This is a genomic window from Paraburkholderia sp. GAS334 (assembly GCF_050436625.1).
Lineage (GTDB): Bacteria > Pseudomonadota > Gammaproteobacteria > Burkholderiales > Burkholderiaceae > Paraburkholderia.
On record NZ_JBNDMO010000004.1, the window covers coordinates 57,672 to 115,342 of the forward strand.

General features: G+C 61.3%; 52 protein-coding genes (1 of these 52 only partly in view). 23 read left to right on the forward strand and 29 right to left on the reverse strand.

What is annotated here, in order from left to right; all coding sequences use genetic code 11:
* From P3T21_RS09210 to P3T21_RS09230, 5 genes are all read left to right on the forward strand, one after another.
* Positions 1-59 carry the 3' end of an aldo/keto reductase gene (locus P3T21_RS09210; RefSeq protein WP_429255623.1) on the forward strand. Its footprint begins 925 nt before the window's first position, so the window shows 59 of its 984 coding nt (coding positions 926-984); the start codon falls outside the window, past its left edge; its stop codon occupies positions 57-59.
* Positions 60-97: 38 nt separating this feature from the next.
* The gene (locus P3T21_RS09215) at positions 98-844 is read left to right on the forward strand and encodes an SDR family oxidoreductase (protein ID WP_429255624.1); all 747 of its coding nucleotides are present in this window, start codon (positions 98-100) and stop codon (positions 842-844) included.
* A gap of 457 nt (positions 845-1,301) precedes the next feature.
* Entirely contained in the window at positions 1,302-1,904 is a 603-nt protein-coding gene (locus P3T21_RS09220; RefSeq protein ID WP_429255625.1) for a phosphatase PAP2 family protein, read from the forward strand.
* Between the two features lie 189 nt (positions 1,905-2,093).
* On the forward strand, positions 2,094-2,786 hold the full coding sequence (locus P3T21_RS09225) for a phosphatase PAP2 family protein (RefSeq protein WP_429255626.1): 693 nt from the start codon (positions 2,094-2,096) through the stop codon (positions 2,784-2,786).
* Positions 2,787-2,994: 208 nt separating this feature from the next.
* Entirely contained in the window at positions 2,995-3,432 is a 438-nt protein-coding gene (locus tag P3T21_RS09230; protein ID WP_429255627.1) for a YciI family protein, read from the forward strand.
* Positions 3,433-3,537: 105 nt separating this feature from the next.
* On the opposite strand, the gene P3T21_RS09235 is transcribed toward P3T21_RS09230, so the two are convergent.
* Positions 3,538-4,035, reverse strand: a complete 498-nt coding sequence (locus tag P3T21_RS09235) for a winged helix-turn-helix transcriptional regulator (protein WP_429255628.1) — start codon at positions 4,033-4,035, stop codon at positions 3,538-3,540.
* 290 nt (positions 4,036-4,325) lie between these two features.
* Here P3T21_RS09235 and P3T21_RS09240 point away from each other — a divergent pair, with 290 nt between their 5' ends.
* The 3 genes from P3T21_RS09240 (at position 4,326) to P3T21_RS09250 (ending at position 7,262) form a co-directional block, all read left to right on the forward strand.
* A complete protein-coding gene (locus P3T21_RS09240; protein WP_429255629.1) occupies positions 4,326-4,967 on the forward strand; it encodes an isochorismatase family cysteine hydrolase in 642 nt (213 codons plus the stop codon).
* The gene (locus P3T21_RS09245) at positions 4,964-6,541 is read left to right on the forward strand and encodes an aldehyde dehydrogenase (NADP(+)) (protein ID WP_429255630.1); all 1,578 of its coding nucleotides are present in this window, start codon (positions 4,964-4,966) and stop codon (positions 6,539-6,541) included. The genes P3T21_RS09240 and P3T21_RS09245 overlap by 4 nt, the downstream gene beginning before the upstream one ends.
* Before the next feature lie 400 nt (positions 6,542-6,941).
* Positions 6,942-7,262, forward strand: a complete 321-nt coding sequence (locus tag P3T21_RS09250) for a DUF4148 domain-containing protein (RefSeq protein ID WP_429255631.1) — start codon at positions 6,942-6,944, stop codon at positions 7,260-7,262.
* A gap of 244 nt (positions 7,263-7,506) precedes the next feature.
* Here the strand turns inward: P3T21_RS09250 and P3T21_RS09255 are convergent, their stop codons facing one another.
* Both P3T21_RS09255 and P3T21_RS09260 read right to left on the reverse strand, forming a co-directional pair.
* Positions 7,507-9,666, reverse strand: a complete 2,160-nt coding sequence (locus P3T21_RS09255) for a hypothetical protein (RefSeq protein ID WP_429255632.1) — start codon at positions 9,664-9,666, stop codon at positions 7,507-7,509.
* A 656-nt stretch (positions 9,667-10,322) separates the two neighbouring features.
* Positions 10,323-10,937, reverse strand: coding sequence for an HAD family hydrolase (locus P3T21_RS09260; protein ID WP_429255633.1), 615 nt, complete (start codon positions 10,935-10,937; stop codon positions 10,323-10,325).
* Positions 10,938-11,496: 559 nt separating this feature from the next.
* On the opposite strand from P3T21_RS09260, the gene P3T21_RS09265 reads away from it, so the two are divergent.
* Positions 11,497-13,434, forward strand: coding sequence for a bifunctional sugar phosphate isomerase/epimerase/4-hydroxyphenylpyruvate dioxygenase family protein (locus P3T21_RS09265; RefSeq protein WP_429255634.1), 1,938 nt, complete (start codon positions 11,497-11,499; stop codon positions 13,432-13,434).
* Positions 13,435-13,625: 191 nt separating this feature from the next.
* On the opposite strand, the gene P3T21_RS09270 is transcribed toward P3T21_RS09265, so the two are convergent.
* The 7 genes from P3T21_RS09270 to P3T21_RS09300 form a co-directional block, all read right to left on the reverse strand.
* The gene (locus P3T21_RS09270; protein WP_429255635.1) at positions 13,626-14,018 is read right to left on the reverse strand and encodes a cupin domain-containing protein; all 393 of its coding nucleotides are present in this window, start codon (positions 14,016-14,018) and stop codon (positions 13,626-13,628) included.
* Between the two features lie 48 nt (positions 14,019-14,066).
* The gene (locus P3T21_RS09275) at positions 14,067-14,954 is read right to left on the reverse strand and encodes a hypothetical protein (protein WP_429255636.1); all 888 of its coding nucleotides are present in this window, start codon (positions 14,952-14,954) and stop codon (positions 14,067-14,069) included.
* A gap of 429 nt (positions 14,955-15,383) precedes the next feature.
* Positions 15,384-16,892, reverse strand: a complete 1,509-nt coding sequence (locus P3T21_RS09280; RefSeq protein WP_429255637.1) for an efflux transporter outer membrane subunit — start codon at positions 16,890-16,892, stop codon at positions 15,384-15,386.
* Between the two features lie 21 nt (positions 16,893-16,913).
* Positions 16,914-20,030 carry an efflux RND transporter permease subunit gene (locus P3T21_RS09285; protein WP_429255927.1) on the reverse strand — a complete coding sequence of 1,039 codons (3,117 nt, stop codon included), beginning with the start codon at positions 20,028-20,030 and terminating at the stop codon, positions 16,914-16,916.
* A complete protein-coding gene (locus P3T21_RS09290) occupies positions 20,030-23,404 on the reverse strand; it encodes an efflux RND transporter permease subunit (RefSeq protein WP_429255638.1) in 3,375 nt (1,124 codons plus the stop codon). The genes P3T21_RS09285 and P3T21_RS09290 overlap by 1 nt, the downstream gene beginning before the upstream one ends.
* A complete protein-coding gene (locus tag P3T21_RS09295) occupies positions 23,401-24,720 on the reverse strand; it encodes an efflux RND transporter periplasmic adaptor subunit (RefSeq protein WP_429255639.1) in 1,320 nt (439 codons plus the stop codon). Before P3T21_RS09295 ends, P3T21_RS09290 begins: the two co-directional genes overlap by 4 nt.
* Positions 24,713-25,369 carry a TetR/AcrR family transcriptional regulator gene (locus P3T21_RS09300; RefSeq protein ID WP_429255640.1) on the reverse strand — a complete coding sequence of 219 codons (657 nt, stop codon included), beginning with the start codon at positions 25,367-25,369 and terminating at the stop codon, positions 24,713-24,715. The genes P3T21_RS09295 and P3T21_RS09300 overlap by 8 nt, the downstream gene beginning before the upstream one ends.
* Before the next feature lie 633 nt (positions 25,370-26,002).
* Here P3T21_RS09300 and P3T21_RS09305 point away from each other — a divergent pair.
* Positions 26,003-27,490: a hypothetical protein gene (locus tag P3T21_RS09305; protein WP_429255641.1), complete on the forward strand. Its 1,488-nt coding sequence runs from the start codon at positions 26,003-26,005 to the stop codon at positions 27,488-27,490.
* 38 nt (positions 27,491-27,528) lie between these two features.
* Here the strand turns inward: P3T21_RS09305 and P3T21_RS09310 are convergent, their stop codons facing one another.
* A complete protein-coding gene (locus P3T21_RS09310; protein ID WP_429255642.1) occupies positions 27,529-27,765 on the reverse strand; it encodes a hypothetical protein in 237 nt (78 codons plus the stop codon).
* A 150-nt stretch (positions 27,766-27,915) separates the two neighbouring features.
* Between P3T21_RS09310 and P3T21_RS09315 the strand changes: the two genes are divergently transcribed.
* A complete protein-coding gene (locus P3T21_RS09315; RefSeq protein ID WP_429255643.1) occupies positions 27,916-28,365 on the forward strand; it encodes an ester cyclase in 450 nt (149 codons plus the stop codon).
* A gap of 72 nt (positions 28,366-28,437) precedes the next feature.
* On the opposite strand, the gene P3T21_RS09320 is transcribed toward P3T21_RS09315, so the two are convergent.
* Both P3T21_RS09320 and P3T21_RS09325 read right to left on the reverse strand, forming a co-directional pair.
* Positions 28,438-29,751 carry an MFS transporter gene (locus tag P3T21_RS09320; RefSeq protein ID WP_429255928.1) on the reverse strand — a complete coding sequence of 438 codons (1,314 nt, stop codon included), beginning with the start codon at positions 29,749-29,751 and terminating at the stop codon, positions 28,438-28,440.
* A 144-nt stretch (positions 29,752-29,895) separates the two neighbouring features.
* Positions 29,896-30,855, reverse strand: a complete 960-nt coding sequence (locus P3T21_RS09325) for an MBL fold metallo-hydrolase (protein WP_429255644.1) — start codon at positions 30,853-30,855, stop codon at positions 29,896-29,898.
* A 181-nt stretch (positions 30,856-31,036) separates the two neighbouring features.
* Here P3T21_RS09325 and P3T21_RS09330 point away from each other — a divergent pair, with 181 nt between their 5' ends.
* Positions 31,037-31,876: an IclR family transcriptional regulator gene (locus tag P3T21_RS09330; protein WP_429255645.1), complete on the forward strand. Its 840-nt coding sequence runs from the start codon at positions 31,037-31,039 to the stop codon at positions 31,874-31,876.
* 21 nt (positions 31,877-31,897) lie between these two features.
* Complete coding sequence (locus P3T21_RS09335; protein WP_429255646.1) at positions 31,898-32,737, forward strand: IclR family transcriptional regulator; 840 nt, start codon at positions 31,898-31,900, stop codon at positions 32,735-32,737.
* On the opposite strand, the gene P3T21_RS09340 is transcribed toward P3T21_RS09335, so the two are convergent.
* From P3T21_RS09340 to nthA, 7 genes are all read right to left on the reverse strand, one after another.
* Positions 32,734-32,949, reverse strand: a complete 216-nt coding sequence (locus P3T21_RS09340; RefSeq protein ID WP_429255647.1) for a DUF2783 domain-containing protein — start codon at positions 32,947-32,949, stop codon at positions 32,734-32,736. The two genes, P3T21_RS09335 and P3T21_RS09340, sit on opposite strands and share 4 nt — an antisense overlap.
* Positions 32,950-32,961: 12 nt before the next feature.
* A complete protein-coding gene (locus P3T21_RS09345) occupies positions 32,962-34,659 on the reverse strand; it encodes an FAD-dependent oxidoreductase (protein ID WP_429255648.1) in 1,698 nt (565 codons plus the stop codon).
* 275 nt (positions 34,660-34,934) lie between these two features.
* A complete protein-coding gene (locus P3T21_RS09350) occupies positions 34,935-35,717 on the reverse strand; it encodes an inositol monophosphatase family protein (RefSeq protein ID WP_429255649.1) in 783 nt (260 codons plus the stop codon).
* Positions 35,718-35,808: 91 nt separating this feature from the next.
* A complete protein-coding gene (locus tag P3T21_RS09355) occupies positions 35,809-36,870 on the reverse strand; it encodes a catalase (RefSeq protein WP_429255650.1) in 1,062 nt (353 codons plus the stop codon).
* A gap of 73 nt (positions 36,871-36,943) precedes the next feature.
* On the reverse strand, positions 36,944-37,312 hold the full coding sequence (locus P3T21_RS09360) for a nitrile hydratase accessory protein (RefSeq protein ID WP_429255651.1): 369 nt from the start codon (positions 37,310-37,312) through the stop codon (positions 36,944-36,946).
* Position 37,313: 1 nt separating this feature from the next.
* The gene (gene nthB / locus P3T21_RS09365; protein WP_429255652.1) at positions 37,314-37,988 is read right to left on the reverse strand and encodes a nitrile hydratase subunit beta; all 675 of its coding nucleotides are present in this window, start codon (positions 37,986-37,988) and stop codon (positions 37,314-37,316) included.
* Positions 37,985-38,626, reverse strand: coding sequence for a nitrile hydratase subunit alpha (nthA, locus tag P3T21_RS09370; RefSeq protein ID WP_429255653.1), 642 nt, complete (start codon positions 38,624-38,626; stop codon positions 37,985-37,987). The genes nthB and nthA overlap by 4 nt, the downstream gene beginning before the upstream one ends.
* Positions 38,627-38,905: 279 nt before the next feature.
* On the opposite strand from nthA, the gene P3T21_RS09375 reads away from it, so the two are divergent.
* The 3 genes from P3T21_RS09375 (at position 38,906) to P3T21_RS09385 (ending at position 40,557) form a co-directional block, all read left to right on the forward strand.
* A complete protein-coding gene (locus tag P3T21_RS09375) occupies positions 38,906-39,166 on the forward strand; it encodes a CsbD family protein (RefSeq protein ID WP_429255654.1) in 261 nt (86 codons plus the stop codon).
* Between the two features lie 15 nt (positions 39,167-39,181).
* Positions 39,182-40,027: a HisA/HisF-related TIM barrel protein gene (locus tag P3T21_RS09380; protein WP_429255655.1), complete on the forward strand. Its 846-nt coding sequence runs from the start codon at positions 39,182-39,184 to the stop codon at positions 40,025-40,027.
* A gap of 176 nt (positions 40,028-40,203) precedes the next feature.
* Positions 40,204-40,557 carry a thioredoxin family protein gene (locus P3T21_RS09385; protein ID WP_429255656.1) on the forward strand — a complete coding sequence of 118 codons (354 nt, stop codon included), beginning with the start codon at positions 40,204-40,206 and terminating at the stop codon, positions 40,555-40,557.
* 163 nt (positions 40,558-40,720) lie between these two features.
* On the opposite strand, the gene P3T21_RS09390 is transcribed toward P3T21_RS09385, so the two are convergent.
* Together P3T21_RS09390 and P3T21_RS09395 are read right to left on the reverse strand one after the other, a co-directional pair.
* A complete protein-coding gene (locus tag P3T21_RS09390) occupies positions 40,721-40,858 on the reverse strand; it encodes a hypothetical protein (protein WP_429255657.1) in 138 nt (45 codons plus the stop codon).
* A 201-nt stretch (positions 40,859-41,059) separates the two neighbouring features.
* Positions 41,060-41,941, reverse strand: coding sequence for a MipA/OmpV family protein (locus P3T21_RS09395; RefSeq protein WP_429255658.1), 882 nt, complete (start codon positions 41,939-41,941; stop codon positions 41,060-41,062).
* Between the two features lie 514 nt (positions 41,942-42,455).
* On the opposite strand from P3T21_RS09395, the gene P3T21_RS09400 reads away from it, so the two are divergent.
* Both P3T21_RS09400 and P3T21_RS09405 read left to right on the forward strand, forming a co-directional pair.
* Complete coding sequence (locus tag P3T21_RS09400; protein ID WP_429255659.1) at positions 42,456-42,611, forward strand: DUF3309 family protein; 156 nt, start codon at positions 42,456-42,458, stop codon at positions 42,609-42,611.
* Positions 42,612-43,045: 434 nt separating this feature from the next.
* Positions 43,046-43,396: a hypothetical protein gene (locus tag P3T21_RS09405; RefSeq protein WP_429255660.1), complete on the forward strand. Its 351-nt coding sequence runs from the start codon at positions 43,046-43,048 to the stop codon at positions 43,394-43,396.
* 122 nt (positions 43,397-43,518) lie between these two features.
* Here the strand turns inward: P3T21_RS09405 and P3T21_RS09410 are convergent, their stop codons facing one another.
* The 5 genes from P3T21_RS09410 to P3T21_RS09430 form a co-directional block, all read right to left on the reverse strand.
* Entirely contained in the window at positions 43,519-45,081 is a 1,563-nt protein-coding gene (locus tag P3T21_RS09410; protein ID WP_429255661.1) for a DHA2 family efflux MFS transporter permease subunit, read from the reverse strand.
* An 89-nt stretch (positions 45,082-45,170) separates the two neighbouring features.
* Positions 45,171-46,418: an HlyD family efflux transporter periplasmic adaptor subunit gene (locus P3T21_RS09415; protein WP_429255662.1), complete on the reverse strand. Its 1,248-nt coding sequence runs from the start codon at positions 46,416-46,418 to the stop codon at positions 45,171-45,173.
* A 40-nt stretch (positions 46,419-46,458) separates the two neighbouring features.
* Positions 46,459-47,976 (reverse strand): efflux transporter outer membrane subunit, encoded by a 1,518-nt coding sequence (locus P3T21_RS09420; RefSeq protein WP_429255663.1) that lies wholly within the window; start codon positions 47,974-47,976, stop codon positions 46,459-46,461.
* Between the two features lie 39 nt (positions 47,977-48,015).
* Positions 48,016-48,453, reverse strand: a complete 438-nt coding sequence (locus P3T21_RS09425; RefSeq protein WP_429255664.1) for a MarR family winged helix-turn-helix transcriptional regulator — start codon at positions 48,451-48,453, stop codon at positions 48,016-48,018.
* A gap of 182 nt (positions 48,454-48,635) precedes the next feature.
* Entirely contained in the window at positions 48,636-49,691 is a 1,056-nt protein-coding gene (locus P3T21_RS09430; RefSeq protein ID WP_429255665.1) for an NAD(P)/FAD-dependent oxidoreductase, read from the reverse strand.
* Between the two features lie 456 nt (positions 49,692-50,147).
* Between P3T21_RS09430 and P3T21_RS09435 the strand changes: the two genes are divergently transcribed.
* Entirely contained in the window at positions 50,148-50,558 is a 411-nt protein-coding gene (locus P3T21_RS09435; protein WP_429255666.1) for a rubredoxin, read from the forward strand.
* Between the two features lie 68 nt (positions 50,559-50,626).
* Here P3T21_RS09435 and P3T21_RS09440 read toward each other — a convergent pair whose 3' ends face one another.
* Positions 50,627-51,622 (reverse strand): aldo/keto reductase, encoded by a 996-nt coding sequence (locus P3T21_RS09440; RefSeq protein WP_429255667.1) that lies wholly within the window; start codon positions 51,620-51,622, stop codon positions 50,627-50,629.
* 195 nt (positions 51,623-51,817) lie between these two features.
* Here P3T21_RS09440 and P3T21_RS09445 point away from each other — a divergent pair, with 195 nt between their 5' ends.
* The 3 genes from P3T21_RS09445 (at position 51,818) to P3T21_RS09455 (ending at position 55,979) form a co-directional block, all read left to right on the forward strand.
* A complete protein-coding gene (locus tag P3T21_RS09445) occupies positions 51,818-52,387 on the forward strand; it encodes a YbhB/YbcL family Raf kinase inhibitor-like protein (RefSeq protein ID WP_429255668.1) in 570 nt (189 codons plus the stop codon).
* Between the two features lie 262 nt (positions 52,388-52,649).
* The gene (locus P3T21_RS09450) at positions 52,650-52,856 is read left to right on the forward strand and encodes a hypothetical protein (RefSeq protein WP_429255669.1); all 207 of its coding nucleotides are present in this window, start codon (positions 52,650-52,652) and stop codon (positions 52,854-52,856) included.
* A gap of 300 nt (positions 52,857-53,156) precedes the next feature.
* Entirely contained in the window at positions 53,157-55,979 is a 2,823-nt protein-coding gene (locus tag P3T21_RS09455) for a bifunctional diguanylate cyclase/phosphodiesterase (RefSeq protein WP_429255670.1), read from the forward strand.
* A gap of 117 nt (positions 55,980-56,096) precedes the next feature.
* Here the strand turns inward: P3T21_RS09455 and P3T21_RS09460 are convergent, their stop codons facing one another.
* Positions 56,097-56,573, reverse strand: a complete 477-nt coding sequence (locus P3T21_RS09460) for a VOC family protein (protein ID WP_429255671.1) — start codon at positions 56,571-56,573, stop codon at positions 56,097-56,099.
* Positions 56,574-56,835: 262 nt separating this feature from the next.
* Here P3T21_RS09460 and P3T21_RS09465 point away from each other — a divergent pair, with 262 nt between their 5' ends.
* Positions 56,836-57,585, forward strand: a complete 750-nt coding sequence (locus tag P3T21_RS09465) for an SDR family oxidoreductase (protein WP_429255672.1) — start codon at positions 56,836-56,838, stop codon at positions 57,583-57,585.
* Positions 57,586-57,671: the final 86 nt, after the last annotated feature.

Below are 57,671 nucleotides of genomic sequence, written 5' to 3' on the forward strand. Positions count from 1 at the left end.
AGATCAAGGTCGTGGGCGACCGCTACCCGGCGCACCTTCAGCAGCGCGTCGATCGCTAACCTCCCTGCTGCAGCAGCAACAAGAAGGTATCGAAACCATGAGCGGCAACATTGAAGGCAAGGTCGTCGTGATCACGGGCGCGAGCAGTGGCTTAGGCGAGGCGACCGCCCGACATCTGTGCGCACAAGGGGCAAGCGTTGTGCTGGGCGCACGGCGCGTCGACCGCATTCAATCGCTGGCGGATGAGTTGATCCGCGGCGGCGGCAAGGCCGTCGCCGTGGGCACCGACGTCACCCGCTACGACGAGGTCAAGAGACTGGTCGACACAGCGGTGCAGACCTTTGGGCGCGTCGATGTGATGATCAACAATGCCGGGCTGATGCCGCACTCGCCGCTCGAACGGCTCAAGATCGAGGACTGGAACCGGACGATCGACGTGAACATCAAGGGCGTGCTGTACGGCATCGCTGCGGCACTACCCTACATGAAGCAGCAGAAGGGAGGCCACATCATCAATGTCTCGTCGGTAGCCGGGCATAAGGTGCGGCCCGGCAGCGCCGTCTATGCGGCCACCAAAAGTGCCGTGCTCATGCTGTCCGAAGGGCTGCGTCAGGAGGTCAAGCCCTATGACATCCGCACGACCGTGATCTCACCAGGCGCGGTGGACACGGAACTCCCGGACAGCATCACCGAGCCCGATGTCGCCGACAACATCCACAAGTTCTATCAGGCGTACGCGATCCCTGCCGAATCATTCGCGCGTACGGTTAGCTTCGCGATCAGTCAGCCGCCAGAAGTCGATGTGAACGAGATCCTGTTCCGGCCCACGCGCCAGGAACTCTAACTGCGGTGCGATTGCGGTACCCGGGCAACCCTCTTCTGAGGCAGGCGCACGTCCTCTGTGCCGGTGTTCAGGCTTTTCCTGCTATCACTGGGCGCGACCTTACGACAACGCAGTGGGATTCGTGCTCGACGACGCCGCGTACGGGATCGATCGCAAACCCGCCACCTACTTCGCTGGCGCGACCCTCGACGACTTCACCTTCACGAAGCACGCCTGAACCGTGCGGGCGTCGCGGTTGCTCCGCGCGCCTGTGGCCCCGGCGCCGCCGGCAAGCCCGACTGTTCACCGCGACGATCCCATCGGTCGCGCCCGCCTAAGCATTTCATAAGGTTCACCCGCTAAGATCGCCCGGCGGCAGTCTGGGTGTTGCATCGCCTGTGCGCATGGGGTGCGCGACGATTGTGGAACGCTCCAGGCTGCCTGTCATTGATAAAACGTCCCTCAACGCACTCACGACATGAATTCACTCGAAGTGTTCAATCAGGCGCTCTTTCTGATGATCAACGCCACGGCCTCGACGCCCGTGTGGCAAATCGACGTGGCACGGTTGATCGCCGATTACCTCATCTATCTCGTTCCGCTGTCACTCGTAGCGATATGGCTCTCCGGCGACGAGCGTCAGCGCGGCACCGCAGTCCGCGCGTGTTGCGTCACCCTGCTCGCTCTCGGCATTAATCAGATCATTGGCCTTGTCTGGCAACATCCCCGACCGTCGATGATCGGACTCGGCCATACCTTTTTGCCGCACGCGACAGACTCGTCGTTCCCGAGCGACCATGGGACCGTGTTCGCGAGTGTCGCCTTGACCTTGTTGTCAGATGGTCTGCGGCGGTACGGCTTGCTCACGCTGCTGTCCGGTATCGCAGTTGCGTGGGCGCGCGTGTTTGTCGGTGTCCATTTCCCGTTCGATATGGCGGGTGCTGTCGCTGTCGCTTGCGTCGCGTTCCTGTTCATCATGCCGGTCTGGCAGCTGGGCGGCACTGTCGTGATGCGCTGGGTGCTCATGCTGTACCGCAGACTGCTCGCGTGGCCGATTGATCGTGGCTGGCTGCCCTCGTGAAGAATTCCTGACCATGCGGTGAAACTACGCCGCTGTCTGATTCAACCGACCCTTAAATCCGTTCGCCGCCCTTGCCCACGAACGCTTTTTTTGTGCCTTTTTTATGACTTTTGGGGTGGCATACTTCGCGCGCCAGCTTCCGCTGACCAGGCATTCTTAAAGCTATAAATCCGGGAGGAGAAGCCGAAGATGAACAGTTTCGATACCGCAATCCAGATTTTCCTCACACAAATCGAACTCAGCTCCGTGCTTAACCACGCGATCAGGGTGATCGCGGGTCTTTATACATTCAAAGGTTTCGTCCTCGTACCCATTTTGTGGTGGATCTGGTTCCAGCCCAGTCAACGCACTGAATGGCAGCGTGAGATGGTCATCGCCACGATTGTGAGCGGCCTTCTGTCGCTCGCAACCGGAAGGCTCCTCGCTCATTACCTGCCGTTTCGGGTGCGGCCTATCTATAACCCCGACCTGCACCTGCACTTTCCAATGGCTTTTGTGCGCGAGTCCGTGCAGCGAACCTGGAGCTCCTTTCCGAGCGATCACGCGATGCTGTGGATGTCGGTCGCGACCGGCATTTTTCTCGTCTGGCGCCGTGTCGGCATACTCGCGCTGTTGTACGTCGCGATCTTCATATGCCTGCCGCGTGCGTATCTCGGCTTCCATTATCCAACGGACGTGCTTGCGGGGGCGGCGATCGGGATTGCTATCACCTGGGTCATGACACGCGACGCCGTCAGAACGCGTTATGCCGTGCCCATCCTCCGATCGATTCACAGGTTCCCCGGGCCCAGCTATATGTTGGCGTTTCTCCTTTGTTTTGAGCTGATCACCCAGTTCGACGACCTGCTCCAGCTCGCGCAGTCGGCCGCAAAAGCATTGTGATGACCCGGGACTGCGACAACACCACCGCTTCCTGCGCTGAGCGTGGCGCTCGCAACGCGCCGGGGAAAGGGATCCGCGTGCGCCACGTCTTTTGACGACGGTGTCGATTTCCGACATCCCGATTCGTTGTAGTGTCAGAGCCGCCCGTCGATTCTGAATCGTCTTCCGGGCCGTGCGGATCCCGCAACTCACTCAAGGAGAGACGAAAATGCGAGTCATGGTGATGGTGAAGGCGACGAGCCAGTCAGAGGCCGGCAAAATGCCGGGCACGGAGCTGCTTGCAGCAATGGGCAACTTCAATGAAGAACTCGTCAAGGCAGGTGTGCTGCTTGCCGGCGAGGGCCTGCACCCGAGCGCCCGCGGCAAACGGGTGCACTTCTCGGGCAGCCGGCGGACGGTGATCGATGGGCCGTTCACGGAGACCAAAGAACTCGTCGCCGGGTTCTGGCTGTGGCAGGTCAAGTCAATGGAGGAGGCAGTCGAGTGGGTCAGGCGCTGCCCTAACCCCATGGAAGGCGACTCCGAAATCGAAATCCGCCCGCTGTTCGAAGCCGCCGATTTCGGTGCAGAACTCACGCCCGAGTTGCGCGCCAGGGAAGAGCATCTGCGCGCCGAGGTCGAAGCCGCAGCGAACAGGCCTCGTTGACGCGAGATAGCTGGCTTGCTGACACTTCGTGGAAGCGGTTGTGGAAGCGATCACGGATACGAAGCTGGCTTCCAGCCCGGTGTGGGCGCCGGGCTGATCAGAGCCCTATTTCCTTTTGAACGCAGCGTGCCGTTCTGTGCGTTCGTTCGCAAACTGGCTGCTGAGCGACGCATCCAGATCTTTCCGTTCAACCTGGATACCGCACTTCGGGCATACGCTGCCCAGACCCACATCGTGACCACAGTGACGATGCGTGAAACGCACCGCGATCTCTTCGCTCTCGTCCTTGCACCAGGTTTCGCCCCACGCACGCAGCGCATGAATGACGGGATAAAACGACCGTCCCTTCTCCGTCAAACGATATTCATGGCGTAGTGGCTTCTCGCTATACGGATGACGCTCGATCATTCCATCTGCCTCGAGTGACTTCAGACGGGTTGCCACCATCTGCGGCGTCGCTTCCGTCTGAATCTGTATCTCTTCGAAGCGCGTTGCGCCCATGTACAACTCCCTGAGGACCAGGACGGTCCATCGATCACCCACGATATCCAGCGACCGCGCCACCGGGCATACCGTATCTGTCTTCTCCGCGACACGTACCACGACCGCTCTCCACGAGATAACTATTAATTTCATAGTAACACAACGCGCGCTGCACGTGCATACGCACATGCGGGCCATCGCCGCTTGACGGGACTCGCGCCATTCTGCCGACCATCACGACGAAATCGCCCTAAAACCGGCATCGTACTTGACACTATGTTTTTCATAGTTATATCCTCCACTCACGTTATGCGATGCGTGAGACGTCACGAATCGTCCGACAAAAGCAGCGCGCCTGCGGCCTGCGAAACGCAACCGGTTCGCCTGCACTTTCTGACTGGAGTACTGAAATGACTAACCCTGTGTATCGCGCGGAGCGCACCGGCCTGTTGCTGGTCGACCCGTATAACGACTTTCTCTCGAAGGGCGGCAAGGTGTTTCCGATGATCAAGGCCATCGCCGACGACGTCCGGCTGCTGGACAATCTCCGCGCCACGGTCGCCGCCGTGCGCGAGGCCGATATCCAGGTCTTCTACGTGCCGCATCGTCGCTGGCAACCCGGCGATTACGACAACTGGGATCATCCGAGTCCGACTCAACGTCTCGTTCAGCAACGTCACACCTTTGAAAAAGGAACGTGGGGCGGCGAATGGCATCCTGACTTCGTGCCGCAGGAAGGCGACATCGTCATCCAGGAACACTGGGGCGCAAGCGGCTTTGCCAACACCGATCTCGACTTCCAGCTGAAACAGCAAGGCATCACGCACGTGATCGTCGTCGGTCTGCTTGCCAATACATGCATTGAATCCACGAGCCGCTATGCCACGGAACTGGGTTATCACGTCACGCTCGTGCGCGATGCAACGGCCGCTTACACCAGGGAAATGATGCACGCCGCGCACGAACTGAACGGCCCGACCTTCGCTCACGAAATCCTGACGACGGCCGAGCTGATTGCCGCACTTCCTGAATCGCAGGGAGACAAATCGTGAAGCTCAACGGCAATCTGCTCATTGGCGCGCAGGAAGTGTCCGCCACCGCCGGCAGCATGAAGGCGCTGAATCCCGCGACGAATGTCGAGATCGAACCGTCCTTCGCGTTTGGCGGAATCGCAGAAGTTGACCGCGCAGCACAACTCGCCGACGACGCATTCGACAGCTATAACAACTCGAGCCTTGCCGGGCGCGCCGCGTTCCTTGAACGCATTGCCGCTGGACTCGACGCCATCACGCCGAACCTCGCGCAACGCGCGTCGCTCGAAACCGGCTTGCCCGTCGCACAACTCCAGGCGGAAGCCGCGAAGTCTGCGACCCAGTTTCGCCAGTTCGCGACCGTCGTCCGTCAAGGACGCTTCCGCCAGGCAACGATCGATCCCGCCCAGCCGGAGCGTCAACCGCGCCCGCGGATGGATCATCGCCTGCAGAAGATCGCGCTAGGTCCCGTCGCGATCTTTGGCGCAAGCAATTTCCCGATCTCGTATTCGGTTGCTGGTGGCGATACCGCGTCGGCGCTGGCCGCTGGCTGCCCCGTCATTCTGAAAGCGCACAACGCGCATCCCGGTGCGTCAGAACTGATGGGCCGTGTGATCCGGCAGGCCGTGGAAGATTCGGGCCTGCACGAAGGCGTGTTTTCTCTGGTCCGCGGTGGCGGCAATGAAATCGGCGAGGCGCTGGTCGATCATCCGCTGATCAAGGGTGTGACGTTCACAGGCTCGGAAGGCGGTGGGATGGCGTTATTCCGGCGTGCACAGCAACGTCCGGACCCGATCCCGGTCTTTACCGAAATGACGAGCGTCAATCCGACTTTCGTGCTTCCGGCTGCGCTGGCTGCGCGCGGCGCCGATATCGGCGATGGTTTCACCGAGCGCATGCTGGTTACCGTGGGTCAGGCCTGCCTGAAGCCCGCGATCCTGCTCGCTATCGATGGTCCTGGCTACACCGACCTGAAGCGGGCGATGATCGCCCGTGTCGAAGCGATGCAGGCTCGTACGATGCTGACACCCGGCATCTGCACGGCGTATCGCAAGAATGTAGAGCGGCAGCGCGACGCGGGTGCAGAACGCATCGCAGCGGGAGGCAGAGCGCAGGGTGCGTGGGACGGTCAATCGATTCTCTTCGAAGTCGAGGGAACACGCATGCTCGATGATCCGTCATTGTCGGACGAGGTATTCGGCCCGGCTGCACTACTGGTGCGTGTGAAGGACGTCGAGCAACTGATCGCCATCGCAAAGCAGTTCCGCGGACAACTCTCGGCAACGATGCAGATCGATCCGGCCGATCATGCGCTCGCTGCCCGCCTGTTGCCCGTTCTTGAGCGTCGCACGGGGCGCATCGTCGTCAATGCGTTCTCGCATCCGCAAGAGGTGTCATACGCAACGATTCACGGCGGCCCCTTTCCCGCGACGTCGGATAGCCGCTTCACTTCAGTTGGCATGAGTTCGATCGAGCGTTTCTTGCGGCCCGTGTGCTATCAGGGCTTCCCGGATGAACTGTTGCCTGAAGCGTTGAAGCATGACAATCCGCGCGGCATCTGGCGACTCACCGATGGCGAGCTCTCGAAAGCCTGATCCGGACTGACGATCAGGAGAAACAAGCCCGTGACCTGCGCGCCGCAAGGTCGCGGGCTTCTCCGCATCGAACACGCCCCACACACAGCCGCGTAGCAGGCCCACGCACGCGTGCGCAGAAGAAAAGCCGGTACCGCAACCGGGGACTTCCAGACCCGCATTTTGTTTCGTGGTGCGTCTGATCCGCCGGCAGATACATAACAATACACAGCGGCGTGCTCCTGACAAAACCCAGATACATCCGCGCGTTTCAATGTAGTCAACGCCAGACATCTTTCGCACTGTGCGTGGGAGCGGTGGAAAACGGATGCATCGCGCGTCCTCTTCGTACCGATCCGGCCCGTTTCTGTGACGTCACAGGCAGACCTTTGTTTGCGAAACCTTGAACCCTGGATGGAGTATGACCATGAAGCTCTTTCAATTGCTCGCTGTTACCGCCGTTCTCGCCACTCCCTTCGCTTCGTTCGCCCAGTCGAATGGACCTGTGACGCGCGAGAGCGTGCGCCAGGAACTCATCGAACTGCAGAAGGCCGGGTACAACCCAGCTAGCGATGAAACCCAATACCCGCGAAATATCGAAGCGGCCGAGGCACGCCTCCATGCTCAGGATTACGCCGCGGTGAATGCATATGGTTCAGCGACCGCCGGCACTACCGAGGCTGGCGCGCCGAAAGCCGTAGCGAGCATCGCCGGCCTCGATTCCGTGTACGCGCACCCCTGACTGCTGCCGCGTCCCGGCTCTCAGGCGCTCGAACATGAAGCGCTGCTTCATCTGCAGCGAGACAACCGTTTCGCCACGCTGTGCGAGACGCTCGCCGACCGCCTTGGTGACGCCGACGGCGTTGCAAAGGCAGGGACGTTGCTCTCGGGCTGGTCGACCGCGAGCTCATCGTCGGCATCGAGGAAGACTAAAGCGGGCGCGACATAACGCCGGCCCGTGTGAGAAGGCCGGCGCTTTTGCACGATTAACTCAAATCAGCGTATTTGAGGCTCCAGCTGAAGGTGCGGCTGGTGCCAACGCTCAGAGCAAAGGGATTTGTCTTGCAAGCGAAATTCGAATGCAACTGACCGATCGGGGTTGTTGACAACGGATTGGTTACGCCACCCGCCATGTCAAAGTTGGACAGCGCACAGTTGTCAAACCCGGTGGTGCCATAACTGGTCGCACTACTATTCGCATAAGTGACCGAGACGCCATCGCCGTTGGCTGTGGTGCTCTGGAAATCGGCAAACGAGGTGAAATCAGTCTCGATTGCGATATTTCCCGCGAGCGTTCCCGAACTCAACGTGTCAGTCCGCGTGATCGTGCCTTGAGCGAACGTCAACACCGTATGCGCTTGCAGGTCGATATCGGTCGTATACGTCGCATTCTTCACGGCTTGCCTGAACCTGGTCGTATCGAAGGAAACTACAACCTGCCCGTTACTTTCCTGCACACTCAGATTCTTGTAATACGTCACGGGAATGTACGTCTTCCCGTTGTACGAAACCTGAGGAATCAGTAATGCGTAGCCGAGATCCGTTGTTCCATAGGTCAACTTGTCGGAAACCGGTACGGGGTAATACGGCGTGTACGAGTTGTAGTCCGGTGCCTGACTCAGGTTCAGGTTGATGACGCGCTTTCCATCGCGCACGGTGATCAATGCTGCGCTATACGGGTGAGCGGTATCGCCAGGCACGTTGTACCAGGTGAGCGTGTAATGGGGCAACGCAGCCAGCCAGGTCTTGAAGTCAGTGTCGGCCATGGGAGCGTTTCCGCCGAAACCGAGCTTGTTCCACCAGGCATTCACGTACATGTACTGATGCAGGAGACTGAAGTTTTCACCCATCACACGAGGTTTGCCCCGATAGGAATCCGTTCCGCGACCCTTAACCCACATATTCACCGACGGGGTAGGCAATGTTGGGTCGTACCAGAATGTATCAAAGCGATAAGCCGACTTATAGATGAACGAATAGGCGATCTGCATTTCCTGTTGAGACAGCACGCCGGCGTTTGCCGCCGCGGTCAGGATTTCCACAAACGCCGAATCGCCGTATGGACCGATTGACCGGCCGTAGTTGAAGCCCTGCCCATCGGTATTCAGTTGAGGAAGTATGAGATCCACAGATTTCCTGAGGTATCCCTTCAACTCCGGCGTTAAGTTAGCCAGATTATCCATTTCGATGCTTCGCTCGACAACTTCGCCAATGAGCAAGGTGCTATAACGATCGAAACGCGCCTGATCATAGTAGGTAGTATGAGTGTTCGACGCTTCATCAGAAAATCCGCCAGAGGAGTCGTTCCTGATATGTTTCGTCAACGTGTAAAGCAGCGCATCTCGCGCACCCATCGTTGCCACAGCCGGATCGGTAGCGGAGGCGAAAGTCGGATTACTCCACCCAAGCTTTTGTCTCAGTCCGGCAATGCCGTAAGACACTGCATAGTAATTCTGGGCGGTGTTAAGCGACGCAATGTCGATCGGCACGCCGGCAGCAGGGCATGTATTCGTCTTTCCGCTTCCATCTGCGCCAAACATGTCACAGAACGTCAGGCGGTTTTGCAACGTCGCCAGCATGGCGTCGCTGAAAACTTCATTGAGCATACCGTGCGCCTTGAGATTATTGAGCGTAACCAGGTAGTAGTATTCGCCCCACGAAGTGTTTGCGTACAGATAATTGGTGCCGCTTGTCTGCGTTATCATCGCGGCCGTTATTTTTTGATATGTCGCAAGGTAATCCGCGTAATTCGGATCACCCCTCGTTTTCATATCGATCAGTATGTATGACAGGCCGAGGGCCAGCTTGCCGGGCAGGAATTTGTCCCCCGTGTTGGTATCGAGCACATGTACGGGACTGCCGTCGCCAAGATCCATGACCACCTGCGTGAAATCGGGCGATTTTTTAATAAGGTCGAATAGCGCTCTCATTTGCCCCATCATGGTAATGGGTACGCCTGCTCCCGCTGGGACGCTAGTGTCAGATGCTCCGTAGACTATCGCCTGCAGGGAATTGGCCGCCATCGCGGGTGGTGGCGGAGTCGTAGCCGTAGTCCCTGTTGAATTGCTACCTCCACACCCGCCGATAAAGAGTGCGGAAAGTGTACCGAACGCAATCGCAAGCGCGGATTTCTTTTGTCGATGCATTTTGTCTCCCTATTAAATTTAATTTGCGTCAAAGACGACAAGCTTCGTATCACCACCCTTCAAGCTCTTTCTTTGGGCGAAACATTCCTGCCATCGGGAAGGCTTAAATTTCCGCGCGTGCGCGACCGCCGTGCCCGCGAAGGCTCGAGGTTTTTATTACGGACTGCAAATTGTCTATGTCGCGGATGCCAGGATATGTGGGCTCATGTCAGAACAGTTTCGCGAAGGGTACGGTTCAACCACGTCGCGTCGCGCCATGGAGCCCCGCTCTCCCAATCCGGACTGTCTGTATCTCCCTGAACTTGTCCACGGCCCGGCATGCACCCGTCATCGAAAGAAAGTGTCCCCTTCTTAGGAAAACGTTTTCGTTAATTTAGACAACCGAGGCGGTAGGTGTCAATCGTTTTCCGGCGAGGGGGCATCAGTAGATACCCCGACACGCATGCAGACCGTCAGCTTAACCTTCCTTCCATAGCCATATGGAGGGACCGGCCAAATCGGGAAAACGTTATCCGCAATTACTGAGAATACAGCTCTTATGACTTGTAGCCGGCAGTCCTGGTGTTGTCCTGGCAAACAGGCAGTCTGGCGCCTTATGGCCCGCCTGCCGCCTTACCGGGTCACATACCGCGATCCGCTCAGTCCCCTGCACGCGGCTACATCAACCGGTAACGCTCCAGCTCCTCTAACAACGCATCGGCACTGACGAACCTGTATCCGCGAAGGCCGGCATCGATCGCACCCGCTACGTTGGCGTCCGTGTCGTCGATGAAAAGGGTTTCGTCCGCGCTGACACCGAGCTGTTCAAGACAGCCCAGATAGGCCCGAGCCGCCGGCTTCGCTGCGCCGAACGAAGCGGAGGCATAAACATGAGGGCCGAAGAGTTGCGCGACTGGCGGATTCAGAAAACCGATATGGTCGGTGACCAGACAGCAGTTGTTTGTCAGCACTGCAACCTTGTGGCGTTCGGCCACGCTTGCAGCGAGCGCAAGCACTTCCGCGTTGGGTGTGATCGACGCGCGGCGAGCGGCCAGCCAGTCGTCGCGGGTGATGTGGCAGCTGAGCAGATCGCCCAATGCGCCCAGATACTCGTCATCGCTGATCAGCCCTGCGTCAGCACGTGCTTCGAGACCCGATCCCCAGATGGCGTGACGCACAGTGTCAGGCGCCTGACCTGATACTGCCGACAGATGTTCGACGCGCGCGGAGCGGTCGTAGTGCGACAGTACGCCCTCCATGTCGAACAGGACTAGCGTGATGGATGCTGTCATGTTGTCGGCCCCGCGTTGAGAGCTTCCAGGAAATGACATCGCCTTCCGGCAATGCGCCTTCAGACGGCTGGAAGTGTCTATTGTGCCTTGACGAGCCGAAGTCCTTGCCCCAATCGTTGGGCTATCGAGCCGAAAGCGCCTCAGCAACGCTTTCAAACGCGTAACTGGCCACAGTCCCCATGCGTTTCCGGAACATCACAAGCGAGTGGGAGCACAGGAAAGTTGCCATTATTGGCTGGCAGCGCATTATGACTTTCCTTCTGGCCGCATTGTGTACGTGACCGACAGGAGTAATCTGGCTCTTTCACGCTCCCCAAACCCTGTGCGGCCGAAGCGTGAACGTCTAACGAAAACATCCGAAGGAGACCTGGATGGATGCTGCAAGGCATCAATGACAACGTGTCCGGCAAACGCGATCCTTGACTAGACTTGCAAGGGCGCGCCGCCCCTCGGTCTTGCGGCAGACACGATGCACCCACACACTGAAACACGGCCCCGTGACCCGACGCGTTGCGAACCAGTTACGAACGGCCTTTGATTGATCGAGCTGAAAAAGATAATGCGCCGAACTATTGCAACCGTATCGCTCAGTGGGACGCTGCCCGAAAAGCTCGAGGCCATTGCGGCCGCGCGCTTCGACGGGATCGAGCTCTTCGAAAACGACTTCGTCAACTACAAGGGCTCTGCTTCGGAAGTGCGGACGATGGTGGCCGATCTCGGGCTGACGATCGACCTGTATCAGCCGTTCCGGGATTTTGAAGGGATGCCGGAGGCACAGTTCCGGCGCAATCTCGAGCGAGCGGAGCGCAAGTTCGACCTGATGCAGGAACTGGATGTATCGATGATGCTGTGCTGCTCGAACACGTCGCCGCTCACCATCGACGACCCGGAACTCGCAGCGGCGCAGTTGCATGAACTGGCCGCGCGTGCTGCTGCGCGCAACCTGCGAGTCGGCTTCGAGGCGCTCGCGTGGGGACGCGCAACGAATCTTTACGGACACGCGTGGGACATCGTCCGGCGTGCCGATCATCCGCACCTTGGGCTTATCCTCGACAGCTTTCATACGCTGTCGCTGAAAGACGACCCAACCGGTATCGCCGGGATCCCGGGGCACAAGATTTTCTTCCTGCAGATGGCCGACGCACCGCTGCTGTCGATGGACGTGCTGCAATGGGCCCGGCACTACCGGTCGTTCCCTGGTCAGGGACAATTCGACATGGCGAACTTCCTTGAGCAGGTGCTGCTGGCGGGCTATACCGGGCCATTGTCGCTGGAGATCTTCAACGACGTTTTTCGCGAGACGCCCAACCGCCGCATTGCCGTCGACGCCATGCGCTCGCTGCTTTACCTCGAAAGCCAGGTGCGTCAGCGTCTCGAACAGCCTTCGCCGCCTGAGGGCAAGGTGGACAACGCGACGTTCGCCGAGCGAAGCCAGCGCGTGCTGCAACGTGTAGAACTGTACAGCCCGCCGCCGCTGCCGGATATCGCGGGACTCGCGTACATCGAGTTTGCCGCCGACGAAGCCTCGGCAGACGCGTTCGGCACACTGTTGCAGCAACTGGGCTTTCGTCGCGCGGGAAAACATCGCTCGAAAGCCGTCGTGCTGTACCGGCAGGGCGAGATCAATCTGATCCTCAACGCTCAGCCGAACTCGTTTGCGCGTCGCAGTTTTGAAGCGCATGGTCTGTCCGTATGCGCGATTGCCGTGCGCACCACGGACCCTGAACGCGCGGTGGGCCGTGCGACGGCGATGCATTCGAAACGTTACGACGGCCCTGTGGGACCGTCCGAGCAGCATGTGCCCGCAATCATTTCGCCGGGCGGCAGCCTGATCAGCTTCGTGTCTTCGGCGCTCGGGACGGACGGGCTGTATGAGGCCGATTTTGTACTCGACGACGAGCCCGATGGCACGGCGCGAGACACGGGTCTGGCACAGATCGATCATGTCGCACTCGGACTCGCGGTTGATCAGCTGGATACGTGGATTCTGTTCTCGCGCGCGGTGCTGGGTCTGGAGCCGGGCGAGAGCCTCGAACTGGCCGACCCGTTCGGTCTCGTTCGCAGCCGCGGCGTGGCGAATGCGGATCGCAGCATGCGCCTCGTGCTCAACGTTTCGCCCGGTCAGAGGACGCGCACTGCACGCACGGTGGCGGCCGGCGGCGGTGTAACGGTTCACCACATTGCATTGAACTGCCACGACATCTTCGACACCGTCACGCGTATGAGATCTAACGGCGTGCGCTTCGTGCCGATATCCGGAAACTACTACGACGATCTGCTCACGCGCATCGATCTTGATGAAGGCCTGCTGGCGCGGATGCGAAGTGCCGGGGTATTGTTCGATCGTTCGCCGGCTGGCGACTATCTCCACATCTACACCGAGAGCGTCAACGACGGCCTCTTCTTCGAAGTCGTGCAGCGTGTGAATGCCTATGATGGATACGGCGCCACCAACGCGCCAGCACGGATGGCTTCACAGGCTCAAAGCACCGATTGATGGCGTCGCCCGGCCCGGGACGCTTCGAAAAACGAAAATAACGTACGTTTAGTCTGCGGCGTGTGTGGCCTGGGCTTCGATCGAGGCCGTAGCGATCTAGACCCGGGTGCTACTGATGCCCACGATGCTGGTCCCTGTCGGCGTCCGCGAAATGCGACGCCGGGGTCCCCGAGCGTCGGCTTGATCGGGAGTCAGAACCCCGCAACAGCGTGGTCTTTCGCGTAGTAGTGGATTTCGAGCAGCATGCAGCCGTTTTCCGACTTGAACGGACCGTGAAATGCGCCAGGCGGTCGGCATGCATACGTGTTCGGGCCAAAAGACGCTCCACCGTTCCCATTCGCATCGTTGCCGACGGTCAGATTCCCCTGCACGAGATAGACCTCCTCCCAGTACTCGTGCACAAACGGTGCGGTGGTGTAGATCCCGGGCGCGAAACGAAGCAGTCGAGTTCTGCTGCCCGTAGCGGTCTCGGGGGAAAGTGATCCACAAAGAACTTTTTCCTCGATCCCTTCCGGATAGCCGGGAGGTACGCTCCAGCCTTCGTTCAAGTCCAGCGAGACAAACTCAAGATGAGGCTTCAGCATAACAATCTCCTATCAAAGAACTTTGGTTCGGTAATCCATTAAAGGTAATCAGGCAATCGGAACAAGCACGTCGGCAAGTGCATACTCTGCAATCAAGCGACGCCGAACCAGTTCCATTGTTCTTTCCAGCAATGCCATGGCGTGCTGGGGAAGACTGCACCCTACCCGGACACCGCGTTCCTGAATCGCTCTCAGGTTGCTTTCCTCCCGTGCCTGCTGGCACGAGAAGTACCGGAACTGGACTTCACGTCCGGCCCGTTTCAACGCTCGCTGCGCTCTCCAGGACATTGCGCTAAAGCTCGATTCCCGCACAATGAGAAAGCAAAGCGGTGTGCTATAGGCGAGCGGCAGATAGTGACCAAAGTATCGCGATAGTGCGGCGCCTGCCTCGCCATCCCCCGAGGACAGGACAGCATCGAGTTGTCCGCCTTCGAGCGCAGCAGGTAACCCGGCAAATGGCATCCGCACGGCGGTGCAGCCCATAGACGAAAACACTCGGCTGGACAACGAGTCGTACGTTCGAACCCGCATGGCGGCAAGGGTCGCCTCGCTATCGATTTCACATGAGCTCCACAGGCCTGTCGAGGGCATTGGCACGGCGGCTATCAGCCGAAAACCCTCCCGTTTCAGGCAATCTTCGAAGATGCGACGGTACCTCCGGGCATCCTGGTCCGAGTCGCTCCGCCCCGTTCCGCGGGGGATAGCGGCGAGCTCAAACTCGCTTGCGTGCCGAGACAGTGATGCGCCAAAGACAGCTCCGCCATCACAGTGAACATCCGAACCATCGCCAATCCCGCAGAGGCATTGCTTTACTTCGAAAAACAAATTAATCGTCAACTCATCTCCGACAGCCTCCCGAACCAGTGTGGCCAGAGCCGACATCGCCTCACCAGGCAAGGCTCCATTCGGGTACTCCGTTGCAAGTGTCAAGCGCATGTCTTTTCCTGTGTAGTGATGCAAGCAGCTTGCGTATCTGATATGCATTGCTAAGTTTAAGTGTTCCATACGCAAAAATCACTACCCCGATCCTCCATTGACAATATGGTATCCGAATGATAATCGAGACGAGAAAGAACCCAGGCGAGTGGCACAGGGCGGTTGGTGCCCATTGAATGAGGCACACCTATGCCACCCATAGGCAGGCCCCCGGAGCGGGACTGACGACCGCACGGGACAATCCGCCTCACGCCTCGATCGCCAAGACCTCGATCTCCCTGGAAAGCGACGAGATCAAGCATGCACGCCAGATGAATCACGCCTTAGCCGCGCGATAGATCGAAGCCCGCGCCGAGCTGGCCCTCCAGGCTAAGCGTGCGTTATTTTGCGTTTTCTGAAGCCCCGCTACAGCCCCTCCCGTCCCGCAGTTCAATCCTGCGACGACGTCACATCCTTTTCCGACGGCAGCAGGGAAGTATCCCAGCCGCCCCCAAGTGCCTCGATCAATTGAACGCTGCTGGTCATCTGTTGCACGCGAAGCGTGATCATTGACTGCTGGTCGGAAAACAGCGCGGTCTGTGCAACAAAAACGTTGAGATAGGTATCGACGCCCGTCCGGTAGCGAACCATCGCCAGATCGTAGTAGTGGCGTGCAGCGTCGACCACCTCCTTCTGCTGTTCGAGCTGGGTCGCGAGAATGCGCTGTGCGGCCAGGTAATCCTCCGTTTGCTGGAAAGCAGTCAGCACGGTCTGGCGGTAGGCAGCCACGGTCCCTTCGTATTGCGCCTTGTATTGCGCGACGGTCGCCGTGCGCAATCCGCCATCGAAGAGCGTCTCCGATACCGACGGACCCAGCGAGAAAAACCGCGCCGGCCAGGTGAACCAGTTCTGCAGCAAGGCACTCTGAAAGCCGCCTGAGAGCGAAAGGTTGACGGTCGGATAGAACGCCGCCGTCTCGACGCCGATCAACGCATTCGCCTGCGACATCGATCGCTCCGCCGCGGCAATGTCGGGACGTCGCTGGAGAAGTTCGGAGGGCACGCCCGCAGGAATCTCCGGCAGCGCCGTGGTGAGCGGCCGTGCCGGCATCGAGAACGATGACGCCGGTTCGCCGATCAGCAATGCAATAGCGTGTTCATACTGCGCGCGCGCCAGACGCAGATTGGTCGCCGACGCTTCTGCCGTTTTCAGATTCAAGCGGGCTTGCGCAACCGACTGCGCGCTGTCGATGCCGGTGCGGCCCAGCACCTCGGTCAAGGTCAGGCTTTGACGGTAAGCCTCGATGGTCTGCTCGTTCAGCGCGATTAGCTCGTCCTGACCGCGCAGTTGAAAGTAGTCTTGAGCAAGATTGGCCTGTTCGCTAAGCCTCTTGTTTGCCAGATCGGCGGCGCTGACCTGCGCCGCGCTGGCGAATTCCCTCACGGTGTTGCGGATGCGTCCCCATAGGTCCGGTTCCCACGACACGTCCAGCGGAAAGTTGAAGTCGTTGCTCGTGAACCGCGTACCGCGGCTCGGCACGCCGACGGCTGCAAAGGATGACCCGGACCGCGTGGCGGCAGGTTGAAGGGTGGCGGTTGGCGCGTAGCTGGCGCGCGCCTGACTCACCTGCGCACGCGCCGCCATGAAATTCTGGTACGCCTGCGCAATATTCTGGTTCGAGCTGTTGAGCCTGTCTTCCAGAGCATCCAGCTCGGGTTCCTGATAGATCTTCCACCACGCGCCCCGCTGCGCCGCGTCCTGCGGGCTGGCGGGCGCCCACGTGGTGCCGTCCGGTGCGACAGCAGGCGCCGCCTCCTTGAAGGACGCTGGCGTCGCAACGGATGGACGCACGTAGGCAGGGCCGACGGTACACCCCTGCTCCAGCGATAACGCGGCGAATAGCACCGCGCACGCCAGTGTGCGCAGTGGAGGACCGGCAAATAGAGCTGACTTCTGCATGGCTTTCTCGGCGAGATCTGATCAGGTTTGCACGGGTGAACCACCAGTCGGGTGGCGTCTGCGGCGGCGATTGAAACGCTGACGCATGCGGTCGAAATACAGATAGATCACGGGCGTCGTATAGAGCGTGAGTATCTGACTGAAGATCAGGCCGCCGACGATCGCGATCCCCAACGGTCGTCTCAACTCCGAGCCCGCACCGTGACCGAGCGCGAGCGGCAATGCACCAAGGGCCGCGGCAACTGTCGTCATCAGAATAGGCCTGAAGCGGAGCATGCAGGCTTCGAAGATCGATTCCTCGGTGCTCTTCCCCTCGACGCGTTCTGCCTGCAACGCAAAATCGATCATCAGAATTGCGTTCTTCTTGACGATCCCGATGAGCAGGAAGATGCCGATCAGGGATATCACGTCCAGTTCACTATGAAACAGGATCAGCGCAATCATGGCGCCCACGCTGGCGGATGGAAGCGTCGTCAGGATCGTGATCGGATGGATCAGGCTCTCATAAAGCACGCCCAGCACGATGTAGATCGTGAGGAGCGCCCCGAGGATCAGGAAAGGCTCGCTTGCCAGCGAGCTCTGAAACGCCTGCGCGGTGCCAGCAAACTGCGCGGTGATGTTCGCGGGCGTCCCAAGGCGCCGTTGCATCTGCGTAATGAGCGTGGTCGCCTGTCCGAGCGAGACGCCCGGTGCAAGATTGAACGCGATCGTGACCGAAGGAAAGAACGACGAGTGATTGACGGAAAGCGGTGAAGTCGACACCCGCATGGTCGAAAAAGCGCCGAGCGGCACCGCACCCGTGCCGGATGCGTGAACGTAAGTCGATTGCAATGTCGATGGCGAGCGCAGGAGCGCAGGGTTCGCCTGCATCACGACGTAATACTGGTTGAGCGACGTATAGATGGTCGACACCTGCGACTCGCCGAATTCGTAGTAGAGCGCGTTGTCGACCAGTTTCGGCGTAACGCCGAATCGTGCTGCCGTCGTCCGGTCGTAGTTGAGCAGGATCTGCAGACCGTTGTTCTGCTGGTCGGTTGTCACGTCCTTGATCTGCGGCATCTTCTGCATCGCGTGGTACAGCGCGGGAGCCCATTCGCTCAGCGCATCGACGGTATCGGCGGAAAGCTGATACTGGTATTGCGCATTGCTCTGTCTGCCGCCGACGCCGACGTCCTGCGCCGCCTGCAGAAACGTCGATGCCCCTGCGATCGCGCCCAGTTTCGAACGCAGCCGGTCGACCACCTCGGTCGAGGTCACGTCCCGTTCAGCGCGCGGCTTGAGCGTGATGAAAACAAATCCCGCGTTGCTCGCGCCGCCGCCCGGACCACCCTGCCCGCCGGTAAAACCGGCCGCGTTCTCAACGGCCGGGTCTTGTTTGATCACGCTCTGGATCGCCATGAGCGACCGGTTCATCGATTGAAACGACGCATCCTGTGCGCCCTGAAAGCCACCGAAAATCGTCCCTGTATCCTGCTGGGGAAAGAGCCCCTTCTGCACGATGCCGGCCAGAACGACGTTCAGCACCAGCGTGAGCACGAGGCTGAAAATCACCGAGCGGGGATGCCGGATCGCCCACCCGAGTGTGGTGCGGTACGCGGCCAGAATATTGTCGAAGCCGCGCTCGCTCCACTGATAGAGCTTGCCATGCTGTTCCTGCCTCGCGGGCTTGAGCAGGTATGCGCACATGGCGGGCGTCACCGTGAGCGAGATCACCATCGAAATGGCAACCGACGTCGCGAGCGTGAACGCGAATTCATGAAACAGGCGACCCGGGATGCCGCCCATGAACAGGATCGGCACGAATACGGCGATCAGCGACAGGCTCATCGCGATCACAGTAAACGCGACTTCCTGGGTGCCCTGGAAGGCCGCGCGCATCGTCGGCACACCGCGCTCGATCAGCCGCGTGATGTTCTCCATCACCACGATCGCATCGTCGACCACAAAACCCGTCGAAACCGTCAACGCCATCAGCGAAAGGTTATCGAGCGTGAAGCCCAGCAGATACATCACTGCGAAGGTGCCGATCAGCGAGATGGCGACGGCGACGCCAGGGATCAACGTCGCGCCCGGACTCCGCAGAAACACGAACACCACGCCGATGACCAGCAGAATCGACAGGCCGAGCGTGAGTTCGACATCGTTCACCGAAGACCGGATCGTCGTTGTCGTATCGAGCATGAGTTGCAGGTGATCGCTCGCGGGCATCGAGGCATGGATTGAAGGCATCGCCTGTTTGATGCGATCCACCGTCTCGATCACATTCGCGTTTGGCAGCCTGAACACGAGCAGGATGACCGAAGGTTTGCCGTTGACGTAGCCCGCCGATCGAAGCGTCTGCACCGAATCGTAGACATGCGCGACATCGCGCAGACGAACCACCTTGCCGTTGCTGGAGCCGACGACCAGCGGCGCGAAATCCTGCGCTCTGGAAATCTGGTCGTTTGCGGTGATCACCGTGGTCGTCAGGTCATCGCTGAACTGGCCCTTGGGACGGTTCGAGTTCTGCACTGACAGCGCCTTGGCGACATTCTGCGCGCCAATGCCATAGCTGTAGAGCTGGTTCGGATTCAGATCGACCCGCACGGCCGGCAATGAGCTTCCCACCACCTGAACCTGCCCGACGCCCTGTAACTGCGCGATCTTCTGCGAGATGATCGAAGACGCCAGATCGTAAAGCTTGCCGCGGTCGGTGGAATCCGAGGTCAGGCTCAACACCATCATCGGCGCGATGGCCGAATTGATCTTGCGGTACGTCGGATTGGACGGCAGGTTGGCCGGCAGGTCGGTGCGCGCGGCATTGATGGCAGCTTCGACGTCCCGCGCGGCACCGTCGACATCGCGGCTGAGATCGAACTGGAGCGTCACCGAAGTGACGCCCAGTGTGCTCGACGACGTCATCTGCGTCACGCCGGCAATGTGACCGAACTGGCGTTCGAGCGGCGTCGCGATCGACGACGCCATCACCTCGGGGCTCGCGCCCGGCAGCGTCGCGGCGACGGTGATCGTCGCAAAGTCGACCTGCGGAAGCGAAGCCACCGGCAATTGTTTGAACGCGATCAAGCCGGCGATCACGATCCCCATGGCCATCAGCGTCGTCGCTACCGGCCGCTTGATAAAAGGTGACGAGATGTTAATCACGTTTCATCGAGCGTTTGCGGCCCATCGGGCCGGGTGCTGCGCGGCCGGAAACGCTTCGCGAGCCCATCGAAGAAGACGTAGACGACGGGTGTCGTGTAAAGCGTCAGCACCTGGCTCAACAACAGCCCGCCGACCATCGCAATGCCGAGCGGGCGGCGCAGTTCCGCGCCGATGCCCGAGCCGAACGCGAGCGGCAAACCGGCAAAGAGCGCGCAGAATGTCGTCATCAGAATCGGCCGCAGGCGGAGTTGTGCGGCCTCGAAGGCAGCCTCGACCGGGTTCAGCCCGCGCGTGCGTTGGGCCTCCAGCGCGAAATCGACGAGCATGATGCCGTTCTTTTTCACAATGCCGATCAGCAGGATGATGCCGATCACCGCGATGACGCCGAGGTCCTCGTGGAACAGACGCAGCGCCAGTAATGCGCCCACGCCCGCGGAAGGCAGCGTGGAGAGAATGGTGACGGGATGGATAAAGCTTTCGTACAGAATGCCGAGAACGATGTAGACCGCGACGAGCGCGGCGAGGATCAGCAACGCCTCATTGGAGCCGATGTTTTCATACGCAGCTGCCGTGCCCTGAAAATCCGACTGGACGCTCGCAGGCATCTTCAAGTCACGCTGGGCCCGCTGGATAGCGGTGACAGCCTGTCCCAGCGATGCGCCCGGCGCCACGTTGAACGAGATCGTGACGACCGGAAACTGCCCCTGATGCGTGATCGTCAGCGGCGACGATCTGACGGTAAAGCGGCTGATTGCACTGAGCGGCACCGGCGTTGACTGCGACGTCGAACTCCCTGACGAGCCGCTCGACCCATTACCTGTGTTCTGGCTGTTCGAACCAGAATTCGCCCCTGACGATGACGAGCCTGAACCGGAACCTGAACCCGAACCCGAACCTGACGTGCGGGGTGCGAGCACCGTCATGGGTGTCGTCGCGGAAAGGTTCTGACTGGACGACGCAACGAGACTTGAAACCGTCCCGCTTGAACTCAGCGACGTGCGGCCGGACGTGCTCTGCGCTGCTGGCGCCGTGCTGGAGTTCGTGCTGCCCTGAATGTAGATGCGATTGAGCTGCGCCGGATTCTTTTGAAACTCCGGCAAGGCCTCCAGGATGACGTGATACTGGTTCGACTGCGTATACAGCGTGCTGACCTGGCGCTGGCCGAACGCGTCGTAGAGCGTCGAGTCGATCTGGTCCGGCGTGATATTAAAACGCGACGCGGTGGCCCGGTCGATAGTGAGATGGGTACTGATGCCGTTGTTCTGCTGGTCAGTCGTGACATCGATCAGTTCCGGGAGTGTCCTCAGCTTCTCCACGACGCGATCGGTCCACTGGTTCAGTTCCTGTGTGTCCGGATCTTCGAGCGTGTACTGATACTGCGTGCGGCTGACCCGGTCGTCCACGGTCAGATCCTGCACAGGTTGAAGGAAAAGCTGGACACCGGGCACGTCGCGCAGGCGTTTGCGAAGACGATCGATGACTTCGCTGGCGGTCAGGCCGCGCTCGTCGATCGGCTTCAGGTTGATCTGGATCCGGCCACTATTGAGCGTGGTGTTGATACCGTCCTGACCGATGAACGACGACAGGCTCGCGACGGCCGGATCCTTGAGTATTTCGCTTGCGAGTTGCTGCTGCCTGCGCGACATGGCGACGAACGAGGTCGACTCCGGCGCCTGCGAAATCGCCTGGACGATGCCGGTATCCTGCGGCGGGAAAAATCCTTTCGGAATCTCGATGTACTGGAATACGGTGAGAATCAGCGTGGCCAGCACCACGAGCAGCGTGACAGTCGAATGATTCAAGACCCAGCGCAGGCTGCGTCCGTAGGCCGCGATGATCCGGTCGAACCGTTGCTGCGTCCAGCGGTAGAAACGGTTCTGTTCGGCTTCAGGCGTGTAATGCAGGAGGCGCGAGCTCATCATCGGCGTCAGGGTCAGTGACACCACGCCGGAAATGAGCACGGTCACGCTCAAGGTGACCGCGAACTCCCGGAACAGCCGGCCGACGATGTCGCCCATGAACAGCAGCGGAATCAGGACGGCAATCAGCGAAATGGTCAACGACACGATCGTGAAGCCGATCTGACGCGCGCCTTCCAGCGCGGCTTCCATGGGCGCCATGCCCTTTTCCAGAAAGCGGGAAATGTTCTCGATCATCACGATCGCGTCGTCGACGACGAAGCCCGTGGCGATCGTGAACGCCATCATCGTGAGATTGTTGATGCTGTAGCCGAGCACATTCATCACCGCCAGCGTGCCGATCAGCGAAAGCGGTACCGCAACCGTGGGAATGATGGTCGCGGCCAGACTCCGCAGGAACAGGAACATCACCATCACCACGAGCGCGATGGTCAGCATGAGCTCGAACTGGACGTTCTTGATTGAAGCGCGGATCGTGGTCGTGCGATCCGTCAGGACCGTCACTTCGACCGCCGCTGGCAGCGTGGCCTTCAGCTTCGGCAGCAGTTGCTGGATTTCGTTGACGACCGCGATGGTATTGGCGCCCGGCTGTCGCTGGATATTGACGAGGATCGCCGGCGTTTCGTTTTTCCAGCCCGCCAGCTTCGCGTTTTCAATACCGTCCGTGATTTTCGCAACGTCGGTCAGCATCACGGGCGCGCCGTTCCTGTACGCCACGACGACTTCGCGAAAGCCTTTCGCCGCAAGGAGCTGGTCGTTGGCGTTGATCTGGAACGCCTGCGCGGGGCCGTCGAATGTGCCCTTCGCCATGTTGACCGTGGCGGTCGTCAGCGCCGATCGCAGGTCCTCGAGGTTCAGGCCGTATGAGGCAAGCGCAACCGGATTCGCCTGGATCCGTACGGCCGGTTTGTGGCCGCCGCTGATCGTCACGAGTCCGACGCCGCTGAGCTGCGAGATCTTCGGCGCAAGCCGCGTATCGACAAGGTCTTCAATCGCCGACAACGGTAATGCTTTAGACGTCAGCGCAAGCGTGATGACCGGCGCGTCGGCCGGATTCGATTTGCTGTAGACGGGAGGCGCGGGCAGATCCGTCGGTAAAAAGCTGGTGGCCGCGTTGATGGCGGCCTGCACTTCCTGCTCGGCGACATCGATATTCAGCGCGAGCGCGAACTGCAGAACGATGACCGAACTGCCGTCCGAACTCGTGGACGTCATCTGGGTGAGGCCCGCGACCTGACCGAACTGCCGCTCGAGCGGCGCCGTCACCGCCGAAGACATCACATCCGGACTGGCGCCCGGGTAGAACGTCTTGACCTGGATCGTCGGGTAATCGGCTTCGGGCAACGCCGATACCGGCAGACCCGGAAGCGCAGCGAGACCGATGACCAGAATGGCGATCATCAACAGCGCGGTCGCAACCGGCCGAATGATGAAGAGTCGCGACGGATTCATGACGGCTTGCCGGCCTGCGTGCCTGCGTCACTCGCGCCACTCGCGCCACTCGCACCACCCGCACCACCACTAGCCGGCGTTTTCCCGCCTGGCGCAGCCACGTTCTGGACCGTGACTCTGGAACCATCCTGAAGCTTGTCGAAACTGGAAATCGCCACGACCGTTCCCGCTTCGATTCCACTGACGGCCGCGACTTCGTTCTCCGTCGACAACTCGGAGACGTTTCGCATTTTTACGGTATTGCCAGCAAGCGCATAGACGAAAGCCTGTGTGCCGTTGTGCTGTAACGCCGCAGTGGGTACGAGCACCACATTGGTCAGGGTCTTGACCAGCAGGCGCGCGTTGACGAACTGGTTGGGATAGAGACTCAACCCGGCGTTGTCGAATTGCCCGCGAAAGCGGACCGTCCCGGTCGACGTGTCGATCTGGTTGTCGAGCGTCAGCAGCTTGCCGGTCGCGATCTTTGTCTGTTGCGAACGATCGAAGATATCGACCGGCAGCGAAGCACGCTGGGTGATTTCATCGTGAACCTGCGTGAGGTTATCTTCTGCGACGTTGAACACGACGGTAATCGGCTGCAACTGGGTGATCACGGCGATCGAAGACGCGTTACCCGAAAACACCACATTGCCCGGATCGACCAGACGCAGGCCGATGCGCCCTGAAATTGGCGACGTGATGTGGCAATAGCTCAACTGGACCTGGGCGTACCTGACCTGCCCTTCGTCGTTCTTCACGGTTCCCCGATTCTGTTCGACGATGAGTCGCTGGTCCTCGTAAGTCTGACGCGCGATCGCCTGCTGACCCGACGCTTCCTGATACCGCGCGAGATCCATTTCGGCCTGTCTGAGAACAGCGCGGTCATGCTGTAGCGTCCCTTCGGCCTGCTGCAGTTGCGCCTGGTAGCCGCGCGGATCGATGTCGATCAACGGGTCCCCGCGACGCACCATCTGCCCTTCCGTGTAATGCACGGCTTCTACGGTTCCGTTCACCTGGCTGTACACGTTGACCGTGGCGACAGGCGTCACCGTCCCGAGTGCCTCGACATACACGCCCATATCGCCGGGATGCGCGGTCGTTGTCCGGATTGAAACGGCCTGGGGTGCTTCCGCCTCTTCGTTGCCGCTCTTCGGTTTGCGGACCACGATCAACACCAGGATGATGGCGAATGCGATTGCCGCGCCGATCAAGACCCAATGACGTTTGCGCGCGGGCGGGCGCCCGTTGGGCGCGCCTCGCGCGGAAGCAGGCCCGAAATCCGTATGGCCGTTGCGCGCTTCTTCGGGTTCGTCCCCGGCCTGTTTCGGTTCATTCATGTTTTCTTGCGCCCTTCCTGGCTGACGGCACAGATGCCACACCGCGGGCAAAGAGGGCCGCGAAACCCTCCGCCATCCGCTCAATGTCCGCTGCTTTAGTCTGATGCAACTCGCGGTGCATGAAGGCCAACTGAAAGACGAAGCCCAGCAGCAACTCAGTCGCCACGTCGAGATCGAGCGCCGGGTCGATCATGCCGGCATCGACGTAGCGTGAGAAACGCTCCTTAAGGCTTCGCCGGACTTCCTGCCGGGTCGAGATGCGCTGGAAATCGGCCTGGAACGCGGGGTCCAGTAACACGCGCGAAAAAACGATACGGATCGTTTCAGAGCGTTCGGCAAGGGCAGCCATGCCGTGAGAGATCATCTCGCGCGCCTCGTCGATCATTGAGGAGCACAGTGGCCGTTCGAAAAACCGGTCCCGCTGCCCACTGCTCTCGCGCTTCAACACGGCTAGAAGCAGCCCTTCCTTGCCATTGAAGTAGCGCTGGATCAGCCCTTCGGAACAACCGGCCGCCTCCGCGATACCGCGTGTGGTGGCTTTCTCGAAGCCCCTTTCCGCGAAGGCAACGGCCGCAGCCGCGATCAGCTCTTCCTCAGTGGCCTGCCGGTCCCGCTGGCGTGCTCTTACCGGCGCTGGAGATGATTTCACATCATGTCCGTGTGTATGTGTGTGAACACATACATGATGCTGAGCTAACACGGTGTCGTCAAGCTGTGGATTGGCCGGTTTTCACGCAAATCGTCAGCTGACACGACAGACAGCAACGTTGTCTTCTGCTGCCTGCGGCGGCCGGGGTAATGACCCGGGCGCAACCCGTTCGCCCTCGCGTTGCATCAGCGTCGGATCACACGCCCTCATACACGGGGCACGGCGCGTTATCCAGGCGGCCAGACGTCCAGTGGTTCGTTTGCGCACATACCAACCCGCGTGAGCCGGTCACTATCAACGGTAACCGCCCGCCCCTGCCTTAGCGGGGCGACTCCGCATCAGCCACATTCAAACGTCTGTCGACGTGCACCCTTTTTGCAAAGCGTTTATGCCGGCTCGGCCGGATGCAATGCAGCGCGCCTGGGTGGCAGTTGGATCTGACCATGCGGATATCTGTCTGAGCGGATTCCGCATCGCGCGTTTTCGAACTGTTGATATCGCCGTCAACGGGTTCATCCTATGTCCAGCTCTCGCACCTTAAAGTATCAGCCCGCTGCTGCGCATCCGCAGGCGCGGACGATCGCCGGCATCGCGCCGTTGCGTCTCTGGTGCATCTGGTTCGTTGGAACCGTCGTGGCGTCGCTTCCCTTTCTGATCCTGCCGGTTCCTCCACTCGGCCAACATTTTTACAACATTGTCAGGATAGACATCCTTGCCCATCCGGGAGCCTACGCCGGCAACTTTGTTGTCCGATGGGATGTCATGCCGGACCTTGCGATGGACCTGGTGGCCCCATTGCTGACGAAATTCATGTCGGCAGAACAGGCCGCCGCGTTGTTCGTCCTGGCAGCACTCGCGCTACTGACGTCGGGGTGCCTGATGCTGAGCCGCGCGATCAATGGCCGCTGGTCGCTGGTGCCGCTGATCAGTTTCCTGCTGCTGTATAACTGGATACTGATTCGTGGGTATGCCAATAACCTGTTCGGCTTTGGCTTATGCCTCTGGGCGCTTGCCGCCCACGTCGCATTGCGACAGTCGACGATCGCCCGAATTCTCGTTTCCTGCAGTAGTGCGCTCCTCATCTACTTTTGCCATCTGTTTCCACTCGGCGTTTTCGCATTGGTCACAGGCACCTGGGAACTCGGCTGCCTGCTTCAGGAGAAGGACCTGCGAGGTCGCTCGTTGTCTCGTCACGTCGCCGCCACGGTGGTGCCGCTGGTGCTGCCGGTTCTGCTTTTATGGCACAGCAGCACCGGTGGGTTAAGCGAGGCGATCGACCTTGGCTTCCTTCAGATATCCTGGCGAATCCGGTTATGCATCGCGGCGCTGACGGTAGGCGATCGCCCGGCCGACATCGCGATACTGGTCAGCCTTTTCCTGACCGCGATCGTCGGCACCGTGCGACGCTGGTGGACCTGCAAGCCGGAGTGCCGGTTGATCATCATCGCGTTACCGGTGGCTGTGATCCTTACACCGTTCTCCGCCTTTGCGGCGTACGGCATCGTTGAGCGATGCGCGCTGAGCTTCGCGTTTCTGCTAACCACATTGCTCGATGTACGAATGGTGGACCCGCGGCTTCAACGGGCAGGCGCCGCGATGCTGGTTCTCGTCTTTCTGTTCCGTGTGGGGACCGTGGCTGAGGACTGGGTAGCCGCGAGGCCCGTCATGCAGGCCTACCGCGATGCGTTCGCTTCACTGAAGCCCGGCGCCGTCCTTGTTCAATACAAACAGGACACGAATTATCCAATCCCGCTGCGAGATCCACACCGCTGGAATCCTTATCTGGACAAGGTCGTCGCACTCGCGACGCTTAACGGGATTCTCGTGCCCGATCTCTATCTGAAAGCGGGGCAGCAACCGGTACTTTACCGGCCCGAGAACACAGCATTGAGAGCATTCCAGACTGGAGGCCAGAGAGGCGATGAAGACACCCGAGCAGAAGATCTCAAGCTGCGTGCGTGGGCAACCGATTTACAAACCCGCTTTCCGGACCTTCAAAGCCGGTTCTCGAGGGTCTATCTCGCCGTATTCGATCCTCACGCGCGGCTCTCCGCAACTTTACCTGGATGGCGACTGATCGCGACACTGCCCGAGCATCGGCTGTACGAACTCACGCGGTGACAGGCATGCGGAGTCTGGCTTACTTCAGATGTCGCCTGCTATCGATCCCGGATCATCACCCAGCCCACGGCCGCGCTGACAGCCGTCAACACCCCGCCCTGTGCAAGCATCACGCCCACAACGACGTACAACGTGCGTGACCACGCATACCCCTTCAGAATGCCTTCCGACGTATTTCCGGTGTTTAACGGCTCGCGGACGACAAACTTCAGGATTCGCGGGTTGTCCGTATGCCCGCGAAAAGCGGCGATCTCACATGCGCTGGCGTTCGGCATCCACCGGGATCTACACCACCCGACGCATCGCGAATTCCCGAAAATCACAGCAAGAAACGGAACGCGGTGGAAGGTTCGAATCGATAGTGTTCAGGCAGGGAAAGCCAATCGTGCTTCCCTCGTTCAACCCTGAGCTATCAAGGAACCGCCATGTCTAAGGAAGACGACAACAAGGCCATTGTCGGCCGCTGGTTTACCGCGTTCTGGGGCAAGACCTGCAACCTCGACATCGTCGACGAGCTTGCTGCTCCCGATATGCTGCTGCAGTACTCGCTGCACGAACCTCGTCGAGGTCGCGAGGACATCAAGGCATTCATGACCGGTTTTCGCGCAGCCTTCCCGGACCTCAACTTCTGGGGCGCCGCCGATCTCATCGCGGAAGGTGACTACGTGGTGGGTCGCTGGGCAGGTGGCGGCACGCACACAGGTGCGGCTTTCAGCGATTTCCTCGCCGGATCGCTCCCGGCTGCGACCGGCCGGAAGATGAGTTTCACCGGCACGACCGTGCTTCGACTCCAGGACGGCAGAATCGTCGAAGAGATCGGCCTGGATGATGGCGTCACTGCCCTGCAGCAACTCGGACTGATCAAGGTAGCGTAACCAGAGAGTACGGCGTTGCCGGTTGCTTCCGGCAACGCCGTACGCATGGAGCGCCGGAACAGGCCAGGGGATTTAACGCACCTTCGCGAAATCCGCCCTGACGCCAGCCATCAACGCCACGCCGCTCAGCACGAGTAGCCCGGCAAGAAGATACACGGCGATATCCATGCTGCCCGTACTCGTACGGATCTGACCAATCACCCATGGGCTCACAATGCCGCTCGTGATCCCGACGCTGCTGATAAACGCGATACCGGAAGCGGCCGCCTTGCCGGGCAGATAGCTCGGAGGCACCGACCAGAATATCGGCAGTGCCGCGAAGATCAACACGCAGGCAAGCGAAAGAATCGCGAGCATCGCAGGAAAGCTGTTCAGATGAAGCGTCAGCGCAGCCAGTGCCAGTCCACCGCCGATCGTGCAGAACGCGAAATGTTTGCGTCGTTCACCGGTGCGGTCCGAACGACGCGCAATCAGGATGAGTCCAATTGCGCCGATCGCATTCGGTACGACCGTATAGAGGCTGACCGAGACGACGTCCTTGATGCCGAAGTCGCGAATCATCAGCGGCATCCAGAAGTTGAGCGTCAGCGAAGCACACGTCAGCGAAAAATAGATGAACGCGAACAGATAGACACGTGGATCGCGAAGCGCGTCAAGAAAACGCCGGCCGTCGTGCGCCGCGTTTGCGGCCTGACCTCGCGCGCAGAGTGCTACGAGGCGATCTTTCTGTGGCGTTGTGAGCCACGTTGCGTCATGCGGCCTGTCGACCAGACAGAACAACGCGACGAACGCCAGAATCACTGCGGGCGCACCTTCGATCGCAAACATCCACTGCCAGCCGAAAAGGCCCATTACACCGCCCATATCGCGCATGATCCAGCCGGAGAAGAGACCGCCAAGCACGCCTGCAACCGCGACACCTGCAAAGAACACCGACATGACAGCGGCACGACGATTCACCGGAAACCAGTACGTGAGGTACAACACGATGCCCGGAAAGAAGCCCGCTTCGAATACGCCGAGCATGAAGCGCAGGATATAAAAATGCGCCGGCGTCGAGACGAACATCATGCATACCGACGCGAGTCCCCACAAAAGCATGATCCGCGTGAAGGTCCGACGCGCGCCGAATCTCGCAAGCAGGATGTTGCTGGGCACTTCGCACAGCACGTAGCCGACATAGAATACCGCCGCGCCGAGGCCATACATCGCGTCGCTGAAACCCAGATCGTGCTTCATCTGTAACTGCGCGAAGCCGATATTGATCCGGTCGAGAAACGAAACGACGTAGCAAAGAAACAGGAAAGGAATGATGCGCCACGCGACCTTCCGGAACATCGCGTGCTCTTCGGTTGCATCGGTCACGTAAGCCGGTGTATCGGCCATGAAGGATTCAGGCATGTCTCGCTCCGCACGCAAAACGCGTCGTTTTTTAAGGACGTGTTTTGCCCAGACGTCTATGCGTCTTTTTGTCTTCAAGGGACGCGAAAAGCGCGAGGCGCCTTTCGCAGGAGGAATCTGACCGCTACATCAATCCTGCAGCGCGGACCACATTTCCTTGTCGCGCTGCGCGGTCCAGACGCGCGGATGCGTCACGCCGCTCGCCTCATCGAAGGCCCGCGACACATCGAACGGCAGGCAGTGCTCGTAGATGAACACGTGACCGAACTTCGGATCCATCGATTTGCGCGTGTGCGCCATTGCGCCCTTCAGGTCGAGCTTCTGCTCGTACGCTTCGCGACCTGCTTTAAGCAGCGTCGTGACGAAATCCTTCGTGTAGTCGATGCCCTTGTGCACGTCAGCCGGTGACAGCAATGCCGGCCCGCGACCCGGAACGAGCTTTTCAGCACCGAGCGCGCGCAAGGCTTCGAGCGTCGTCGGCCACTGTTCGAGCTGTGCGTCGCCGCAATAGCAGGCGGCGTCGTATTCGACCAGGTCGCCCGAGAACAGCACCTTCTGCGACGGCAGCCACACCACCGTGTCGCCCTTCGTGTGACCCGAGCCGAGATGCGCGATCTTCACTTCGAGTTTGCCGAGCCACAGCGTGATTTCCTTCTCGAACACGAGCGTGGGCCACGTCAAACCAGGAACGCTTTCGACGCCCGCAAACAGACGCGGAAAGCGCTCGATCTCCGACTTCATGTCCTGCTCGCCGCGCTCGACGATCATCTCGTACGTGCCGCGGCTCGCGATGATCTGCTGCGCGCCCTCCGCGAAATACGCCGATGCGCCAAGCACGCGCACCGCGTGATAGTGCGACAGCACCACGTATTTGATCGGCTTGTCGGTGACGCTGCGGATCTTCGCGATCAGGTCCTGCGCCATCGCCGGGGTCGCCGTCGTGTCGACGATCAGCACGCCGTCGTCACCGATGATCACGCCGGAATTCGGATCGCCTTCCGCGGTGTACGCGTACGCGTTCTCCGAAAGCTGCGTGAACGTGATCTTCTTCTCTTCGAGATCCGCCTGCGATGCAAATGCCTTTGCCATGTCTGTCTCCATTGCCGCCCGGTGTGGGGATGAAGCCATGGTCGGCCGATCGTTATAATTTGTCAATGACAAATGTCTTTGCTGTGAACTAAACTCGGGTAAACTCCGATCGATATGTGACGCCGCCGGGATCGGATACCATCCTGTGGTTCCTGTACGAGACATTCCAATTGGCAAAGCCGTGAAGACCGAAGACATCGAGAGCAATCCCGCCGATACGTCCGCCGGGAAAAAGCAGCGCGGGATCCAGAGCGTCGAGGTCGGCGGCCGTCTGCTCGATGCGCTGGCACGTCATCGCGCGCCGCTCGGCCTGAGCGAACTCGCGAGCGCGGCGCAACTCTCCGCGGCGCAGGCCTACACGTATCTCGTGAGCCTCACGCGGCTTGGCCTCGTCAAGCGCGATGCGCTGACCGGCAGTTACGAGCCGGGCCCGCTCGCGCTGCGGCTCGGGTTGCTGCATATCGAGCAGCAACCCGCCTACCATGTCGCCGTGCCGCAAGCCGCCGCGCTGGCTGAAGCGGTCGGCTTCAGCGTCGCCGTCTGTGTTGCGGGCACGCAGGGGCCGACCATCGTGCGATACGAGCGCGGTGGTTTTCCGCTACACGTCAATCTTCATGTCGGCACAGTGATGTCGCTCGAGGCGACATCGACTGGACGCGTGTTCTGCGCGTTCTTCGCGCCCGCGCAGGTCGCGGCCATGCGACAGAGCCAGGCACGCACCGCCGGTCGCACGACGACCGTCAGCGGCGTCGATGCCCCTGCGGAGCCCTCTTTCGATGCGCCTATGCGCGCCCGCCTCGACGAGATCCGCGCGCGCGGCATGGAACGCGGCATTGATGCGCCGAGCCCCGGCATCAGCAGCCTGAGCGTGCCTGTCTTCGACGCGGAGCGCCGCATGCAACTCGCGCTGACGGTGATCGGCCCGTCCGGATCGATCGACGTCGCCTGGAATGGCGCCGTAGCGCACGCGTTGCGCGACACCGCGCAGCGCGTCGCCGATGCACTCGTCAACCGTGCCTGAACCGATACCACCGAGTCCCTCATGACCCCAGACGGCTCCCTTTCCATCACCGGCGACGCGAAAGCACAGCGCGGCATCAACTCGCTCGACAACACGGGGGAGCTCCTGCTTGCGCTGGTTGCGGCGGGCCGGCCGCTGTCGCTGCGCGATCTGGCCGCCGACGCCGGCATGGCGGCGGCGAAGGCGTTTCCGCACCTCGTCAGCCTGCTGAAGATCGGCTTGCTCAGTCGCGACGATGCCGGATATTTCAGCCCCGGGCCGCTCGGCCTGGAACTGGGCCTGATCGCCTTGCAGCGTCTTTCGCCGATGCGCGAAGCCGAACCCGAGATCGCAACACTCGCGGCTGAATCCGGAATGAGTGTCGCCGCTGCGACGCTCGGGCCGCTCGGGCCAACCGTGATCCGCCTGGAGGAATCGTCGCAGCCGCAGCACGTGAGCCTGCGCGTCGGCACGGTGATGTCGCTGGTCAACACGGCAATGGGCCGCGTATTTGCCGCTTATCTTTCGGAAGACGTGCTGATCGGTTTGCTGCCGCAGGAATCCATCCGCCTCGCAGGCGCCGACCTGGCCGACGCCATCGCGCCGTCGAAGAAAAGTGCGGCTACGCTGCGTGCGGCTTATCGATCGCGGCTCGCCCGGATACGTGAAGCAGGCATCGATGACGCGTTCGATGCGCCGGTTCCCGGCATCGGGACGCTCGCCGCGCCGGTGTTCGATCACACAGGAAGCATCCGGCTCGTGATGGCGCTGATCGGCTCGTCGGGAGACTTCGACCGCAGCCTGCGCGGCGAAAATGCCCAGCAACTGCTCGCCGCGACGCAGCGTCTGTCGTGGCGTTTCGGGTGGATGAGCGGGCGCTAGTCAGCAGCGTCCTCGCTGCTTACGCCAGCACGCGCCAGCGTCAGCGCTTCGCTCAATACTTCGGCGTCGCCGATATGATTCGCGAGCAGCAGCACGAGCTTCGCGTTCAGGAAATGGCTCTCTTCTTCGGAGAGCCCGTTATGCGTGTCGATGAGTTTTTCGTAGAACGCATCCGGGTCGGCGATGTTCAGTTCAGTGTTCAACCGTGTCATGGTCGTGATCCTTTATCCGTTGCACGTCGCGCGATCAAGCGCGGCCGTGACCGACGCGACGTCGAGCGCGCGCCAGCGTGCACAGACGTGTTGATCGGGCCGAAGCAGATAGAACGTGCCGGGCCGCGCGTCGAAGCGGTCGTTGACGATGCCCTCGATATCCTCGATGACGGTGACGTCAGGCGTTTTAACAGCGTCCGGGCCCGCCAGTCTCGTGCCGCGCGGAACCACGATCAACGAACGCACGGGCACGGGCAGTTTCGCCAGTGCGTCGAGCTGCGTCGCGCACGCGGCCACGTCGTCGCCAGGGCCGCAGAAATAGACACCGGTGAATGCGCCACCGCCCGTCTGGTGCAGAAACCACGCTTCACGGCCATTCACGTTCACCGGTGCGTCTGTGCACACTGCGCCCGGGACCATCGCACATGAAAAGGCATCAGCGGTTTCGTCGGGTGTATTGAGGGGCGAGCTGCGCAGCACCGTCGGCACCGACAACCTGCCGCTGTTCGCCATGCGTCGCGCGAATGGACAATCCTTCGCGAGCTTGAGCGTCGCATCGCGGAACATGCGCGAAATCGGGCTCTTTGGCGTGATGAAATCGGTGGCGCGCGTTGAGTTACGGATGTTCTCGTCGGCAGCGTATTCGCGTTCAGACGCATACGTGTCGATCAACGAAGGCGGCGCATCGCCATTCACGACGAGCCGCAGCTTCCACGCGAGGTTGTCCGCATCCTGCACGCCGCTATTCGCACCGCGCGCGCCGAACGGCGAAACGCCGTGCGCGGAATCACCCGCGAACAGCACGCGGCCATGCCGGAAGCTCTCCATGCGCACACACGAAAACGTATAGACGCTCACCCATTCCAGTTCGAATTCGACATCGTTGCCAAGCAATGCCTTGACGCGCGGAATCACCTTCTCCGGCTGCTTTTCCGCAACGGGATCGGCGTCCCATCCAAGCTGGAAATCAATGCGCCAGACGTTGTCAGGCTGACGATGCAACAGCACCGACTGGTTGCGGTGGAACGGCGGATCGAACCAGAACCAGCGTTCGCTAGGGAACGACGCCTTCATTTTCACGTCGGCGATCAGAAAGCGATCCTTGAACGTCCGGCCCCGGCTATCGAGGCCCATCGCGCGGCGCACTGCGCTGCGCGAACCATCGGCGGCGATGACGTACTGCGCGCGCAGCGCATAGACGCCGTCGGGCGAGTCCACCTGCAGTTCGACGTAATCGTCGTGCTGGGTCAATCCCGTGACCGTGCTCTTCCAGCGCATCTGCAGGTTGTCCAGCTGCATCGCGCGCTCGGCCAGATAGCCTTCGACGTAGTACTGCTGCAGGTTGATAAACGCCGGGCGTGAGTGGCCGGTTTCGGGCAACAGATTGAATGTGTAGACGAGTTCGTCGTGCAGGAAGACCTTGCCGACATTCCAGCTGACGCCCTTCTCGATCATTCTGTCGCCGCATCCAAGGCGGTCGAACACTTCGAGCGTGCGTTTGGCAAAACAGATTGCGCGCGAGCCGCTGGAGAGTGTGTCGTCGTTGTCGACGAGTACGGTGCGCACACCCTGCTGCGCGAGATCGATCGCTGCGGCGAGGCCGACCGGACCCGCGCCGACGACGACCACCGGATACAGCGCAGGCGTCCCCGCGTCGTGCTCTGCGGCCCGCTCATAGTTAAAGCGCAGGGTCTGATAGTCCGTCTGCATGGCGTCTCCGATTGCCTTGATCCTGACTAGCCCATAGCAAACAAGATTGCCTTCGGCTAATTATTAGTCATTGTATAAATGTTTTGTTATACGCAAATATGTGTTTACCCCAGGCATGGGCTGGTACGCACGGCAACGAATGGAATCCGCGTCGGAAAAGAAAGCGGGCGCCAGACGTAAAACGTCCGCGCCCGCGTGTTCTTCTGAGTGAGGCTGGTTGTGTCCCGCAACCCTCCAAAACGCTGGATCAGAAGCTGGCTCCGATCCCCCGCCTGTCACACATTCATTGCGTCCTCAAGCGCCTCGCGCAGCTTCGGCGTACATCCGATCACGCGATTGCCCTTCAGCAGGCACTCTTTCGTGAGGAAATCGTTCGTCCATCCACCGGCTTCCTCGATCAGCAGCACGGCGGCCGCCGCATCCCATGCGTTGATGTGCAGTTCACAATACGCATCCTGACGGCCCGCGGCCACGTACGCGAGACCGAGCGCGCCCGAGCCGCACCGCTTGATACCCGCGCCCAGGTCATTCAGGCGCGTCGCCACCTTCAGATAGTGTTCGAACGGCGCCCTCGGCGACCAGCCGAGTTCAACGATGGACTGGCGCGGATCGTCGATCGTGCTCACCTTCATCGGGCGACCGTTGAGCGTCGCGCCGCAACCGCGACGCGCGACGAACAGTTCGTTAGCCATCGGGTCATAGAGCACGCCGATCTGCGTACGCCCTTCATGGACGAACGCGATCGACACGCAAAAGTAAGCGACGCCACGCGCGAAATCAGCGGTGCCATCGATCGGATCGACGATCCAGACGCTCTCGCTCAATGCGCCGCCGCCTTCCTCGCCGAAGAAGCCGTCTTCGGGAAACGCCTGCGAAAGCCGCAGCGCGACGAGCTTTTCGACCTCGGCATCGGTCTCGGTCAGATAGTCTTGTGGACCCTTGAACTTGAGCTTGAGTGCGTCGTCTCGTTCGAGGAATCTTCTTCGCACGAGATACCCTGCCTCCTGCGCTATCGCGCAGGCCGCCAGCAGGCGAAGATGCATTGCGACCTCATTCATTCCTTAATCTCCAGTCGTCAAAAACACGCCTCGCTGGTGCAATTCGCGGCGCGCATTACACACACCGCTTCTGCAAACGCAGACAAGGCCTTCAAAGCAATCGTCGCGCCTCATCGCTGGAAAGGACGCCACGGTCCTTGCGATTTGCGGCGCTCGCAGCGTAGACATCGCGTCGTGCATGCGTGATCCCGAGCGGCTCAAAACCATTTGCAGGGTTGAACGCCATCTGGTTGACAGACACTTCATCGTCGGCGGAAGGCCGTGCTGGAATTTCCAGCTCGCCGACTGGAATCAACGTTCCCACCCACGCGACCGATGCATCCTGTACCGGCGTGCTCGCTTCATCGATGAATAGCTGCACGCAAAGCTGCCATCTGACCGGGCCGCCATAGAGACGGCTGAGAATGTCTTCGCGAAGGTAGTTGTCGCTTTCGCGGTCCGCCTGCGTGCCCTGCACCGTCGTATCGTGCGGCTGCAGCGAGTACTTGAACGCGACATCGCCAAGCCTGACGACAGAGCCCCAGAATCGCTCCGTCGCCACGCTGTCTACCGTGCGCAGCGTGGTCTCCCTGGCGAGAACCGCGACGATGCGGGCCGCTTCGACGAGCCCGAACTTGCCGTCGAGCAGTTCACGCGAAAACTGTTCCAGCGCGCCCGTTGCACCCTTCGCGATCTGCGCGACAAGCACATCGGCGAAGTCCATGAACTGCACCGCGTTTCTCGCGTGCGATCGACCGCCCTCGCTGGTCATCAGCAGATCGGTTTCGACGCCTTGATGCGTGAAAAACTTGAGCGCGACGCCGCGCACATCGGGTGCACGGTCGGAGAAAGGACACGGCTGGCCATTCGATATCCGGCAGGCAACGCGATAACTGACTGGCGCTGTTGCCACAACTTCCGGCGCAAAAGGACCTTGCCTGAGTATTTCGGGCACGGTGTCGAAGAGGCGCAGCGTGCCGAACGCACCGAGCAACTGTTTCTGGTGCTGACCGCGATCGATGCGTCCGTCCGAATGCGTTTTGTCACTGGCTGCAATCGTCGCCTGCTGCTCGCCGATCTTCGCGATGAGCGCGGCGATCACGGCCGCGTCTTCGCGCCGGTCGATCCAGCCGGTTCCTGTGCCGGGCGGCATTTCGGGGATGTCGTTTGCCATCTTCCAGCTCCTTTCAGGCGGCGCATTACGTCAAGACGAGAGCCGTCACGTGGATTCGCGCAGGCAAGCAGCATCATTCGAGTTCGATCGGTTGACCATGCGGTGTGCGTCGCGCTGCCGCGTCCCATTCGTTCCGGCGCTGCGCGAGACCGTCGATGGACACGAGCCCTTTGGCCGTCGTGATGCGTTCGAGCGCGGTCAACCAGTGCACGTAGTACGTGTCGCCGCGATCCGGATCGCCGGCGCGTTGTGCGTCGAGAATCGCCTCGTTCAGGGCGTGCGCCCATTCCGTCCATGTGAACATGCCGCGCTCGTGCAACGCCAGCGTCATGGCAAACGCCTGGGCTTCCCAGGGCGCGTCAAAAACCGGTCCGCTTTCGCCACACGGCAACCCGGGCAACACAATGCGCAGTTCGCGCAGATCCGGTTCAAGGGGATTCATGTCAGGGCGCCCGCGTGTCGGCATTGTCGAGATAGGGCTCCCAGCAATCGACGCATACCGACGACGCCGTCGTGTCCGGCCCCCAAAGTTCGACGGCATCGAAGCGCACCGTATAGAGCCATTGCGGTTGCTCGCCCTGCCCGATTGCATTCGTATCCGGAAACACGTGCGCGCCGTGGACAGCAACGATCTGCCCACGTTTGTCGCGGCAATAGCGCGGCAGCCGTGTATGTGTCGACGGATTCAGCTGACGGGTCCGCACGGCATCGCCCACCTGGAAGCGCGCTCCGGTGGTTGCCGGCCGCGTGACCGGGCTGCCACGCAGTAGCGCAGCCTTCACCTGATCGGCCATCAGCACGCGAGGAAGCGGCGCTGCAGCGATCTGCATCTTTCCCGATTCGATTTCCGCGGCGGTCGCAAGGCCCGTACTGTGCAGCAGCTTCCTGAGCCCCTCGAACCAGATTTCGTAATAGCTGCTCGCGAGGTATTGCGCCGGCGGCAGGCTTTCGCGCGTGGCACGCGAGGTGTCGATGTTCCACTTGCCAGTCGCGCCCATGGCGAGCGTGATCGCGAGCACCCGCGGTTCCCATCCCGCGTGAAAAAGCGGCGCGCCCTCGGCCTCCGGATGAACCGGGCCGAACGCCTGCATGCCGCCAAGATCGTGCACGCCGTTCATGCCTGCCTCCGTTGCGGTGCGTGCGCGAGTGGCAAACCGGTGCCGATCATCGAATCGCGCGTTACCCGTTCAGCGAGTTCGTCCTCGCTCAAACCATCGGTTCCGGAAGGACGCATTGGCAGCACCAGATAGCGGACCTCGGCGGTCGAATCCCATACGCGAAATTCGACTTCCGCGGGCAACTCGAAGCCGAACTCCTGCAGTACGCCGCGCGGATCGATCACTGCGCGCGACCGGTATGGCGCCGACTTGTACCAGACGGGCGGCAAACCGAGGACCGGCCACGGGTAGCACGAGCACAACGTGCAGACCACCATGTTGTGAACGGCCGGCGTGTTTTCCAGCGCGACCATGTGCTCGCCCTGACGACCTGTGTAACCGAGCGACGCGATCGCGGCAGTGGCATCGTCGAGCAGCCAGCGACGGAACGCCGGGTCGGACCACGCCTTCGCGACCACACGCGCGCCGTTACGCGGCCCGACGTCGTGCTCGTACGTCTCGATCAGAACGTCGAGCGCTTTCGGATCGACGTAACCCTTTTCGACCAGCAGCGATTCCAGCGCGCGCACGCGCAGGTCCATTTCCGGCAGCGCACTGCCCTCGTGGTCATGGTCATGGTTGTGGTCGTGATCGTTCATCGAATGCCGCCCGGAAGATCGTTAGACAAAACCAGTATGGTTGCCGCACCACGCAATTGCAAACGGGGCGAACCGGCCGGACGCTTCGCCGCGTCCCCATCCACGCGATGATTGAAGAGGATATTCTTTATCCCGCCGCGCGCAGTTCGCTACCGGAAGACACAGGGGCGACGTCGACGAGGCGTATGTGGAGCATTATCTCGTGAAGACGTCGGAGGCTGCGCGCGATCTTCCGACTTCGCTGCGCACAGAGGGTCAACGGACACAGGGAGCACTGGCATGGAAACGGGTAAAACTGAAGGCGTTGTTGATGACGTAGCAGGGAAAGTCGAAGATGCCGCTGGCGGCATAACCGGCGATTCATCGGCCCAGCTTGCCGGTAAGGCGCGCGAATTCCGCGGTAAGGCGGAGCAGTTGTGCGCCGACACCTGCGCGATGTTGCGGGACGCAACGGTCGAAAAACCGCTCACCACACTGACGCTTGCCGCATTGGCCGGTTTTGTCGTGGGCCTGGTATGGCGCGCAGGAGACCGCAGGTAGCTGGCGTTCACGCGCATGCTGCAGATCATTCCAGTTATCGATGTGCTCGACGGAGCGGCCGTGCGTGCGGTGCGGGGCGAGCGCAGCCTTTATCGGCCGGTTGAGTCGCAACTCTGCAGGGGTAGCGATCCTGTCGACGTAGCGCGCGCCCTGCTCGACTACACCGCTTCTTCGATTCTGTATGTGGCGGATCTTGACGGCATCATGCGTGGTAAGCCTCAGCGAGACGCGTTGATGCGGCTGGCGCTGGCCGTGCCTGGCATCGAACTGTGGATCGATGCGGGTTTTGCGGGTGCCGTCGCGGCGTACGCGCTGATCGCGCCGCTTGACGATGCGGGCGCGAACGTGACACCGGTTTTCGGCAGCGAGTCGCTGGTGGCTAGCGCTACGCAGGATGCGCTACGCGATGGGCGGTCGGGTTCGCAATCGCAATCACATTCGCAATCAGGGTCTCTATCGAAGTCGCAGTCGCCATCGGGGCAGTCGTCGCGAACCGCGGCGCTGCCCGAAATCGTCAACAACGGGATTCCGTATGAAGCAATTCTTTCGCTGGATCGCCGACACGACGCACCACTGGGCGACATCACGCATTGGACCGATGCATCGGGCTGGCCGTCACGGGTGATCGTGATGTCGCTGGAACGCGTGGGTTCGTTCGACGGACCCGACCTCGCTGCGATCGCCGACGTTCAGCGTCGCGCGGGCACCCGGCAGATTATCGGCGCCGGCGGCGTGCGCGACACCGACGATCTGCGCGCCGCCGAAGCCGCCGGCGCGCATGCGTGGCTGATCGCATCCGCACTGCACGATCGCAGGATTCCGGCCGCTTCAGACGGAACAGGTTCCGCGCCGCGGACGTGACGCGAGATATCGGTGGTATCGCTGGTATCAGCGGCATCGGCGATAGCGCCAATCAAGGCGACGTCTGAAGCGCACAGCGTTTTGCGATAAATTGTGCTTGATGTCGCATAACCCAACCGCGTTGACCGCGGCCGCCGCGCCACGCGCGGGCCGCCCAAACCGACACCGGAGAAAAAATGGCAACTTCCACCGCCTACTCGCCAACGGCCCCAACGCGTGCGCAGGTCGACGCGCTGACAGGCGCAGCCGTGCTCGAATTCGGCACCGACTGGTGCGGTTTCTGTCAGGGCGCGCAGTCGTCAATCGGAAAGGCGTTCAAACAGCATGCCGACGTGCGTCATCTGAAGATCGAAGACGGTCCGGGCCGGCCTCTCGGCCGCTCATTCAAGATCAAGCTATGGCCGACGCTGGTCTTTCTGCGTGACGGTGTCGAAGTCGCGCGCGTTGTGCGGCCAGGCAGCGTCACCGCTGTCGATGAAGGATTTACCGCGCTGTTTGATGAAACAGAGAGAGACCGCAGAACCGGCTGATATGCGATTTGTAACCAGCGATGCTGCTCCACGAAGCAGAGCCTGGACTACGTGCGAAACGTAGCGTGTGGATCAATCGGGAAAGCGGGAACAGACGACGAAGCGCAGAAACTGGATCAGGCCGAAAGCGCGGCAACCATGCCGCGCTTCCGCCAGACAGCCCTCATTGGGGACGGCGAAGCGCTTCAGCGACGATCGCGCACGTCTGCAAGTGCATGTTCAGCGCATCAACGGCCAGGGCGCGAAAGCGGGCGAACCAGCTGGTATTGGCGGTAGCCGAGGCGGTGGTAGCGTTGTTCATGATGGACTCCGAGAGTTATATGGGGGGGGGTAACTACCTAGGTAATTACCCTTATTATAACTCCATCATGTCGCAGCGCAACAAAACAAAATACCTGCCTGTTTGTCGTTCCATGCAGTCCGAATCACGCGGTCCGTGCCACCTCAGGCTCTTCCAGCGACTCGGCCCGGACGCGCTCCTTCTCGATGCGCGTGCCCTGCCTCAGAACTGGTAGTTGAATGAGAAATCGAATACGGCGTTACTTGCCTTTTGCGTGATGGGACTGCGCGCCGCATCGCCGACCAGTTGCTGTATGCCGGCGTCGCCTGTCACGAACCAGTGCTTCTGGAAAAACCAGATCGCGCTGACACCAAAGCCCACCGATTTCAGCCCCGCGCTAGCGTCGTATCGCGGATAACCGGAACGCGCCGACTGAAGGCTGCTGACACCGTACCAGGTCTGCATATACCGCGAGTCGGCAAAAACCAGATTCGGGCCCGCAAACCAGAAGAATTTCTCCGAGCTGCCCGGCAATGGCATATAGGCGCCAAGGTCGCCGATCCAGCCGTCAGAGCCACCGAGATTGCGGCGGATATCGGCGCGTATCACGAGCGGAAACGTCTTCGAGACCGCGTACTCAGCAAAGAGCTTCGCCTCGGGCGCTGGATTGATGTTGCCCATGCCGTCGAGATGGCCCGAGTTGTCCTCGGCACGGCGTCCGAGGTCATACGTGATCGCGAGGCCCGCGCGCCAGTGCGTGGTGCTCACGAGATTGACACCGAGCCCTTCCCCCGTGGAGAGGAAGAACAGGTCGCGATAACGCACATCGATGGCTGGTCCAACGAGCGCGTGATAGTTCGCGGCGCCGTCGTATCTGGGTCGCACCGTCACCGCGAGACCGAGCCGCGTCTGCCATTGCGGTATCGGCGCGTCGAAAAGTTTTTCTAGCGGAAGGCCCACCGAGTATTGCCATTCGGCAAGCGGCGATGGAGTCTGCGCCCGCGCGGTGACGGGCATTGTGATCGATACCACCACTGACAGCATCGCCGTCAGTTTCGGCGCGCGGCGCATCCTGTCACGGCGTAACGCGCTGCCATTCAACATGAAGCCTCCGGTCCCCGTTCCTGGGGGAAATCTGCATCGTTCGTTCCGGGTAGATGCGCGAGCAACCACATTGAGGCCACTGCTGCGCTGCCCGATGCCATTTTTCAATTGCCGTGACTTTCTCACCCACTGCGGCAGCGTCTTCATCGATCGATCGCGTGGACTGACGGGTTAAGGCAGATCAACTGCGGCAGCCATTCGAGCCATCAACGATGGATGACGCGCGCGTCGCGGTACGCGCCATTGCGCAAATACCGTTCCTGTCCGCGTGAACGTAGCAAACGGGCACGGGTGGAGATGCAGGTACCGGTGGAGATGCAGGCACCGGCACCGACGCGACGCCGGGTTCGCCGAAGGGCACCGATCGTAACCATTCCGGCGAACTGGCAACAATGTGTTTTCGCCGCCGGCGATGGGTATGTGGTTTGCTCGATGCAACGCACCGAGGTTATTCGTCCGGCACAGTGGTCGTGTGTGCCGTCGCGGGAGATACCTCTCATCGACTGGAGGTTGTATGTTAGGAACCATTCTTCTGATCGTGCTGATTCTTCTCCTCATCGGCGCGCTCCCGACGTGGCCCCACAGCCGTTCCTGGGGATATGCGCCTACCGGCACACTGGGCATCGTCGTCATCATCGTGGTGGTGCTGGTCGTGATGGGTCAGATATAACCAGGTCCTTCTCGCGGGCGCTATCGCGCGATCGATCAGCGCCGCGCATCGACTCAACCGCAATCTCGACGGCAGTCAAGTGCCATGGACGCGACCCACAGGTGTGTTCGCGCCCCAGAAACAACGGCGAAAAATGCGTAACACAACGTAAAACCTGCCCTCAGTGTATGCAGTTTTTTCATTACCGACAAAGCACGCGCACACCATCAAGCGCGACTCAATCCCGTCGAGCCATGCCCACAAGGGCACCGGGCGCCGCGCCAGCAGTGGCCCTCCAGATGGCACGATTCCTGCACCATCCAACGCACCGAAGCGAAATGGTCTGACCTGACCGTCTGCTGCAAAACGACAACATCCACGCGTGCAGGCGTCAGGTTTCGCGGCTGATTCGGCGAATTTCCTCGAACCCGTCTACAGGACTAAGGATCACAAAAATGGATGACTTTGCCAGTCGCATGTGCGGCATCCTCACGACTCTCGTTCCACAAAGCTCCATCACACGCCTCGCAGAACGCGAATTCTGTATCCGTCACGCCCGTCCGGCTAACCGGCCGCGACCGGGCGGTTATCCGCGCGACCTCGTCGTGATCGTCGATGAAGAACTCGTTGCGCGTATCCGGCGGACGCAGCAAGATGAATTCGATCGCGACGTTGCGCCCGAACTGCTGCAGACGCTGATGCAGGATCTGGCCGGCTATAACCCGTGGTCGCATAACTTCAGCACGTTCCTCGTCGCGCTTAACAGCCGGCCTTCGTTGAAGAGCCAGCCTGCTGCACTTCACTGAGTGCGTCGAATCAGGCGGGCGGTGTCAGAGATGCAGTGACAACGCCTCCGCCAAAAGTCCAACCGGCCTCTTCGCGAGGCCGGTGGCATTTCCAGCAGCGCTTTTCGCGCCTTATCGATGCATCAGTGACCGCCCGCCCCAGCCGCCGCTGCACCACCAGCCTTGCTGGGCTTCGTCAGCCAGATGAGCGGCACGATCGCGACAAAGATCACCGCCGACAGCCAGAAGATATCGTTCAACCCAAGCATCGCCGCCTGCGTGTTCAGCGAGCGTTCGAAGAACGCCATCGCTTGCGGCGTGCCACCGCCGAGCGCGCTTTGCAGTGAATCGATCGCGCCAGTAAAGGTCGGGTTGTTCACGCTCGTCTGTTCGGCCAGTTGGGCGTGATGCAGGATCGTCCGGTCGTTCCAGCCCGTCGCGACAAGCGAAGTACCCACCGCACCCGCAAACACCCGCACGAAGTTCGAAAGGCCCGCTGCGGCCGGAATCCTGTCCGGCGACAGACCCGACAGAATGATCGCGGTCAGCGGCACGAAGAAGAGCGCAGTGGGAATACCTTGCAGCAGCGTCGGCAACACAAGCGTGTAAGTGTCCACGCCGGTCGTATAGTGCGAGCGCATGAAGAACACGGCGGCAAAACCGAGGAACGCCAGCGTAGCCAGGACCCGTGCATCGGACTTCGGCATGATTTTCGCCATCACCGGCGCGAGGATCACCGCGAAGATGCCAAGCGGCGCCGTCGCGAGACCTGCATCGACTGAGCGATAGTTGAGGTAGGCCTGCATCCACTGCGGCAGGATCACGAGGTTCGAGAAGAACACCGCATACGCCACCGAAATCGCCACCGTGCCACCGAGGAAGTTACGTCCTGCGAACAGCTTGATATCGACGATTGGATTCTTTTCCGTCAACTCCCAGATCACGAAGAAGACGAAGCTGATGGCTGCGAACACCGTGAGCGCGACGATCACCGGCGAATGGAACCAGTCGAGGTCCTTGCCCTTGTCGAGCATGATCTGCAGCGAACCCACCCATGCAACCAGCGACAGCAGACCGACCTTGTCGATGGGCAACTTGCGCGTCGGTGTCTCGCGGGTGCGGTAGATAAGCCACGTCACGCCGGCAGCAAAAATTCCGACCGGAATATTGATGTAGAAAATCCATGACCACGAGTAGCTGTCGGTGATCCAGCCACCGAGCGCCGGGCCGGCAATCGGGCCGACCGTCGCGGTCATCGCCCACAACGCGAGCGCGTGCGAGCTCTTTTCCTTCGGATACGAGCCGAGCAGGATGGCCTGCGACAGCGGAATCAGCGGACCCGCGACTGCGCCCTGCAGGATCCGCGCGCCGAGCAGGATCGGCAGCGTCGGCGCGATGCCGCACAGCCACGACGACAGCACGAACAGCAGGATCGCCCACACGAACAGTTTGATCTGGCCGACGCGCTGCGTGAGCCATCCGGTCAGCGGAATCGCAATCGCGTTCGCGGCGGCGAAGAGCGTGATGACCCACGTGCCTTCGTCGACGGAAACGCCCAGGTTGCCGGAGATCGTCGGAATCGCAACGTTCGCGATCGACGAATCCAGCACGTTCATGAATGTGGCGAGTGCCACGGCAAGTGTCGCGAGAACGAGCTTGCCACCGGTCAGGGGCGGGAGCGGAGCGGAATGCGTCGAGGGATTCATTGCGTCACCAGTCTGGGAGCCTGTCGATCAGAAGCGCTTCATTGCTTCTGACTTGTCAGATATTCGGATAAAAAAATGCGTAACGAAAATTAGCCGGCCTTGCGCTTCGACGCAGACAAGGGCACCGCTGCGGCTGCAACAGGACGGCTTGCCGGCATGTTCTGCGCGATGATCTTTGCGATTTCCGCGTCGGCCTGTGCACCGTATTCAGCGAATACGTCCGTGCGATAGGAGGTGTTCACCGCTGCGCCGAGCTGCGTGCCGGTTTCGTTGTGCGTATCGACTTCGACGTCCATCGAGAGGCCAATGCGAAGCGGGTGTGCGTTGAGTTCGGCTTGATCGAGCTGGATACGCGCCGGCAGACGTTGCACGACCTTGATCCAGTTGCCGGTCGCGTTCTGCGCGGGCAATACGGCGAACGCTGCGCCCGTGCCAGCGGAAAAGCCCACTACCCGGCCGTGATACTTCACCTTCGAACCGTAGGCGTCGGCGGTGAGCGTCACCGGCTGGCCGATGCGCATGTGTTTCAGTTGCACTTCCTTGAAGTTGGCATCGACCCACACGCCGTTCAACGGAACGATCGCCATCATCGGCGTGCCCGGAGCGACGCGCTGGCCGACCTGCACCGAGCGGCGCGCGACGTAGCCCGTCACCGGCGCCGGCAACGTGTTGCGTGCGTAGCTGAGGTAGGCGTCGCGGACCTTCGACGCGGCGGCCTGCACGTTCGGATGCTGTTCGATCGACGTGCGGTCGGTCAGCGCGTGATTGGCTTCGGCCTGCTGACGGGCGGCGTCGAGTGCGGCCTGCGCGGAATTCACCGCATCGCGGGCGTGAGAGATGTCTTCACCGGAGACGGCGCCGGTGTCGGCCACAGCCTGACGACGCTTCAGGTCATCGCTGGCGCGTGTGAGATCGGCCTCGCGCTGCGCGATGGTTGCTGCGTAGAAGTCGTTGTTGACGTAGAGGCCGCTTACCTGACGGACCGTCTGGCCGAGCACGGCTTCGGCGTTACCTAGCGCGACCTTTGCGTCGGCGTTATCGAGCGTCACGACTGGATCGCCCTGCTTCACGATCTGCGTGTCGTCCGCGTTGACGGCGACGACCGTGCCGCTCACCTGCGGTGTCAGTTGCACGAGGTTGCCGCTGACATATGCGTCGTCCGTCGACTCATGGAAACGACCCGTCGTGTAGTAGTACGTGCCCCACCCTGCGGCTCCTGCCGCGATTGCTGCAGCAAGCAGCGTGAGCATCAGCTTGCGCTTGCCCGGGTTCTGCGCGTTGGCCTGTTTCGGTTGTTCTTCCGCCGTCGTCCGGCCGGTTTTGATCGTGTCGCTCATGTTGGTTCTCCTGACTGGGTTCGTGAACGTGTCGCGCTCTTTATTGCGCGGCAACGACGGGGTTGGCTTGCGCTACAGATGCGGTGCTGTTCGACTTGCCGCTGCCGGCATCGGACGTGTCGGTGTAACCACCGCCGAGTGCGACAGCCAGCGCGATCTGCTGGTCGCGACGGCTCATCTTCAGATTCGCGACGGTCTGGTCGGCGGACAGCGCGTTCATGTCGGCGTTGAGTACCGTCAGCTGGTTCGTGAGCCCCGCCTTGTACTGCGTGATCGCGAGCTGGTCGGCACTGCGGGCGTTGTCCTGCGCCACCTGTGCATCGACGAGTTGCGCATCCGTCGAGCGGACTTCGGCGAGTTGCGTCGCGACTTCCGACAGCGCCGTCACCAGCGTCTGGTTGTACGTAGCAACCGCGTAGTCGAAGTCGGCATAACGGCCCTTCAGCTGCGCGCGCAGTGCGCCGCCGTCGAAGATCGGCAGATGGATCGCCGAACCCACCGATGCCGTACGGCTCGCCGCCGTCAGCAAGCGGCCGAAGCCGAATGCATCGAGGCCGATTGCGGCGCTCAGGTTGATGTCGGGATAGAACTCAGCCTTCGCGACCTTCACTTCGTGCGTGATCGCGTCGACGCGCCAACGCGCGGCGGTCAGATCCGGCCGACGGCTCACCAGATCGGCGGGCAGGTTGTCCGGCAGATTCACCTGGTCGCCGATGCCGAGCGTCGGCCGGGCAATCGTGAGGCCACGGTCAGGACCGGCGCCGAGCAGCGCGGCGATCTGATAACGTGTCGTGACAATGTTGCCGTCGATCGCGGTGAGCGCAGCGCGGCTCGTCGCGAGGTTCGCCAGCGCGGTCTTGCGTTCGACTTCGGTATCGAGGCCAGTAGCGATGCGGCCTGCCGTGATGCGGTCAATCTGCGTGCGCTGGTCGATCTCTTGCTGGGCGATGTCACGCAGGACGTAGAGGCGCGCCAGCTGGTTATACGAGCGCGCGATCGATGCATTCAAGGTCAGCTTGACGACTTCGGCATCGGCTTCGCTCGCCTGCACATCCGACATCGACGCCTTCAGCGCTTCGCGGTTCTTGCCCCACAGGTCGAGGTCGTACGACGCGCTGAGCAGCCCCTTGTTTTCCGACTGCCACGATCCGCCCACTGGCGGCGGCACGAGCGCGGTGCCCGAATACTGCTGACGCGTGAACGCGTACGACGCGCCCACCTGCGGCAGCGTGTTCGCCTTCGCCGTTTCGCTGTAGGCCGAAGCCGCGGCGACCCGGGCACGCGCCTGTTCGAGAGTCGGGCTGCCCTTCAGGGCTTCGACGAGCAGCGCCTTCAGCTGCGCATCGCCGAACTGGTCGACCCAGTCGGCTGCAGGCCAGTGACCCGCTTCTGCCGGCAGGCTCTGCTGCGTCGCGAAAGTTTGCGGTTGAGCCATTTCCTTGTCGCTATGAATGCCCGCGTAATTCGCGCAGGCCGACAGCACTGCCGCGAAGATCACGCTCACGCCGACCTTCGCGATTCGCGTCATGGCTACGTTGCGATTTAACTGTGATTTCATCTTCTGACTCGTCAGATATTTGGACAAAAAAAATGCCGTTCAATCGGCGACAAACTTCAGCAGCAGACGCTGCATTTCCTTGAACTCGGCCTTCGAGAAATCTTTCAGGCGGTTGTTCAGCACCGCCGGTGCGATTTCGGGGATCTTCGCGGAGACTTCCTCGCCTTTCTCCGTGAGCGTCAGATTGACGACGCGGCGGTCTTCCAGACTGCGTGAGCGTTCGAGCAAGCCCCTGGTTTCCAGCTTGTCGAGCATGCGCGTCATCAGGCCCGTGTCGATGCCGAGCAGCTTCGACAGCTCGAACGGCGTGGTGGCGATGCCGCGCTTCAACGACAGCAGGATGCCCATTTGCTGGCTCGTGATATCGAGGTCCTTGAGGGCGGCGTCCATCTCCGACACCAGTATGTTGCGTGCCTTGTTGATCGCAAAGCCAATGCTATGCGTCAACATAAAGCCGTCTTTCGAGTAGTGCTCCATGACCGTGTCCTCCCTTGTTGGAAAACACAATATCTGCAAAATCAGATACTGTCAAAGGGAAATTGTAACAACGAAGATCACAGCGTTCGAGGATTGCCGTAAAAGGATCGATGCTCGCCCGGCGGAGCTGCGCTGGCCGGGACCGTTTGGCCGCGGATCAGGGCAGCGCAGGTGCGACCGCCCTAACCCGCTGTCGCGGCGACACGTTCGGCGAGTTTCGTGTCGTAGCTCGAATGCACATGGACGCGCTTTTTATCCGGATACGCGTACGTATAGGCCTTGCGCAGCGCCAGCGAAGCTTCGTGAAAGCCCGACAGAATCAGCTTCTGCTTGTTCGGGTAGTTCGCCACATCGCCGACAGCAAAGATTCCCGGGCGCGAGGTTTCGTAGTTCGACGTGTCGACGTTAAGCCGGCCCGCGACGCCTTCGATACCCCAGGTCGCGATGGGCCCGAGGTCGGCAACGAGGCCATACAGCGCGATCACGTGCTCAGCTTCGAGTTGTGCCGTACCGCCAATCTGCTTGATGTCGATCGATTCGAGCGTGCCGCCGGGCGCGTTCAGCGCACCGATCGCGCCGACCATGAAGTCCATTTCGCCTGCTTCAACCGCCCGCTTCATCTGCTCGACGCTCGCCGCGGCCGCGCTGAAGCCATTGCGCCGATGAACCAGCGTCACGCGGCGCGCAACGCCCCGTAACGCCAATGCCCAGTCGAGCGCCGAATCTCCGCCACCGGCCACCACCACGGTGCGGCCGGCGAACCGCGAGACATCGGGGACGCTGTAATGAACGTGGCGCCCTTCGAGGGGCGTGGCTTCGTCGAGCGTGATGCGCTGCGGCACGAACGCGCCATTGCCGGCCGCCAGCATGATGGCAGCGACATCGAAGACGAGCCCGCGACCGGTCGTGACGATCCAGCGTCCGTCGTCGCGCCGCTCGACGGTTTCGACGCGCTGCTCCAGATGGATCGGCACGTCGAACGGGCGGATCTGCGTCATCAGCCGGTCGACAAGGTCGCGCGCCGTGCACGACGGAATCGCGGGAATGTCGTAGATCGGCTTGTCGGGATACAGTTCGACGCACTGGCCACCCACCCGCGTCAGCACATCGACGATCTGGCACGACAGACCGATCACGCCGGCCTCGAACGCCGCAAACAACCCGACCGGCCCTGCGCCGACGATCAAAACGTCGGTACGTACCGGGCTGCTCGCCGATCCGTTCACTTCGAAACTCATTCTGGACTCCTGTCGCCGGGCGCGTGGATTACGCGTCGATGGACCCAACATACAGAAGCGACCCGCTCGGGGCAACCAAGACACCACGCCCGGTAAGGCCGTCAGGCCTTGATGGCCGGCCGTTCCGGCCATATCGTGAGCGGGGCTAAGCCAGGTTAAGCCAGGTTAGTCCGGGATCAGGCACACGCCGCGCAGTCGTCGAACGACGCTCAAACGACACTCAGGAATTGCTTCATCTACACCCAGTATTCAATCGAACCGGCGGGATGGTTGATAATGTCGGGTTTCCGCACTTCAACAGACATTGCTCGTGACTTCTTCTTCCCCTACTTCCACTCCCCGTAAGTCCCTCACCCTCATGCAGATCCTCGGCATCGTGGCAGCCGTCGGCATCATCGGCTCCATGCTGGCGAGCGCGCTGATCTAGTCCCCGGACAGCGTCGAATCTTCATCGCCATGTACAAAAAAGGCGTAGCGGTAGAAATCCAGTTTTCGCCGGAGCGGCTCAACGACGGCGCCGGCGATCCCTACTGGATCGATCTCACCGCGCAGGAAGCGCAATCCCTGCTGCACGCACTTCAGACGCGGCTCGCCGTTAGTGAAGCGGGAACAGCCGCGCCGCTCGTGGTGAGCCTCGATGCAACGCCGGTGGTGGATGGTGCATCGACGGACGCGGCCGCTGCGGCTTCACCGGCCGATGCGCTCAAGCAATGGGTATGCGTGATCTGCGGCTGGATCTACGACGAAGCCGCAGGCGTGCCCGACGATGGCATCGCGCCCGGCACGCGCTGGGTGGATATCCCCGATGACTGGCGCTGCCCGCTGTGTGACGTGGGCAAGGAAGACTTCGCGCTGGTCGAGTTCTGACGCAAGCGCGGCTTCGGCGCGTTCGGGAGACGTGAGCGCATTGGGCTCGCAGCGCAACGGAACGCAGCCTATCGCGCAGCGTCGCCCCAGCGATACTCGACGGTCGCATCGTCGAGCTTCGCCTTGAGTTCGGCATCGAGCGTGAGGTCGGCTGCAGCAAGCGTGTCGGCCAGCTGATCCGGCCGGCTCGCGCCGATAATCGCCGACGTGATGCGCGGATTCGCGAGCACCCATGCCACAGACGTCATGGTCAGCGATTCTCCGGTTTGTGCTGCGATGTCGCGAAGCGTGTCGATGGTTTCGAATTCGCGCTTGTGCCAGTACCGTTCCTGATACATCGCGCCGGCCTTGCCGACGGTGTTCGTGAAGCGCCCCGCAGCCGGCGGCGCGTCGTGCCGGTGCTTGCCGGTCAGCAGGCCGCCCGCGAGCGGATTGTACGGAATCACCGCGAGGTTTTCTTCGCCTGCGAGTGGCAGCAGTTCACGCTCGATCTGCCGGAACAGCAGGTTGTAGCGAGGCTGAAGCGACACGAAGCGCGCCACGCGCAACACATCCGCGCGACCCAGCGCCCGCGCGAGCCGGTACGCCAGAAAATTCGACACGCCGACATAGCGCGCCTTACCCGAGCGCACGATGACGTCGAGCGCTTCGAGCGTTTCGTCGAGCGGCGTTTCGGCATCGTCGGAGTGCAGTTGATACAGGTCGACGTAATCGGTGCCGAGCCGCCGCAGCGACGCATCGATTGCATCCAGCAGGTGCTTGCGCGATGCGCCCTGATCCCATGACGACGGCCCGACCTTGCCGACCGCCTTGGTCGCGAGGATGTAGCGGTCGCGCTTGCCCTTCAGCCAGCGCCCGACGATTTCCTCGGTGCGGCCGGCGTAATTCTCTCCGCCGCCAAGTGGATAGACATCGGCGGTATCGATGAAATTGACGCCGGCCTCGGTCGCCTTGTCGAGAATGCTGCGCGATACGTCTTCTTCAGTCTGCAGGCCGAACGTCATCGTGCCGAGACACAGACGCGAGACAGTCAGACCCGTACGGCCGAATTTGCAGTATTGCATGACGGTGAACTCCCCTGGACGAAGGTTGCGTGGCGCTGGACGCGCAAAGCAAAAAGGATAACCTTTAAGCCGCGACCGTGTGGCGGGCCACTGCGTTACGATTTGCTTGCGCCGCGGAATAAACCTTGCTGCCCTGCCGTTCGCATGACCTGCAGTTTCACAATACGTTCACCCATTCATGAAGGACGGCGGCCCATGATCCAGAGCAAGTCCTCAAGCATCGTCCGGCGCCTGCTGCCTGCCAGCATGCTGTGTGCCGCGCTCGCGCTGAACACAGCCGGCGCGCGGGCGGCCGACGCGTTCGAACTGTCGTCGCCGGGCATGATGGACGGCTCGACGCTCGATTCGAGCCACGCCACCGACGCGCAGAATTGCGGCGGCAAGAACGTCTCGCCGGCGCTGCAATGGCGCAATGCACCCGCCGGTACGAAGAGCTTCGCCGTCGGGCTGTTCGATGCGGATGGCGCGAAGGGTCAGGGTGTTGTGCACTGGCTGATGTACGGCATCCCTGCTTCGATCACGTCGCTCGGCGAAGGCACGCCGCCCGCGGTCAGCGTCGGCGGGACGAACCGGACAGGGCATACCGGCTATTACGGCCCGTGTCCGCCGGTTGGAGAGATTCCGCATCACTACCTCGCGCAGGTCTGGGCGCTCGACCTGCCACCCGATGCGTTGCCCGCCGCCCTGACCCGCGACGCGCTTCTGGCCGCGATGAAAGACCACGTACTGGCGGCGACCAGCATCGTGCTGCGCTACGGACGTTAGCCGCTCTTTTGCTATCTGTGCGCGCGCCTGCTGAGCCGCCGCGCGGATTCTGAATGCAAGCTTGCAGACCGCCTGCGAACGCCTTCCAGAGGTCGGTTTTCTGGCTTCACGCGCAGCAGAAGCCACTACCCACTCCATCCCCAAAGCGTACAATTTATCGACGACCAACCCGGATTGACGTGCCATGAGTGTTCCCGAAAAGCAGAATCCGCCGGATGCGGAAAAAGAACCGCGAACACGCGCGCATGACATGGAGCGAGCGATGAAGACCGATCCCACCAGCGAACCGCCACGCAGAAAGCAGCCTTCCAACGCGATGCTGAACTTCCTGACCGTGCTGGTCGGGCTTGCTGTGCTCGGGGTGGGTCTCGCCTATCTGATCCTGAACGAAGTGCCTGTCTTCGCCATCCCGCTGGTCGTGACCGTGCCGGTGATCGCCGCCGTCGCGTTCCGGAACATCTGGGACTGAAAGGACGGCTTGATGGCCCGCGTCGCGGGCCGCTACAGATCCCCCAGGGGTCATCCATCAAACCGGCATGACGCCCCAAGCCTGGCGGCCGCAGGTCGCCTCATCGCGTTAAGCGTGACCGGCGGTCCTGGCGGACCGCTGCGGGTCGCCGAAACGCCGCCAATGTCCCCCGAGCCCGCGCGAGCGGACTTCTTTTTCGTTTTTCTGACGAGTGGCACTCAAGTTTCTCTACACCTGCGTCGATATAGCAGGATGACGAGGGAAACCTTCAGGAAGACGAGAGGCTGAGTCATGGGGAACATGTCGCCGTCATCCAGCCAGCGGCAGCCGTCGGAGGATAGTCTGCTTCGCGTGGCGCAGGAAAACGGGATCACGCGTCCGTGGGCCTGGTACCGCGCGGGCGAGCAACTGCATCTTGCCTGTGCGAGTCGCGAGCCGCATGACTGGCCGCGCTTCATCGCCGGAGACGATCTCCAGCGTGCCTGCGGTGTGCAGCGCTGGCACGCATGGCCGACGGGCCGCGGCGAAGGTGTGCTCGGCTGGCTGCTGTCGGACGCGGATCATGCCGCCGACCCTGCCTTCGCCGACTTCGCCCGTCACATCGGCGACGAGGCGCAGGCCGACGCGCTCGCGCGGGCGCAGAACGTGCAGCGCGTGCTCTACGACATCGCGTACCTCGCCAGCTCGATCAGCGACCGCGCCGCCTTCCTGCACATCATCCACGAACGGCTCGGCACACTGATCGACGCCGAAAACTTCTATCTCGCGCTCTACGACAGCGCGACGAGCATGGTGACGTATCCGTACTACGTCGACGTGATCGACACCGACGCCGTCGATCCGGGCCACATGGACCGCGTCGACCCCGAACGGCTGTCGCTCACGGGCCATGTGCTGACGACTGGCCAGCCGCTTCTGATCGGCGCCGACGGCATCGCCGCCGCCGAAGTTGCGGGACACTTCCGCTGCGTCGGCCGGCGCCCTGAATTCTGGATGGGCGCGCCGCTCAAGAACGCGTCGGACCAGGTGATCGGCATGCTGGCGATGCAGGTCTACGACGTCTCGCGCATCTATACCGCCGAAGACCGTGCCCTCTTTCTGGTCGTCGCACGTCATGTGGCGATGGCGCTCGACCGGATCCTGCATCGCGTGGATCTGGAAGGCCAGGTCGCGCTGCGCACCGCCGAACTCTCGAAACTCAACGACACGCTGCGCCTCGAGATCGCCGAGCGCAAACGCGCGGAACATCTACAGGCGGCGCTCTTCGAGATCACGGAGCTCTCGAGCCAGTCGGTCGAAATCAGCGAATTTTTTCGCAGCCTGCATGAGATCGTGGGCGGCCTGCTTTACGCGCACAACTTCTATATCGCGCTCTACGACCCGTTCACCGAAGAAGTCTCGTTCCCCTACTACGTCGACGAAACGCTGCGCGAGCGGCCGCAGCCACGCCGCGGCAAGCGTGGCCTCACCGAATATCTGATCCGTCAGCGCGTGCCGTGCCTGATCGAACCCGACGACGCGGTGAGACTCGTCGAAAGCGGCGAAGTCGAGAACGAAAATATCCGCCTGCGCTCGTGGCTCGGCATTCCGCTCTTCGATCGCGATAACGTGTGCGGCGTGCTCGTCGTGCAGAGCTACTCACCACGCGTGCGTTACGACGCGCACGATCAGGAAGTGCTGACCTTCGTGTCGCGCCACATCGACACCGCCCTCGCCCGTCGGCGCGCCGCGGCCGCGCAGCAGGCGGCGAACCTCGAACTCGAAGCGCGCGTCCATGCGCGCACACGCGAACTCGACGACGCCAACGCGCGGCTTCTGCACGAAAACTTTCACGACGCGCTGACCGGCCTGCCGAACCGCGCGCATCTGCGACAGCGGCTCGAAATTGCGTGGCAGGCGCACTGCACGCAGGGCGCGGCGCTGTCCGTGCTGTTCATCGACCTCGACCGCTTCAAGGTCGTCAACGACAGCCTCGGCCACCATTTCGGCGACGTGCTGCTGGTTCAGGTAGCCGGGCGTCTGCGCGCCTGCATGCGGCGCGACGATCTGCTCGCGCGCCTCGGTGGCGACGAATTCGCCGTGATGGTGCCAGGCGCGCCGCTGCAGGTCGTGCTTTCGATGGCCGAGCGGATACTCGCCGCGTTCGACGAGCCGTTCAACATCGGCGAACACGTGGTGTTTTCGACGTGCAGCGTGGGCATCGTCGACGCCGACAGCAATTTCCATTCGGACCCGGCCGATCTGCTGCGCGATGCCGATACGGCGATGTACCGCGTCAAGAACCGCGGTCGCGACAGCTTCGCGGTGTTCAATCAGGAACTGCGCCGCGAACTGTCCGACCAGATCGAAACGGAAGGCGCGCTGCGCCAGGCGCTCAATCGCGACGACGAACTGCTGCCGTTTTTCCAGCCGATCGTCGATGTCAAATGCGGCCAGCTCGTCGCACTCGAAGCCTTGATCCGCTGGCGCCAGCCGAACGGCGAAATCTGGGCGCCTGGCCGTTTTCTGCCCGCCGTCGAAGGGCTGAAACTGCTCGGTCGTCTGGACATGTACATGCTGACGCGCGTGGCCGTGATCCTCGCAGACACCGATCATGCAGACTGGCCGCCCGTGCATGTGAACCTGTCGAGCTACAGCATCACGCGCCCGGAATTCGCCGACGAAGTGCTGGAATTGCTAAGCCGGCACGACGTGCACCCGTCGCGCATTTCACTCGAACTGACGGAAGGTGCGCTGATCGCCGAGCCGGACCTCGCGCGCACGACGATGCAGAAACTGGCGAAGAACGGCATGTCCGTGGTGCTGGACGACTTCGGCACGGGTTTTTCGTCACTCAGCTACGTCCACCAGTATCACTTCAGCGGCCTGAAAATCGACAAGTCGTTCGTGCTCGAACTGACGACGAGCGCGCGCAGCCGGGCGATCGTGCGCGCGATCGTACGGATGGCGGAATCGCTGGAACTGGCCGTGGTTGCAGAAGGCGTCGAAGACGAAGCGACGCTGGCGGTGCTGCGTGGCATCGGTGCATCGCAGGTGCAGGGCTATCACCTGGCGCGGCCGATGTCGCTGGAAAATCTGATGCTATCGGCGCTGGCGCCAGGCAGGCGTGCTGTCGTGCAGTGATCTGCAGGCCGGCGCGATTCAGGCCGCGCGCCGCACCCGCGCTCCGATTCAGAGAAACCACGCCGGGCCGCGCCAGGGCATTCGGGCTGCCCTGACTGACCTGCGCCCCGCGCGTGCTCAGCAGGCCTGGCCGCTTGGGATCTTGCTCATCGCTTCCTTCATTTCCTCGTGCGTGACGTCGCGTTTGTGCGTCGCGACAGACCAGTGGTGCCCGAACGGATCTTCCAGCTGACCATAGCGGTCGCCCCAGAACATGTCGGCCGCGGGCATCGTGATCGTCGCGCCGGCGGACGCGGCCCGCTGCATGACCGCGTCCACGTCCTCGACGTACAGATGAATGATCACCGGCGTGCCTTTCAGCGTTTTTGGCCCGACCATCTGGTGCTGCGGCGCTTCGTCGACGAGCATGATCGCGGCGTCGCCAATCCGCAGGCTGGCGTGCATCAGCTTGCCGTCCGGTGCGGGCAGGCGAACCAGTTCGACGGCGTTGAACGCCTTCTTGTAGAACTCGATGGCGTCGGCGGCGCCCGCGCAAATCAGGTGCGGTGTGATTGAACGCATTCCTTCCGGAATGGCTTTGACGGGGGTGGTCATAGTGACGGCTCCTTCCTTTAGGTTGTGTGCAGGGAGGCGAGAATAACCTGTGCCTCCTTCTCCATGACGGGCGGGCCGGGTGCAAATCGACACCGCCGGCAAATATTTTTTTTGACCGCCTTGGGCCCGGAAAAAGCGCGGTCTGCCGGAAGCGCGCAACATGTTCGATGAAACCGAACGTCTGCATCGGAACGGTCGCACGGCAATCTGCTCGCAGCAGGCCACACTGTCTTCACACACTCACCTTCACAGGAAAAACATCATGACCCGATTCGAAGGCAAGACCGTACTCGTCACCGGCGGCAACAGCGGAATGGGCCTCGCCACGGCACAGGCATTCGCCGCGGAAGGCGCACGCGTCGTCATCACCGGCCGCGATGAAGCTACGCTCGAAACAGCAAAGGCGACGCTCGGCGCGGGTGCGATCGCGATCCGTAACGATGCGGGCTCGGTCGCTGCGGCCCGGGAGCTTGCAGACCGCCTGAAGGCGGAAAACGTCAAGCTCGACGCCGTGTTTATCAACGCAGGCATCGCCAGATTCGCTCCGTTCCTGGATGTCGAAGAGACGTTGTGGGACCAGACGTTCGACGTGAACGTCAAAGGTCCCTACTTCCAGATTCAGGCACTGACGCCGCTGTTGAATAACGGTGCTTCGATCGTGCTGAACGGTTCGATCAACGCGCACATCGGGATGCCCGCTTCGTCGGTTTATGCAGCCAGCAAGGCCGCGATCATTTCGCTCGCGAAAACGCTGTCGGCAGAGCTGCTGCCGCGCGGCGTGCGTGTGAACGTGATCAGCCCGGGCCCGATCACGACGCCGCTTTTCGGCAAGCTCGGCTTCGACGCCGAAACGCTCGCCAACACCGCGGCGCAGATCAAGAGCCAGGTTCCGCTCGGTCGCTTCGGCACGCCGGAGGAAATCGCGGCGACGGTGCTGCATCTCTCGTCGAGCGAATCGGGCTTTATCGTCGGCACAGAAATCGTGATCGACGGCGGTATGAGCCAGTTGTAACCCGCGGCTTTTGACGAAAGCTGCGGCACCCGTTCCGCACGAATTCGCCGCGTCGCCCGTTATCGGGGCGCGGCAATTCGATCGTG

Excerpts from the sequence above, each read along its gene's own strand:
- P3T21_RS09435 (WP_429255666.1), top strand. The coding sequence starts at position 50,148 with ATGTACAAAAAAGGCGTAGCGGTAGAAATCCAGTTTTCGCCGGAGCGG.
- P3T21_RS09295 (WP_429255639.1), bottom strand. The coding sequence starts at position 24,720 with ATGAATGAACCGAAACAGGCCGGGGACGAACCCGAAGAAGCGCGCAAC.
- P3T21_RS09255 (WP_429255632.1), bottom strand. The coding sequence starts at position 9,666 with ATGCATCGACAAAAGAAATCCGCGCTTGCGATTGCGTTCGGTACACTT.
- P3T21_RS09250 (WP_429255631.1), top strand. The coding sequence starts at position 6,942 with ATGACCATGAAGCTCTTTCAATTGCTCGCTGTTACCGCCGTTCTCGCC.
- P3T21_RS09440 (WP_429255667.1), bottom strand. The coding sequence starts at position 51,622 with ATGCAATACTGCAAATTCGGCCGTACGGGTCTGACTGTCTCGCGTCTG.
- P3T21_RS09395 (WP_429255658.1), bottom strand. The coding sequence starts at position 41,941 with ATGTTGAATGGCAGCGCGTTACGCCGTGACAGGATGCGCCGCGCGCCG.
- P3T21_RS09455 (WP_429255670.1), top strand. The coding sequence starts at position 53,157 with ATGTCGCCGTCATCCAGCCAGCGGCAGCCGTCGGAGGATAGTCTGCTT.
- P3T21_RS09345 (WP_429255648.1), bottom strand. The coding sequence starts at position 34,659 with ATGCAGACGGACTATCAGACCCTGCGCTTTAACTATGAGCGGGCCGCA.
- P3T21_RS09430 (WP_429255665.1), bottom strand. The coding sequence starts at position 49,691 with ATGAGTTTCGAAGTGAACGGATCGGCGAGCAGCCCGGTACGTACCGAC.
- P3T21_RS09420 (WP_429255663.1), bottom strand. The coding sequence starts at position 47,976 with ATGAAATCACAGTTAAATCGCAACGTAGCCATGACGCGAATCGCGAAG.
- P3T21_RS09290 (WP_429255638.1), bottom strand. The coding sequence starts at position 23,404 with ATGAATCCGTCGCGACTCTTCATCATTCGGCCGGTTGCGACCGCGCTG.
- P3T21_RS09310 (WP_429255642.1), bottom strand. The coding sequence starts at position 27,765 with ATGCCGAACGCCAGCGCATGTGAGATCGCCGCTTTTCGCGGGCATACG.
- P3T21_RS09280 (WP_429255637.1), bottom strand. The coding sequence starts at position 16,892 with ATGCAGAAGTCAGCTCTATTTGCCGGTCCTCCACTGCGCACACTGGCG.
- P3T21_RS09240 (WP_429255629.1), top strand. The coding sequence starts at position 4,326 with ATGACTAACCCTGTGTATCGCGCGGAGCGCACCGGCCTGTTGCTGGTC.
- P3T21_RS09425 (WP_429255664.1), bottom strand. The coding sequence starts at position 48,453 with ATGGAGCACTACTCGAAAGACGGCTTTATGTTGACGCATAGCATTGGC.
- P3T21_RS09325 (WP_429255644.1), bottom strand. The coding sequence starts at position 30,855 with ATGGCAAAGGCATTTGCATCGCAGGCGGATCTCGAAGAGAAGAAGATC.
- P3T21_RS09315 (WP_429255643.1), top strand. The coding sequence starts at position 27,916 with ATGTCTAAGGAAGACGACAACAAGGCCATTGTCGGCCGCTGGTTTACC.
- P3T21_RS09320 (WP_429255928.1), bottom strand. The coding sequence starts at position 29,751 with ATGGCCGATACACCGGCTTACGTGACCGATGCAACCGAAGAGCACGCG.
- nthB (WP_429255652.1), bottom strand. The coding sequence starts at position 37,988 with ATGAACGGCGTGCACGATCTTGGCGGCATGCAGGCGTTCGGCCCGGTT.
- P3T21_RS09335 (WP_429255646.1), top strand. The coding sequence starts at position 31,898 with ATGACCCCAGACGGCTCCCTTTCCATCACCGGCGACGCGAAAGCACAG.
- P3T21_RS09385 (WP_429255656.1), top strand. The coding sequence starts at position 40,204 with ATGGCAACTTCCACCGCCTACTCGCCAACGGCCCCAACGCGTGCGCAG.
- P3T21_RS09380 (WP_429255655.1), top strand. The coding sequence starts at position 39,182 with ATGCTGCAGATCATTCCAGTTATCGATGTGCTCGACGGAGCGGCCGTG.
- P3T21_RS09215 (WP_429255624.1), top strand. The coding sequence starts at position 98 with ATGAGCGGCAACATTGAAGGCAAGGTCGTCGTGATCACGGGCGCGAGC.
- P3T21_RS09220 (WP_429255625.1), top strand. The coding sequence starts at position 1,302 with ATGAATTCACTCGAAGTGTTCAATCAGGCGCTCTTTCTGATGATCAAC.
- P3T21_RS09340 (WP_429255647.1), bottom strand. The coding sequence starts at position 32,949 with ATGACACGGTTGAACACTGAACTGAACATCGCCGACCCGGATGCGTTC.
- P3T21_RS09415 (WP_429255662.1), bottom strand. The coding sequence starts at position 46,418 with ATGAGCGACACGATCAAAACCGGCCGGACGACGGCGGAAGAACAACCG.
- P3T21_RS09445 (WP_429255668.1), top strand. The coding sequence starts at position 51,818 with ATGATCCAGAGCAAGTCCTCAAGCATCGTCCGGCGCCTGCTGCCTGCC.
- P3T21_RS09390 (WP_429255657.1), bottom strand. The coding sequence starts at position 40,858 with ATGAACAACGCTACCACCGCCTCGGCTACCGCCAATACCAGCTGGTTC.
- P3T21_RS09355 (WP_429255650.1), bottom strand. The coding sequence starts at position 36,870 with ATGGCAAACGACATCCCCGAAATGCCGCCCGGCACAGGAACCGGCTGG.
- P3T21_RS09260 (WP_429255633.1), bottom strand. The coding sequence starts at position 10,937 with ATGACAGCATCCATCACGCTAGTCCTGTTCGACATGGAGGGCGTACTG.
- P3T21_RS09275 (WP_429255636.1), bottom strand. The coding sequence starts at position 14,954 with ATGCGCTTGACACTTGCAACGGAGTACCCGAATGGAGCCTTGCCTGGT.
- P3T21_RS09460 (WP_429255671.1), bottom strand. The coding sequence starts at position 56,573 with ATGACCACCCCCGTCAAAGCCATTCCGGAAGGAATGCGTTCAATCACA.
- P3T21_RS09375 (WP_429255654.1), top strand. The coding sequence starts at position 38,906 with ATGGAAACGGGTAAAACTGAAGGCGTTGTTGATGACGTAGCAGGGAAA.
- P3T21_RS09360 (WP_429255651.1), bottom strand. The coding sequence starts at position 37,312 with ATGAATCCCCTTGAACCGGATCTGCGCGAACTGCGCATTGTGTTGCCC.
- P3T21_RS09350 (WP_429255649.1), bottom strand. The coding sequence starts at position 35,717 with ATGAATGAGGTCGCAATGCATCTTCGCCTGCTGGCGGCCTGCGCGATA.
- P3T21_RS09265 (WP_429255634.1), top strand. The coding sequence starts at position 11,497 with ATGCGCCGAACTATTGCAACCGTATCGCTCAGTGGGACGCTGCCCGAA.
- P3T21_RS09450 (WP_429255669.1), top strand. The coding sequence starts at position 52,650 with ATGAAGACCGATCCCACCAGCGAACCGCCACGCAGAAAGCAGCCTTCC.
- P3T21_RS09400 (WP_429255659.1), top strand. The coding sequence starts at position 42,456 with ATGTTAGGAACCATTCTTCTGATCGTGCTGATTCTTCTCCTCATCGGC.
- nthA (WP_429255653.1), bottom strand. The coding sequence starts at position 38,626 with ATGAACGATCACGACCACAACCATGACCATGACCACGAGGGCAGTGCG.
- P3T21_RS09230 (WP_429255627.1), top strand. The coding sequence starts at position 2,995 with ATGCGAGTCATGGTGATGGTGAAGGCGACGAGCCAGTCAGAGGCCGGC.
- P3T21_RS09405 (WP_429255660.1), top strand. The coding sequence starts at position 43,046 with ATGGATGACTTTGCCAGTCGCATGTGCGGCATCCTCACGACTCTCGTT.
- P3T21_RS09465 (WP_429255672.1), top strand. The coding sequence starts at position 56,836 with ATGACCCGATTCGAAGGCAAGACCGTACTCGTCACCGGCGGCAACAGC.
- P3T21_RS09225 (WP_429255626.1), top strand. The coding sequence starts at position 2,094 with ATGAACAGTTTCGATACCGCAATCCAGATTTTCCTCACACAAATCGAA.
- P3T21_RS09410 (WP_429255661.1), bottom strand. The coding sequence starts at position 45,081 with ATGAATCCCTCGACGCATTCCGCTCCGCTCCCGCCCCTGACCGGTGGC.
- P3T21_RS09270 (WP_429255635.1), bottom strand. The coding sequence starts at position 14,018 with ATGCTGAAGCCTCATCTTGAGTTTGTCTCGCTGGACTTGAACGAAGGC.